Source organism: Streptomyces sp. NPDC046805, assembly GCF_040645355.1.
Classification (GTDB): Bacteria; Actinomycetota; Actinomycetes; order Streptomycetales; family Streptomycetaceae; genus Streptomyces.
In genome coordinates this window covers 56,786-114,456 of the sequence record NZ_JBEYYC010000019.1, presented here as the reverse complement: position 1 = coordinate 114,456, position 57,671 = coordinate 56,786, and the positions used below count along the sequence as shown (strand labels likewise).

Annotated in this window: 46 protein-coding genes and 1 pseudogene (1 of these 47 cut by a window edge); 27 read left to right on the top strand and 20 right to left on the bottom strand. The window is 70.7% G+C overall.

The genetic code is table 11. The features are described from left to right. Window positions 1-274: 274 nt before the first annotated feature. From ABZ910_RS21570 to ABZ910_RS21560, 3 genes are all read left to right on the top strand, one after another. Complete coding sequence (locus tag ABZ910_RS21570) at window positions 275-898, top strand: TetR/AcrR family transcriptional regulator (RefSeq protein WP_361367429.1); 624 nt, start codon at window positions 275-277, stop codon at window positions 896-898. Between the two features lie 80 nt (window positions 899-978). Continuing rightward, window positions 979-1,680, top strand: coding sequence for a ribonuclease HII (locus tag ABZ910_RS21565; protein WP_361367329.1), 702 nt, complete (start codon window positions 979-981; stop codon window positions 1,678-1,680). 68 nt (window positions 1,681-1,748) lie between these two features. Next, complete coding sequence (locus ABZ910_RS21560) at window positions 1,749-2,381, top strand: hypothetical protein (RefSeq protein ID WP_361367326.1); 633 nt, start codon at window positions 1,749-1,751, stop codon at window positions 2,379-2,381. Between the two features lie 364 nt (window positions 2,382-2,745). On the opposite strand, the gene ABZ910_RS21555 is transcribed toward ABZ910_RS21560, so the two are convergent. Both ABZ910_RS21555 and ABZ910_RS21550 read right to left on the bottom strand, forming a co-directional pair. After that, on the bottom strand, window positions 2,746-3,366 hold the full coding sequence (locus tag ABZ910_RS21555) for a hypothetical protein (protein ID WP_361367324.1): 621 nt from the start codon (window positions 3,364-3,366) through the stop codon (window positions 2,746-2,748). A gap of 275 nt (window positions 3,367-3,641) precedes the next feature. Beyond that, on the bottom strand, window positions 3,642-5,810 hold the full coding sequence (locus ABZ910_RS21550) for a DEAD/DEAH box helicase (RefSeq protein WP_361367321.1): 2,169 nt from the start codon (window positions 5,808-5,810) through the stop codon (window positions 3,642-3,644). A gap of 230 nt (window positions 5,811-6,040) precedes the next feature. Here ABZ910_RS21550 and ABZ910_RS21545 point away from each other — a divergent pair. Next, window positions 6,041-6,931: pseudogene (locus tag ABZ910_RS21545) on the top strand (DNA-3-methyladenine glycosylase); the annotation flags it as partial. A 179-nt stretch (window positions 6,932-7,110) separates the two neighbouring features. Further along, the gene (locus tag ABZ910_RS21540) at window positions 7,111-8,103 is read left to right on the top strand and encodes a hypothetical protein (RefSeq protein ID WP_361367318.1); all 993 of its coding nucleotides are present in this window, start codon (window positions 7,111-7,113) and stop codon (window positions 8,101-8,103) included. A gap of 15 nt (window positions 8,104-8,118) precedes the next feature. Here ABZ910_RS21540 and ABZ910_RS21535 read toward each other — a convergent pair whose 3' ends face one another. Then, on the bottom strand, window positions 8,119-9,297 hold the full coding sequence (locus ABZ910_RS21535) for a nitric oxide synthase oxygenase (protein WP_361367315.1): 1,179 nt from the start codon (window positions 9,295-9,297) through the stop codon (window positions 8,119-8,121). 241 nt (window positions 9,298-9,538) lie between these two features. Between ABZ910_RS21535 and ABZ910_RS21530 the strand changes: the two genes are divergently transcribed. From ABZ910_RS21530 to ABZ910_RS21520, 3 genes are all read left to right on the top strand, one after another. Continuing rightward, window positions 9,539-11,284, top strand: a complete 1,746-nt coding sequence (locus ABZ910_RS21530) for an AlkA N-terminal domain-containing protein (RefSeq protein ID WP_361367312.1) — start codon at window positions 9,539-9,541, stop codon at window positions 11,282-11,284. A gap of 64 nt (window positions 11,285-11,348) precedes the next feature. Next, complete coding sequence (locus ABZ910_RS21525) at window positions 11,349-11,912, top strand: methylated-DNA--[protein]-cysteine S-methyltransferase (RefSeq protein WP_361367309.1); 564 nt, start codon at window positions 11,349-11,351, stop codon at window positions 11,910-11,912. Then, on the top strand, window positions 11,909-13,159 hold the full coding sequence (locus ABZ910_RS21520) for an MFS transporter (protein ID WP_361367306.1): 1,251 nt from the start codon (window positions 11,909-11,911) through the stop codon (window positions 13,157-13,159). The genes ABZ910_RS21525 and ABZ910_RS21520 overlap by 4 nt, the downstream gene beginning before the upstream one ends. Window positions 13,160-13,195: 36 nt before the next feature. On the opposite strand, the gene ABZ910_RS21515 is transcribed toward ABZ910_RS21520, so the two are convergent. The 8 genes from ABZ910_RS21515 to ABZ910_RS21480 all read right to left on the bottom strand — a co-directional run bounded on the left by ABZ910_RS21515 (window position 13,196) and on the right by ABZ910_RS21480 (window position 23,493). Next, window positions 13,196-14,590: an alanine racemase gene (locus tag ABZ910_RS21515; protein WP_361367303.1), complete on the bottom strand. Its 1,395-nt coding sequence runs from the start codon at window positions 14,588-14,590 to the stop codon at window positions 13,196-13,198. Next, window positions 14,590-15,675, bottom strand: coding sequence for an amidinotransferase (locus ABZ910_RS21510; protein ID WP_361367300.1), 1,086 nt, complete (start codon window positions 15,673-15,675; stop codon window positions 14,590-14,592). The genes ABZ910_RS21515 and ABZ910_RS21510 overlap by 1 nt, the downstream gene beginning before the upstream one ends. A gap of 31 nt (window positions 15,676-15,706) precedes the next feature. Further along, window positions 15,707-16,714, bottom strand: coding sequence for a fatty acid desaturase (locus ABZ910_RS21505; protein ID WP_361367297.1), 1,008 nt, complete (start codon window positions 16,712-16,714; stop codon window positions 15,707-15,709). A gap of 136 nt (window positions 16,715-16,850) precedes the next feature. After that, window positions 16,851-17,972 carry a hypothetical protein gene (locus tag ABZ910_RS21500; protein WP_361367294.1) on the bottom strand — a complete coding sequence of 374 codons (1,122 nt, stop codon included), beginning with the start codon at window positions 17,970-17,972 and terminating at the stop codon, window positions 16,851-16,853. Beyond that, window positions 17,969-19,162, bottom strand: coding sequence for a metallopeptidase TldD-related protein (locus ABZ910_RS21495; protein WP_361367292.1), 1,194 nt, complete (start codon window positions 19,160-19,162; stop codon window positions 17,969-17,971). Before ABZ910_RS21495 ends, ABZ910_RS21500 begins: the two co-directional genes overlap by 4 nt. 2 nt (window positions 19,163-19,164) lie before the next feature. Continuing rightward, complete coding sequence (locus tag ABZ910_RS21490; RefSeq protein WP_361367426.1) at window positions 19,165-21,402, bottom strand: radical SAM protein; 2,238 nt, start codon at window positions 21,400-21,402, stop codon at window positions 19,165-19,167. Next, a complete protein-coding gene (locus ABZ910_RS21485) occupies window positions 21,402-22,745 on the bottom strand; it encodes a radical SAM protein (protein WP_361367290.1) in 1,344 nt (447 codons plus the stop codon). Before ABZ910_RS21485 ends, ABZ910_RS21490 begins: the two co-directional genes overlap by 1 nt. Before the next feature lie 250 nt (window positions 22,746-22,995). Further along, window positions 22,996-23,493 (bottom strand): nuclear transport factor 2 family protein, encoded by a 498-nt coding sequence (locus ABZ910_RS21480; RefSeq protein ID WP_361367288.1) that lies wholly within the window; start codon window positions 23,491-23,493, stop codon window positions 22,996-22,998. A gap of 861 nt (window positions 23,494-24,354) precedes the next feature. Here ABZ910_RS21480 and ABZ910_RS21475 point away from each other — a divergent pair. The 7 genes from ABZ910_RS21475 (at window position 24,355) to ABZ910_RS21445 (ending at window position 34,173) form a co-directional block, all read left to right on the top strand. Then, entirely contained in the window at window positions 24,355-25,932 is a 1,578-nt protein-coding gene (locus ABZ910_RS21475; protein WP_361367287.1) for a DUF4192 domain-containing protein, read from the top strand. A 274-nt stretch (window positions 25,933-26,206) separates the two neighbouring features. Further along, on the top strand, window positions 26,207-26,428 hold the full coding sequence (locus ABZ910_RS21470; RefSeq protein ID WP_361367284.1) for a hypothetical protein: 222 nt from the start codon (window positions 26,207-26,209) through the stop codon (window positions 26,426-26,428). 388 nt (window positions 26,429-26,816) lie between these two features. Further along, on the top strand, window positions 26,817-27,575 hold the full coding sequence (locus ABZ910_RS21465; protein ID WP_361367281.1) for an NUDIX hydrolase: 759 nt from the start codon (window positions 26,817-26,819) through the stop codon (window positions 27,573-27,575). A gap of 166 nt (window positions 27,576-27,741) precedes the next feature. Beyond that, window positions 27,742-30,192, top strand: a complete 2,451-nt coding sequence (locus tag ABZ910_RS21460; RefSeq protein WP_361367423.1) for an ATP-binding cassette domain-containing protein — start codon at window positions 27,742-27,744, stop codon at window positions 30,190-30,192. A 162-nt stretch (window positions 30,193-30,354) separates the two neighbouring features. Beyond that, window positions 30,355-31,242 (top strand): FadR/GntR family transcriptional regulator, encoded by an 888-nt coding sequence (locus ABZ910_RS21455; RefSeq protein WP_361367279.1) that lies wholly within the window; start codon window positions 30,355-30,357, stop codon window positions 31,240-31,242. A gap of 432 nt (window positions 31,243-31,674) precedes the next feature. Then, window positions 31,675-33,192, top strand: coding sequence for an RNA polymerase sigma factor (locus ABZ910_RS21450; RefSeq protein WP_361367276.1), 1,518 nt, complete (start codon window positions 31,675-31,677; stop codon window positions 33,190-33,192). Between the two features lie 120 nt (window positions 33,193-33,312). Further along, window positions 33,313-34,173 (top strand): serine protease, encoded by an 861-nt coding sequence (locus ABZ910_RS21445; RefSeq protein ID WP_361367273.1) that lies wholly within the window; start codon window positions 33,313-33,315, stop codon window positions 34,171-34,173. A 108-nt stretch (window positions 34,174-34,281) separates the two neighbouring features. On the opposite strand, the gene ABZ910_RS21440 is transcribed toward ABZ910_RS21445, so the two are convergent. After that, window positions 34,282-34,512 carry a hypothetical protein gene (locus ABZ910_RS21440; RefSeq protein ID WP_361367270.1) on the bottom strand — a complete coding sequence of 77 codons (231 nt, stop codon included), beginning with the start codon at window positions 34,510-34,512 and terminating at the stop codon, window positions 34,282-34,284. Between the two features lie 435 nt (window positions 34,513-34,947). Here ABZ910_RS21440 and ABZ910_RS21435 point away from each other — a divergent pair, with 435 nt between their 5' ends. The 6 genes from ABZ910_RS21435 to ABZ910_RS21410 all read left to right on the top strand — a co-directional run bounded on the left by ABZ910_RS21435 (window position 34,948) and on the right by ABZ910_RS21410 (window position 41,895). After that, window positions 34,948-37,071, top strand: coding sequence for a DNA topoisomerase IV subunit B (locus ABZ910_RS21435; protein ID WP_361367268.1), 2,124 nt, complete (start codon window positions 34,948-34,950; stop codon window positions 37,069-37,071). Between the two features lie 264 nt (window positions 37,072-37,335). Further along, entirely contained in the window at window positions 37,336-37,860 is a 525-nt protein-coding gene (locus ABZ910_RS21430; RefSeq protein WP_361367266.1) for a DUF1453 domain-containing protein, read from the top strand. Beyond that, window positions 37,857-39,008 (top strand): histidine kinase, encoded by a 1,152-nt coding sequence (locus ABZ910_RS21425; RefSeq protein WP_361367263.1) that lies wholly within the window; start codon window positions 37,857-37,859, stop codon window positions 39,006-39,008. Before ABZ910_RS21430 ends, ABZ910_RS21425 begins: the two co-directional genes overlap by 4 nt. Continuing rightward, window positions 39,005-39,685, top strand: a complete 681-nt coding sequence (locus ABZ910_RS21420) for a response regulator transcription factor (RefSeq protein ID WP_361367261.1) — start codon at window positions 39,005-39,007, stop codon at window positions 39,683-39,685. Before ABZ910_RS21425 ends, ABZ910_RS21420 begins: the two co-directional genes overlap by 4 nt. Before the next feature lie 69 nt (window positions 39,686-39,754). Next, window positions 39,755-40,306, top strand: a complete 552-nt coding sequence (locus tag ABZ910_RS21415; RefSeq protein ID WP_361367258.1) for a DUF485 domain-containing protein — start codon at window positions 39,755-39,757, stop codon at window positions 40,304-40,306. Beyond that, a complete protein-coding gene (locus ABZ910_RS21410) occupies window positions 40,303-41,895 on the top strand; it encodes a cation acetate symporter (protein ID WP_361367256.1) in 1,593 nt (530 codons plus the stop codon). Before ABZ910_RS21415 ends, ABZ910_RS21410 begins: the two co-directional genes overlap by 4 nt. An 83-nt stretch (window positions 41,896-41,978) precedes the next feature. Here the strand turns inward: ABZ910_RS21410 and ABZ910_RS21405 are convergent, their stop codons facing one another. Then, window positions 41,979-42,671 (bottom strand): response regulator, encoded by a 693-nt coding sequence (locus ABZ910_RS21405; RefSeq protein WP_361367253.1) that lies wholly within the window; start codon window positions 42,669-42,671, stop codon window positions 41,979-41,981. 157 nt (window positions 42,672-42,828) lie between these two features. Here ABZ910_RS21405 and ABZ910_RS21400 point away from each other — a divergent pair, with 157 nt between their 5' ends. The 3 genes from ABZ910_RS21400 to ABZ910_RS21390 all read left to right on the top strand — a co-directional run bounded on the left by ABZ910_RS21400 (window position 42,829) and on the right by ABZ910_RS21390 (window position 45,626). Next, a complete protein-coding gene (locus ABZ910_RS21400) occupies window positions 42,829-43,644 on the top strand; it encodes an ABC transporter ATP-binding protein (protein WP_361367250.1) in 816 nt (271 codons plus the stop codon). After that, complete coding sequence (locus tag ABZ910_RS21395) at window positions 43,634-44,497, top strand: ABC transporter permease (RefSeq protein WP_361367248.1); 864 nt, start codon at window positions 43,634-43,636, stop codon at window positions 44,495-44,497. The genes ABZ910_RS21400 and ABZ910_RS21395 overlap by 11 nt, the downstream gene beginning before the upstream one ends. A gap of 70 nt (window positions 44,498-44,567) precedes the next feature. After that, complete coding sequence (locus ABZ910_RS21390) at window positions 44,568-45,626, top strand: ABC transporter substrate-binding protein (RefSeq protein ID WP_361367245.1); 1,059 nt, start codon at window positions 44,568-44,570, stop codon at window positions 45,624-45,626. A gap of 27 nt (window positions 45,627-45,653) precedes the next feature. On the opposite strand, the gene ABZ910_RS21385 is transcribed toward ABZ910_RS21390, so the two are convergent. The 4 genes from ABZ910_RS21385 to ABZ910_RS21370 all read right to left on the bottom strand — a co-directional run bounded on the left by ABZ910_RS21385 (window position 45,654) and on the right by ABZ910_RS21370 (window position 50,496). Then, window positions 45,654-46,334 carry a response regulator gene (locus ABZ910_RS21385; RefSeq protein ID WP_361367242.1) on the bottom strand — a complete coding sequence of 227 codons (681 nt, stop codon included), beginning with the start codon at window positions 46,332-46,334 and terminating at the stop codon, window positions 45,654-45,656. Beyond that, the gene (locus ABZ910_RS21380) at window positions 46,331-48,007 is read right to left on the bottom strand and encodes a sensor histidine kinase (RefSeq protein ID WP_361367239.1); all 1,677 of its coding nucleotides are present in this window, start codon (window positions 48,005-48,007) and stop codon (window positions 46,331-46,333) included. The genes ABZ910_RS21385 and ABZ910_RS21380 overlap by 4 nt, the downstream gene beginning before the upstream one ends. 182 nt (window positions 48,008-48,189) lie before the next feature. Then, window positions 48,190-49,131: a sucrase ferredoxin gene (locus tag ABZ910_RS21375; RefSeq protein ID WP_361367236.1), complete on the bottom strand. Its 942-nt coding sequence runs from the start codon at window positions 49,129-49,131 to the stop codon at window positions 48,190-48,192. A 108-nt stretch (window positions 49,132-49,239) separates the two neighbouring features. Beyond that, entirely contained in the window at window positions 49,240-50,496 is a 1,257-nt protein-coding gene (locus tag ABZ910_RS21370; protein ID WP_361367233.1) for a citrate synthase, read from the bottom strand. 100 nt (window positions 50,497-50,596) lie between these two features. On the opposite strand from ABZ910_RS21370, the gene ABZ910_RS21365 reads away from it, so the two are divergent. Next, on the top strand, window positions 50,597-51,763 hold the full coding sequence (locus tag ABZ910_RS21365; RefSeq protein ID WP_361367231.1) for a citrate synthase/methylcitrate synthase: 1,167 nt from the start codon (window positions 50,597-50,599) through the stop codon (window positions 51,761-51,763). A 160-nt stretch (window positions 51,764-51,923) separates the two neighbouring features. Here the strand turns inward: ABZ910_RS21365 and ABZ910_RS21360 are convergent, their stop codons facing one another. Together ABZ910_RS21360 and ABZ910_RS21355 are read right to left on the bottom strand one after the other, a co-directional pair. Continuing rightward, on the bottom strand, window positions 51,924-52,160 hold the full coding sequence (locus tag ABZ910_RS21360) for a hypothetical protein (RefSeq protein ID WP_361367229.1): 237 nt from the start codon (window positions 52,158-52,160) through the stop codon (window positions 51,924-51,926). A gap of 119 nt (window positions 52,161-52,279) precedes the next feature. Then, a complete protein-coding gene (locus tag ABZ910_RS21355) occupies window positions 52,280-52,831 on the bottom strand; it encodes a DUF6082 family protein (protein WP_361367227.1) in 552 nt (183 codons plus the stop codon). Window positions 52,832-53,153: 322 nt separating this feature from the next. On the opposite strand from ABZ910_RS21355, the gene ABZ910_RS21350 reads away from it, so the two are divergent. Further along, the gene (locus ABZ910_RS21350) at window positions 53,154-54,245 is read left to right on the top strand and encodes a GTP-binding protein (RefSeq protein WP_361367224.1); all 1,092 of its coding nucleotides are present in this window, start codon (window positions 53,154-53,156) and stop codon (window positions 54,243-54,245) included. On the opposite strand, the gene ABZ910_RS21345 is transcribed toward ABZ910_RS21350, so the two are convergent. Next, window positions 54,242-56,701, bottom strand: coding sequence for a DNA topoisomerase IV subunit A (locus ABZ910_RS21345; RefSeq protein WP_361367221.1), 2,460 nt, complete (start codon window positions 56,699-56,701; stop codon window positions 54,242-54,244). The genes ABZ910_RS21350 and ABZ910_RS21345 overlap by 4 nt on opposite strands. 283 nt (window positions 56,702-56,984) lie before the next feature. Here ABZ910_RS21345 and ABZ910_RS21340 point away from each other — a divergent pair, with 283 nt between their 5' ends. Next, a protein-coding gene (locus tag ABZ910_RS21340; protein ID WP_361367218.1) for a pitrilysin family protein crosses the window boundary here: on the top strand, window positions 56,985-57,671 show its start. 726 nt of this gene lie beyond the right edge of the window; 687 of the gene's 1,413 nt are visible here — the first part of the coding sequence; it begins with the start codon at window positions 56,985-56,987; its stop codon lies off the right edge, out of view.

Genomic DNA, 57,671 nt, shown 5'->3' with positions numbered 1-57,671 from the left:
GGCCGCGATGACCGTGAGTGCGATGCCGGGGCGCCCCTCCCGGCGGGCCGTTCCCGGTTTGTAGTCCTGGATCAGCTGAGAGGTTGTCACTATGGGGCCCCCACTAAGGCGTTAGTGAACGCTCGCGTTCACTTGCTCGTCAACGGTAGTGAGTCCCCGACAGTGAACGCAAGCGTTCACTCAGGTCCGTGTCGTGTGCCGCGTCCCCCGCTGCCGTCGCGCGATGCGCCCCTGCGGAAGTCCCCGCTTCCCCTTGTTCGTTGGAGAGATGCAGATGGTTACCTCGGGCTGGACGGCCGCCCCCGCTCGGGCGGCTTCCCTCCGTCGGCGCGGCGCCGTGCTCGAGCGCGCGATTCTGGAGGCCGCGCTGGAGCAGCTCAGCACGGTCGGCTGGAACGGGCTGACGATGGAGGGCGTTGCCGCCGGCGCCCAGACCGGAAAGGCCGCGCTCTACCGTCGCTGGTCGTCCAAAGAGGATCTGGTGGCCGACGCGCTGCAGGCCGGGCTGCCGCGCCTCGGCGGGGCGCCCGACCGTGGGACCGTGCGCGAGGATCTGCTGACCCTGTGCCGTCAGGCACGCGACGCGATGTTCTCGCGAACGGGTTTCGCGCTCCGTGCCGTGATTCACGAATGCGATCCCGTGCAGGCCGAGCGATTCCATGGCGTGATCTTCGAGGGGGTCGTGGAGCCGATGATCGGACTCCTGTGCGAGGTCATCACCCGTGGGATAGAGCGGGGAGAGGTGCGCCCCGACGCGGCGAACGGATACGTCTTCGACGCCATTCCGGCGATGATGATGTACCGCTCCAAGATGTGCACGAGCGAATGGAGCGATCAAGATCTTGCAGAGATGATCGACCAGCTGATGCTTCCTCTGCTGCGGCCGGGCGGGTCCTGACGCCGGAAAAGGGAGGTCCGGGGGCCTGAGGGGGACCGGGGTGTCACTCGGGGATCTCGGCGGCGTAGGCTTAGGGCGCCATGCCGTACGAACCACCGACTCACACCGTCGAGCGCTCCCTCCGCGCCACGACCGGAGCGAAGGTCATTGCCGGTGTCGACGAGGTGGGGCGCGGCGCCTGGGCCGGACCCGTCACCGTCTGTGCGGCGGTCACCGGTCTTCGCCGGCCGCCCGAGGGCCTCACCGACTCCAAGCTGCTGACCGTCAAGCGGCGTACGGAGTTGGCGGAGGTGCTGCGGACGTGGGTGACGGCCTACGCCCTGGGGGAGGCGTCCCCGGAGGAGATCGACGATCTGGGGATGACGGCAGCGCTGCGGCTCGCGGCGGTGCGTGCCCTGGAGGCTCTGCCGGTCCGCCCCGATGCCGTGATCCTCGACGGGAAGCACGACTACCTGGGCGCGCCCTGGATGGTCCGCACGGTGATCAAGGGCGACCGCTCCTGCGTGGCGGTGGCGGCGGCCTCGGTGATCGCCAAGGTCCAGCGCGACGGACTGATGGCCGAACTGGGTGTCGACCATGCAGACTTCGGTTTCGCGCACAATGCCGGGTACCCGTCGCCCGTGCACAAGATCGCACTGGAGGAGCGGGGCCCCACCCCGTACCACCGGTTGTCGTGGGCGTATCTTGATGCGCTGCCCCAGTGGCGGCACCTCAAGAAGGTCCGCAGTTGGGCGAACGGAAGCGTTCCGGAGATCGAAGGTCAGCTCGGCTTCGACTTCTGACTGTTCCACTCGCACTGTTGTGCCCCCCGGCCACGCGAGCCGCACCAACGTTTGATAGATATCAAGTCATGCCTCTCCCTCCCGAGGAGCCTCAGATTCACGAGAGTGCCCAGGGTCCCCGCGCCACTCCGGCCAACAGCCGCACCGCGCCGACCCCCCGTCCCGTACCCGGCCCCCGCCCCGCGGCTCCGTCGCGTCCCGGTCGTCCCGGCCCCCCGCGGCCGGCACCGCCGACGCAACGTACGTCGCGCGACGTGGCCGCGGCCAAGCCGGGCTCCCCGGCTCCGGCCGCTCCCGCCGCCGCTGCCGCGGCCTCGCAGATCCAGTTGATCCCGGCCTCGGCCGAGGGTGCGCTCGACGCCGCCGAGGAAGCAGTGGACCTGCTCCTGGAGTCGGGTCGTGCCCCCGAGGAGGTGCTCGTCCTCACCACCGGTGAACCCCACCCGTGGGCGACGCACGAGTTGTCCTTCGGTGAAGCGTCCTACTGGGCCCAACACGACGCCCGCGACGACGTCTTCTACGCGGACGCCGCGCTGGTCTCCCGTGCCGCGTCGCGTCCCGTGGTCGTGGTCGCCGTCAATGGCGGGCCCGACACCGTCGCCGCCACCAGCCTCCCGCTGGCCCACGCCCGGGCCGGCACTCTCCTGATCGTCTGCGGCGACCCGCAGCAGATCAACTCGGTGCTGGGCGCAGGCGTCTGAGCCGCGCCCGGACGTCCGGGGGCATCGGGGCAGGGAGGCACGAGCGTGCGCCGCTACGGCGGCGCGTGCACGGCAGTCCTGTCGGCATGCCCGGATGACTGGCGGTCGCCGTTCCCCGTCGAGGGGCGGCCGCTCGGCCGGCAGGGCAGCGCGGGTGACTGCGCGGCGCGGCTGCGTCGCGACCGCGTCGGGGACCTCGACGTGACTGACGGGCCGACAGGCCCGAGGCGGTGTACGAGCCTGTCGTGTCGTCCGTGCCGGCGGTGTCGTCGGTGTTGTCCGCGTCATCGTGCGGGTGTGTCCGGGCGTCGCCCGCTGTCGCCGTAGCGGTCTGCCACCTTCGTATCGATGCCGCCTGTGCCCCTCAGCGGGCCGCCGCTCGGCGCAGGACCTCTGAAGCGGCGCCGCCGGTGCGGGGCGACGGGGGCGGGGCGTCCGAGGTGGCGAAGGGCTCCGGTTCCGAGTCGGCGTTCGGCCGGCGTCCGCCGCGGCCCTCGCCCAGTACCTGCCAGCCGTCGCGGGTCAGCGTGATGTACGCCCCGCACCGCAGCCCGTGCAGCGTGCAGGCGTCACGCAGTCCCCACATCCACGCGCCGTCCTCCTCCGTCCAACGCGCGTTTCCCTCACGGCAGTAGAGCAGGACAGCAGTGCGTACCGGCGTACGGCGCCGCAGGTCGTGCGGGATGACCCGGCGCAGCTGGGCCAGCAGGGCGTTGCGGAACATCCAGCCGTCGGCCGGCGCCGGGCGGCGGATGAACGAGGCGCTCGCCAGCAGCCGTTCGTCGGCATCCAGCACGCCCACGACCGCGGTCGAGGGCTTGGGGTGATGTCGGGTGTGCAGCCCGCTGACGACCTCACGAGGGCTGCGCAGCAACGGGATTCCCGCGGCGGCCCACTCCGCGGGTTCGAGCAGACGGCTGGCGGAAACGGCGGACGCGGACGTGGACAACGATGCCGCCGAGGACGGAGCGAATCCGAAGGTCACGTTCCTCCCTTCGGCTACGCGCCCACACTGCGGGCAGGGTCGGATTCGGGGGAGCGCGCACCGCAGCAAAGCCCAACCGGAACACGGACGAGCCGTGCGGGGAGCGGACTTCAATTCTTCCTGTCGAACTTGGATGCGGCAACGAGCAATTGGGGGCACCGACGGTTATCGGAAGATACGAGGCTTATATCCCTACCCAGTTGATGGCTCGCTGACCCACGATGCGTTCCACACGGCAGGTACCCACGCCCCAACTGCCGGGCCGACCATGAGTCTCAGCCCTGGGTCGCGAGGACGAGGGGCAGCACGGGGCCGGATCCCGCGCGGCGCAGGAGCTGGGCGGCGACGGCGAGGGTCCATCCGGTGTCGGTGAAGTCGTCGACGAGGAGGACGGGGCCGTTCGCCGCGCGCAGTGCCTCCTCCAGTTCCGGAGGGACGACGAGGGCGTTCTGGAGGGCGCGGAGGCGGTGGGCGCTGTTGGAGCGCGGAAGGCTCCGGTCGCCCTCGGACGTGTCGCGGAGGCAGCCGAGCACCGGGAGGCGTCCGACCCGGGCGATCTCGTGCGCGAGGGACCGCACGAGATGGGGCCGGCGGTGCGAGGGAAGCATGACGATGCCCGTGGGGCGGGCGGGGGCGTCGGGGCCCTGGGAGGCCCAGCCGTCGGGGCTCTTGGCCCAGTCGGCGAGCACCTTGACCATGGCCTGCACGACGTCGTCCGGCGCGGGGCCGTCCGCCGCGTGGTCGGCGAGCAGCGGGCGGAGCCGGTTGCCCCAGCCGATGTCCGAAAGCCGCCCGAGGGCACGCCCGGTGAGCGCCTGCTCGCCCTTGGGGATACGGCCCTTCAGCTCGATGCCGAGCGCGGGCATGCCGGTGGGCCACATCCGCCGCGGCTCGACGGGGACGCCCGCCCGCCGCAGCTCGCCTCGGGCCGCGTCCAGAGCCTCGCCGGAGACGTCGGCGGAGAAGCGGGCGCCCGCGCAGTTGTCGCAGCGCCCGCAGGGGGCGGCGGTCTCGTCGTCGAGCTGGCGCTGCAGGAACTCCATCCGGCAGCCGCTCGTGACGGCGTACTCGCGCATGGCCTGCTGCTCGTGCTCGCGCTGGCGCGCGACCCAGGCGTAGCGCTCGGCGTCGTACGTCCACGGGCGGCCGGTGGCGGTCCAGCCGCCCTTGACGCGCTTGACCGCGCCGTCGACGTCGAGGACCTTGAGCATCGCCTCCAGGCGGGAGCGGCGCAGTTCCACCAGCGGTTCGAGAGCCGGCAGCGACAGGGGCCTGTCCGATGCGGCCAGCACGTCGAGGGTGCGGCGGACCACGTCCTCGGGCGGGAAGGCGAGCGAGGCGAAGTAGGCCCAGATGGCGCTGTCCTCCTTGCCGGGGAGGAGCAGGACCTCGGCGTGCTCGACGCCGCGTCCGGCGCGGCCGACCTGCTGGTAGTAAGCGATGGGGGAGGAGGGGGAGCCGAGGTGGACGACGAAGCCGAGGTCGGGTTTGTCGAAGCCCATCCCGAGGGCGGACGTGGCGACCAGGGCCTTGACCTTGTTGCCGAGGAGGTCCTCCTCGGCCTGCTGGCGGTCGGCGTTCTCGGTCTGCCCGGTGTAGGAGGTGACCGTGTGTCCGCGTGACTGGAGGAACGCGGTGACTTCCTGGGCCGCGGCGACGGTGAGCGTGTAGATGATCCCGGAGCCGGGCAGCTCGTGCAGATGGTCGGCGAGCCAGGCCAGCCGGTGCGTGGCGTCCGGGAGATGCAGGGTGCTCAGGCTGAGGCTCTCGCGGTTCAGCGGGCCGCGCAGGACCAGGGCGTCCGAACCGCCCCCGGTGCCGAGCTGTTCGGCCACGTCCGCCGTGACGCGGGCGTTGGCGGTGGCGGTGGTCGCCAGGACGGGCACGCCGACCGGCAGGTCGGCGAGCATGGTGCGCAGGCGGCGGTAGTCCGGGCGGAAGTCGTGCCCCCAGTCGGAGATGCAGTGGGCCTCGTCGACGACCAGCAGCCCGGTGGCGGCGGCCAGCCGGGGCAGGACGTTGTCGCGGAAGTCGGGGTTGTTGAGCCGCTCCGGGCTGACCAGCAGCACGTCCACGTCACCGGCGGCGACCTCCGCCTGGATCCGCTCCCACTCCTCGGGGTTGGCGGAGTTGATCGTCCGGGCGTGGATGCCGGCGCGGGCCGCGGCCTCGACCTGGTTGCGCATGAGGGCCAGCAGCGGGGAGACGATCACGGTCGGTCCGCCGCCGGCGCTCCTCAGCAGCGCGGTGGCGACGAAGTACACGGCCGACTTGCCCCAGCCGGTGCGCTGGACGACGAGAGCACGGCGTTTGTCCTGGACGAGCGCCTCCACCGCCAGCCACTGGTCCTCCCGCAGGGTGGCCCGGCCGGTGGGGTCGTCCACCAGGCGCCCCAGGATCTTGTCGGCGGCATCGCGCAGTCCGGTCGTGTCCACGTGCTCCATGCCCCCACGGTGTCACACCGGACTGACACCCACGTGCGCCCCGGTCACGGCCCATGCCGGCTTGCCGAGCCCCTTGGTATCCCCGCAGCCCGCAGCCCGCAGCCCGCAGCCCGCGGCCGGTGTCCGGTGTCCGGTGTCCGTGGCCCGCGGCCGGTGCCCGCATGGCCGGATGTCCCCCGTCCACGGCCCGCGCGCCCGATACTGGGGCGGTGCTGACCTCAGCGTCGACCTCGGTGCGGCTGGAGTACCGGACGCCGCTGTGCCCGGACAACCTGTTCGGGCATCTGGTGGCCACCGCGGTGCCCGGCGTCGAGGAGTGGCGTGACGGGGCGTACCGGCGGACGCTGCGGCTGCCCGGCGGGTACGGGATCGTCTCGCTGCGGCCCATGGACGGGTACGTCGACTGCACCCTCGCTCTCACCGATCCACGGGACCTCCCGGACGCCGTACGGCAGTGCCGCTGGATGCTCGACCTCGACGCCGATCCGGCGGTCGTCGACGGACACCTGCGCGCGGACCCCGTCCTCGCCCCGCTCGTCGCCCGGAAGCCGGGGCGCCGGGTGCCGCGTACGACCGACCCGGCCGAGTTCGCCGTACGGGCCGTGCTCGGACAGCAGGTCTCCACCGCCGCCGCACGCACCCTCGCGGGCCGCCTGGCGACAGCGCACGGCGAGCGCGTCGACGACCCGCACGGCGGGCTCACCCGGCTGTTCCCCGAGCCGGCCGCGCTGCTCACGCTGGATCCGGACGCGCTCGCCATGCCGCGTGCGCGCCGCGACACCCTCGTCACGCTCGTCTCCGCGCTCGCCTCCGGTGACCTCGACCTCACCCCCGGCGGCGACGCCCGGCAGACTCGGTCGGCGCTCGCGGCGCTGCCCGGGGTGGGTCCGTGGACGGTCGAGATGATCGCGATGCGCGCGCTCGGCGATCCCGACGCGTTCGTCGCCACCGACCTCGGCATCCGGCTGGCCGCACGCGCCTTGGAGCTCCCCGAGAAGCCTGCCGCGCTGATCCGCCGGGCACAGGCCTGGCAGCCGTGGCGCGCCTACGCCGTGCAGTACCTGTGGGCCGTCGACGACCACCCCATCAACCGCATGCCCAGCGCACGCCCGGCACCGTGACAGCCCATGGCAGACCTACGACAGCCTCTTGACGGCTCCCAGCCCGCGCTCCGCGCCCGCACCCCGCGTCCGGCTGAAATTCCTTCCACGGCAGGCGAATCGACGACGACCGCTGGAAGGATGGCCACGCTTCGTCCGCAGTTCGTCCGGAGCGTTTTCCCGGCGCAGAAAAGGAACCCATGGACATCGTCGACGACTTCGGATTACCCGTGGCGGCCATCCAGCCCGAGGACCTGGACTACGACCACACCCGTGAGCCCGCACCCTGGACCCGGCTGGACCGTCCGGTCGCCGTCGCACGGATGACGAATCCGCCGCCCGAGACCTGGGACGCGCTCGCCCGCCGCGGATTCGTCCGCAAACCGGCCACCCTCACCTGGCTCGCCCGGCTCGAAGCGAGCGAGGACGCCTTCCTGGACGGCATTCCGCACAAGAGCCGTCAGTACGTCCACCGGGCACGGCGGCGTATGGCGGCGCAGGGCGTCCGGGAGGTCGTGGAGGACCGGGTGTCGGCGGACAGCCTCGCCCGGTTCCTGGACCTGTACGAGGAGCGGGTCGCCGTGATGCGCTACGGCGTGGCGTTCGCCCGGCGCTTCAGTACGACGATCCTGGAGGGGCCCGAGAAGTACTTCGGGGTGTTCCTCTACGACGCGGACGAGCTGGTCGGAGGGTGCCTCGCGCTGGAGTGCCCGGACGAGAGCGCCATCCGGATCCGCTGGTCGGCGGTCACCGAGTCCGCGCGCAGGGCGGGTTACCCGCGGGCCGTGTACTGCACCACCCTGCAGATCGCCCGCGAGAAGGGCTACACGTGGGCGACCATGGGCGACGACCCGAATCTCTACGGCCACCTTGCCCAGCCGGGCCTGTTCACCTTCAAGAGCCGTATGGGTTTCGAGGCCGTGGCCTCCCAGGACTTCGCCGATCCCGGCGCGTGGGACGAGGCCGACCTGGTGCTGTCCCTGGACGCGCTGTCGGCGCCGGCCCTCATGCTGGAGTACGCGGACGGGACGGGGCTGGGGAGCAGCGCCGGTGACAGCGGCGGCAAGGGTGCCGGTCGCCCGGCGCGTCATCCCCTGCGTGCGCGCCTGGTCATCGACGCGCCCGTCGACGTACGGCAGTTCTCCGCATCGTTCCTGTCGGGGATGGTCGTCGAACCGGCGTACCAAAGGTGAGCGGGGTACCGGCCCTCACCCGTGCCACACCGGGCACCGGCGTAGCGTCGTACGGGTGCCGAGGCGGGGGTCCGGGCACGGGCTGATGCCCTCGGCGCGCAGCCGGGCGGCCTCGTCGAGGTGGAAGTCGGGGCTGGGGCGGCCTTCGTCGTAGTAACGGTGGAAGACGGGGGTGAGGGCCCCGGACATGGGGGGCACGATCCACGACCAGTCCGCCGGGCAGGACCGGCCCGCCAGTTCCTCCCGGGCCAGGTGTGTCAGGAACCGCTCGGACTCCGTGTGGTGGTCGGCGATCGTCACTCCGGCGCTGTCGAACGAGTGCAGGACGGCACGGTTGACCTCCACCAGGGCACGGTCGCGCCAGAGCGTGCGGTCGCTGGAGGTGTCGAGGCCGAGGCGGCGGCCGACGTCGGGCAGCACGTCGTAGCGGTCGGTGTCGCACAGGTTGCGTGCGCCGATCTCCGTGCCCATGTACCAGCCGTTGAAGGGGGCCGCGGAGTACGAGATCCCGCCGATGCGCAGCCGCATGTTGGAGATCGCGGGCACGGCGTGCCAGCGCAGGCCGAGCTCCTCGAACCAGCCGAAGTCCGGGTGGGCGATCGGGACTTCGAGGATGTCCTCGCCCGGGATCTCGAACAGGCGCAGGCCCTGCCGCCGGGTCTCGATGACGAGGGGGAGCACGTCGAACGCTCCGCCGGGAGGCCGCCAGCCGAGGCCGGTGGCGAGTTCCGCGAGCCCGTAGCCGCGCGGATCCCCGGTGTAGCCGCCCTCGAACCTGAGGTGGCCGGCGTACCGGACGAGCTGCTCGTTCCAGATCAGTACGTCCGGACCGGTCGCGTCGTCCGGTCCGAAGACGGTGATGACCGGCCGGATCCGGCCGCCATTGGTCGCGGTTCGCAGGTGGGCGGCGCACTCGGCAGCGACCTCGGCGGCGTCCGTGACGTGCCTGCGGTCGCGCACCTGGAGGCTGCGCCAGTACAGCCGCCCGATGCAGCGGGCGGAGTTCCGCCACGCCACGCGCGCGCCGAAGGCGAGCTCCTCGGGCGTCTGCGTGTACGTGCCGGTGTCCTCGATCTCGCGGCGCACCTCGGCGAGGCGGGGATACAGCAGGTCGCTGCGGCCGAGTTCCTGGTGGTAGCGGCGGATGAACTCCTCCGCCTCGCCGAGGCCGACCACGCGATTCCCCGGACGCATGCAGTCTCCCCTGACGGACCGTCATCGGACTTCCTGGCAGCGGCCTCACGACGGGCCGGCCGTTCGCGGTGTGCGGGACATCCTGGAGCAGGTTCGAGCCGACGATCATTTTAGTGGGCCCGGTCCCCCGAGGCCATGGCATACGGGGACCCGCACCACTCTGTCCGATTACCGCCAGACGTGACGGTGGAAGTGGGGCAAGAATGTCGGAGTGCTGGATTTCGACATCTATTACCGGGCGATGGCCAGCAGAGACGCCCGGTTCGACGGGGCGTTCTACGTAGCGGTCACCACGACGGGAATCTACTGCCGCCCGGTGTGCGGCGCGCGCACACCGAAACCGGAGAACGTGCGCTTCTTCCGCATCGCCGCGGCGGCCGAGGCGGCCGGTTTCCGGGCCTGCCGCCGCTGCCGCCCCGAGGTCCATCCGTCCTCCCCCGAGTGGAACGTGCGCGGTGACCTGGTGGCCCGTGCGCTGCGGCTCATCGCGAGCGGGGCGGTGGACGAGGTCGGCGTGGCGGGGGTCGCGCGCCAACTCGCCGTGAGCGAGCGCCATCTGCACCGCCAACTCGTCGAGGAGGTCGGTGTCGGCCCGCTGGCCCTGGCGCTGAACCGCCGCAACCAGGTGGCCCGGCTCCTGATCGAGTCCAGCTCGCTGCCGCTCCTGGACGTGGCCTTCGCCGCCGGGTACTCCAGCATCCGGCAGTTCAACGACGGCTTTCGCGCCGCCTTCGGCTGTTCGCCCCGGGAGCTGCGCCGGGCCAGGAAGACTCAGGGGGCGGGGGAGAGAAACGGATCGGGTGCGGATGCGGGGACGCGCTCCCGGTCCTCCGCGGCGCAGTCCGACGGGGCTCGGGAGGAGCCGGCCGGGCCGCTGGTGCTGCGGCTGCGCTATCGCCCACCCCTCGCGGCGGACGCGCTGCTCGCCTGGTTCGGCGCCATGGCGCTGCCCGGCGTGGAGGAGGTGGGGGACGGTCGGCTGCGCCGGGCCCTGCGGCTTCCGCGCGGCAGCGGCCGGGCGGAACTGGACCTGACCGCCTGCCGGGCGCACCGGGACGCCGACCGGGAGACGAAACACCAGCAGGTGACCGTGCGGCTGTGGCTGTCGGACCTGCGGGACGTGACGGCGGCGGTACGGCGCTGCCGTGACCTCCTCGACCTCGACTCCGATCCCGCCGCCGTCGCCGAGGCGCTGGGCACGGCCCCCTGGCTGGGCCCGCTGGTCCGGGCGACACCGGGCTTACGCATGCCGGGCTGCGCAGACGGCTTCGAGTTGGCGGTCCGCCTGCTCGCCGAGCAGTACCTGCCGCGCGCCCGGGCCAGGGAGCTGTGCGGCGGGCTGGCGGCGCGCTACGGCGAACCGCTCGCCGCCACGGACGGCGCCCACGCTCCTCCGCCTCCGCTCTCTCCGCTGTTTCCGACCCCCGGGGTGCTGGCCGAGGCCGACTTGGAGGGGGCGTGCGCGGAGGCGATACGGCCCCTCGGCGAGACGCATGCCGGACAGACCCCGACCACACCGGGTTCAGCCGCGACAGCCGGGACAGCCGGAACAGGCACGGCAGCCGGGGCAGGCACCACAGCCGCAACAGCCGCCTGCGTCACGGCTGTACGAGCGCTCGCCTGTGCCGTGGTCGACGGGAAGCTGTCTCTGGAGCGGGACGCCGATCGGGAGGCGGCTGTCGCCGTTCTGCTCGGTCTGCCCGGTGTCGAGCCGTGGACCGTCCAGCGGATCGCGATGCACGTCCTGGGCGACCCCGACGCCTTCGACACTGGCGATCCGGCGGTGCACGCGGCGATCCGCGCGCTGCCCCGGTCGTCCGTCAGTCCCGGTCCGTCGCTCGACGCGTTCGATGCCCCGCCCGACCTCTCCGTCTCCGATCTGGAGGCTCACGCCCAACGCTGGCGCCCCTGGCGGTCGTACGCCGTGATGCACCTGTGCTCCACGCGCCGGCCGTCCACCCCCGACCGCGGGCCCACTGACCACTGACCGCCCGCACGGTACCCCTGCCCCCGACCCAACCCCCCTCACCTGTCCGAAAGGCATGCTCACGATGGACACCGCGACGGTGCCGACCCCCCTCGGCCCGTTCAGCATGATCACCCTGGACGGCGGCATCGTCGCCTCCGGATTCACCGACGCCCCGGCGACGCTCCTGGCGGAGCTGCCGGCGCCGTACCGGGACGGATCGCCGCGCGCCGGCGACACGCCTGCGCCGTACGTCTCGGCGGTGCGGGCCTACTTCGACGGTGCCGTCGATGCCCTGGACGAGCTGCCCGTCGTCCAGTTCGGCAACGATTTCCGGCGCGCGGCCTGGCGGGAGATGCGCCGCGTCAAGCCGGGGGAGTCCGTCGGCTACCAGGAGCTGGCCGGGCGGGCCGGTCGGCCGGGTGCGGCGCGGATGGCGGGCTCGGCCTGCGCGTACAACCTGGTGCCGTTGATCGTGCCCTGCCACCGGGTCCGCCGTACGGACGGGAGCCTGGGCGGCTACTACTACGGCCTGGACGTGAAACGCTGGCTGCTCGCGCATGAGCGCGGCGAACTGCTGCCGTCCACCCCGGCGCCGGTCGCCGTGGCCCGGACGGCCGTGAACGGACAGGAAGGGCACGGCCGGTGAGGGCATATCTGCGACTGCTGGGATCCGGGGACTTCGGCCGGGTCTGGTGCGGCGCGTCGGTGTCGTTGCTGGGTGACGGGATGACGCTGCTGGCGCTGTCCTGGCTGGTCCTGAACCAGGGCGGCACCGCTCAACTCAGTCTGCTCGGGGTGTGTTTCACCGCTCCCGTGGTGCTGGGCGGGCTCGCCGTCGGGCCGCTGTTGGACCGGTTCGACAAGCGCGTCGTGCTGATCGTGGACAGCGTGTTCCGTGCGGTGTGCGTGGCGTCGGTCCCGCTCGCCGCGGCCCTGGGGCACGTGCCGACCGCGCTGCCGTTCGTCGTGGCGGGGGTGTACGGCCTGCTGAAGATGGTGCCGATGGCCGGGTTCCCGGCGTCGATCCCGCAGCTCGTCGAGGAGTCCGACCTGGACACCGCGAACGCGCTGGAGTCGCTGAGCTTCAGCGTGTCCAGCGTCGTGGGTCCGGCGCTCGCCGGCGTACTCGTCGGCACGATGGGCGCGCCGAACGTGCTGCTCATCGACGCCGTCACCTATCTGGTCTTCGCCGGGGCCGTGGCGACCGTACGACGCCCGCTGGCAGCGGCAGGGCGACCGGCCGTCGCCCCTCGGGACGGGCGCGGTGCCAAGGCCTCGGTACGGACCGTCGGCCGGGACAAGGTGATCGCGGCCACCACGCTCGCGTTCATGGCCTTCAACATCGCCGACGGCATGCTGCTGCTGGTCGTCGGGCCGTGGCTGGCGAAGAACGAGCTGGGCGGGGCGTCCGCGCTCGGTGCGCTGATCGCGTCGCTCGCGGCGGGGGAGTTCGTGGGAGCGGTGCTGGCCGGCGGCCGCGCGGGCGGCGGATCGGTGCGCCGGATCGGGCTGTGCCAGGCGGGAGCGGCGCTGGGCTTCCTGGCCGTCCTCGGCGCACCGCAGCCCGTGCTGGTCGGGGCCGGGTACTTCTGCGTGGGCCTGCTGAGCGCGCCGATGACGGTGTGGGCGCAGTCCCTGCGGATGCGTCGCATCCCGCCCGAGATGCACGGCCGGGCCTTCGCCGCGCTGCGCACCCTGATGCAGGGCACCTCACCGGTGGGCTCGGCCATCGCCGCACCGGTCCTGGTGCACGGCGGACTCGGCTGGACCGCGGCCGTGATGGTCGCGCTGGCCGGACTCCCCGGGCTGTGGCTCCTGCGCTACTCGGGCCAGGAGGAGGCGCCCCTGACGCCTGCGGCGGCGGTCCCCGAGGAGCAGACGGAGGTCGGCTGACCAGCCGCCCGCGTGCCGCGCACTCCGCGCCCCGGGTCAGGAGCGGGTGTCCTCGCCCCGGACGGCACCGTCCTTCGACGCGTGGTCGAACGCCGGCTGAGCGGTGGTCCGCCGTGCGGGAGGGTGGCCGAGGAAGCCGCGGAGCGCGAACTCCCAGCCGTACGCGCCCGCCATCGGGAACACCACGACGTCCCCCACACGCAGCCGGTCCGCCGTGAAGCCCCGGGCCAGGATGTCCTCCGGGGTGCACAGCGGGCCGGCCAGGGAGACCGGGGTGTCCCGCACCTCCGGGCGCGGGCAGGCGTACGGCCACCGTGCGACGGGCAGTACCGCCACTTCGAGCGCCACCTCCAGCAGGGCCGGCAGCATGAAGTGGTTGATGCCGCCGGCCAGGACGGCGAACCACTCGCCGACCACCTGCTTGAGATCGGTGACCTGGGCCGCGTAGAAGCCGCACTCCGCGACCAGCCAGCGCCCCGGCTCGAACACGACCCGCACCCCGGACGGCGGCGGCGCGGCGGCGGCGAGCCGGGCCGCGAACCGGTCCAGGTCGAAGGGCTCCCCGCCGTACGGCGGCACGCCCAGCCCGCCGCCCACGTCGACCACGCGCAGCTCGATGCCGTGCTCCCGCGCGGCCGCGACCGCCCAGCGCAGCCGCGCGAGCACGTACGCGGCGTGCCGTTCGGCGTCGAGGTTTCCGGACACCACGTGGAAGTGGTAGCCGACCGGGTCCACGCCGGGCAGCCGCCGGGCGGTGGCGACGGCGTCCGGCAGCCGGTCCTCGCCGATGCCGAACTGGGTGGCCCGTCCGTCCATCCGCAGCGCCCCGTCGAGCGGGCCGGTCGCGGAGTTCACCCGGAGCACCACCGGCACCCGGCGTCCCGTGCGCCGGGCGACGGCATCGAGCCGGTGCAGTTCCAGCTCGCTCTCGACGCTGACGAACCCGACGCCCGCCTCGACCACACGGGCCAGCATCCGGTCGGTCTTGCCGGGCCCGGTGGCGATCAGCCGGGCCGCGCCGCCGCCCGCGGTCAGGGCGGCCTCCGCCTCGTCGAGCGATGCGACGTCGAACCCGCCGGCGGCCGGGGCGAGGGCGGCGAGCACCGGCGGGAAGGAGTTCGCCTTCACCGCGTAGTAGAACTCCGCCCAGGCGGGCAGCCGTTCGCGCAGCAGAACGGCCCGCCGCTGCGCCACCCGCGGCTCGTAGACGTACGCGCACACCGGCTCGTCCGCCGCGTCCGCGAGCAGGGCGCGCACGCGGTCGGCCACGGCGTCCGGCACCGCCCCGGCGGGCAGAGCCGGACGCGGGACGCCCGCCGACCACTGCTGCGCCGGCCAGGGCACCGCCACCGGAGCCGGCCTGGGCTGCTCCCCGGCCGCCCGCTCGGCATCGGTCTGCGCACCCTGGCGTTCGGTCGTCTGCCCCGTCATCAGAAGTACGACTCCAGGGTGCCCCTGCGCCGGATGTCCAGGGTGGCGCAGTGGAAGGAGCCGCCGAAGACCGTGTAGTGCTCGAAGGAGCACGGCACGGGCTCGAAGCCCCAGGTCTCGAACGCCTTCAGCAGAGGCGTCTGCGACCGTTCGACCACCACGTGCTCCGGGTCGAGCATCAGCACGTTCACGCTGCTCCACCGGCTCATCAGGCCCCGCTCCATGACCGGCGTGACCACCGGCTCCGGCGGGATGAGGATGTCCCAGGACCGGAAGACCTCCGGGAGCGAGTCCGGGTCCAGGAACTCCGGGTTGACCAGCACCTTGCCGGGCGCGAGCGGCAGCAGCGAGGTGTCGATGTGCATGGCGCGGGCGTAGCGGGAGACGATCTCGTGGACGCGGTACTCCGGGCCGAGGTGGCGCCTGAGCCACTCGACGCCCAGCCGGTTGGTGACGTGGCTGCGCTCCATGAACAGGTCCCGGCCGCAGCGCATGATGTCCGCCGCGTCGAAGACCGGCTCCGCCTCCGTGACGAAGAACGTCATGTCCTCGGACCAGGGCGGCACTTCGTAGTCCGGGTGGTACTGGTCCTCCGCCAGCCGGGGCTTCGGGGCCGCCGTCCAACGGGCACCGGACCTGAAGTACTCGGTGAGGAGGGGACGGTAGGGCCAGACCTCGAAGTACCGGTTCCGGTCGGCCATCGGCACCTCGATGATCTCGTCCCCGACGACGAGCAGGAGATCACGGGGGTTGGCCACCGACATCCCGTTGCCCACCGACCAGGCCGGGGTCGCGAACGGCCTCGAGGCGTCCGGCGCTTCGGGGCGGCGCACGGTGACATGCGCGTCGTGCAGGATGCCGAGGAACTCCTCGAGTCCCTCCTGGGCCTTCTCCACCACGTCCGGCGGAACCGGGGCACCCCGGGTGCCGGGCGAGGCGGTGATCTTCTCCCAGGAGGAGGGCGGCACGGTGATCCGGTCGAGCACGTCCCATGAGGAGGTCATGGCCCCGTCGAGCCGGCCGACCACGACCTCCTCCAGGGGATCCCATTCGTTGAACGTCGAAACCACGCCGTTCACAGGCATTGCTTCCTCCCAGCGGTCGTCGGTGCCGGTGTCAACGCGTCATGCAGGTCTGCTCGTCGCCCTGGTAGACGATCTCCCCGCGCAGCACCTTGCGGTAGAAGCTCCAGTACGACGGCTCGACGACCTCGACCTTCTCCTCGATGGAGTCGTGCAACCGCGGCACGTTCACCATGGGGACGCCCTGGTGGTAGTGGTGCGCGGTGTGCAGGTTGTTGTAGTTCGTGATCCACTGGGCGAACCACGAGGCCCTGACGGTCCGGGTGTTGGTCAGGACGTTGGGATCGGTCTGGGTGTTCAGGCCGAAGTGCTCCGGCAGCTCGATCAGGAAGTGGACGGCCTCGCTCACCAGCGCGATCGGCAGCAGCCACGCCCACACGAAGAACCAGTCCCCGGTCAGCAGGCTCGCCGTGACGGCTCCCACGACCAGAGCCGCCAGCACCACGTACTCGTTCTGGATGGCCCGCGTCGCCCGCGGCCGGTCGACGCCGGGTATGGGGCGCCGCAGCAGGCCGCGGCCGAGGTTGCGTACGACGTCGGCGTACCGGCCGGGGTGCAACGCGGCGGCGGCGAACCCGTGCACGCTGTCCAGGCCGCGGAAGCGGTAGTTGAAGAACTCGAGGTTCTTCTCCGTGCCCAGGAACGCGTGATGCCTGAGGTGCTCGAACTTGTAGTGGGAGTAGGAGCTGAACATGAACATCCCGCAGACGAAGCCCCAAACACGGTTCGCCCGCCGGGAGCGGAAGGCGTGCTCGTGCAGGCACTCGTGCTGCAGCTCCACGAGGTAGCCGTACATCACGCCGAGCACCAGGACGGAGACGGCGATCGTCGCGGGGTCGCGCAGTTCCAGCAGGGCCGTGTAGCAGACGACGATGACACCGAAGGCGAGCACGATCTTCGCCAGGAACCGGCTCGGCCGCCGGTCGAAGTACGTCAACGGCAGTCCGCGCCGGGTGTCGGTGCCGCGGACCGGCGCGAGAAGAACGTCGTGGAAGCCGTCGAGGTTGAGTGGCTCGTCGTCGCGTGAGCCGGTGGATGGCATGGCGGATCCTCTCTGTGTGTGCGGTGTGCGGTGTGCGGTGTGCGGTGTGCGGTGTGCGGTGTGCGGTGTGGTGCGTGATGGGGTGATGGGTGCTGGGTTTGCTTTCTGCGGGCGGGAGTTGGGTGTGGCGGGCAGGTCAGCGGGCGAGCATCCGGCCCGCGTTCAACGAGGTGCTGACGGTCGGGACGAGCCGGTAGTACGGCCGCCCGATGGGGTCGCGCCCGAGCCCGGGCAGCCGGGGCCCGCAGCGCGCCTCGGCGGCGGCCAGCAGCTCGGCCGGGGCGCCGCGCAGCCGCAGCGGCTCGGTGCCGCGTCCGGTTCCGCTGCGGTCGGACATGCGGTAGCCGGCGGTCCAGTCGAGGGCTCCGGCGGCCGAACGGGCCCTGGGGATCAGGGAGTCGATGATCAGCGCACGTGGCGGCGGTGCCGCGAGGGGCAGCCGCTCGGCATCGACCTCCGGCCGGTCCGCGGCCGCGACATCCCAGGCCGCGAAGTCCCCGAAGGTGCCGTGCGGTACGAGCCACAGCGTCGGATCGCCGAGCAGTTCGGCGGCCTGGCGCAGGTCGTCGGTGCTACGGCCGCCGGTCAGGACGGGTGGGAGGACGGGGAGGGACAGATCGTGGGGCGGGTAGGGGGTCCGAGGTGGTGAGGGGGACGGTGACGGGGGCGAGGTGGGCAGTGCCGCCCGCTCCGGTGCCGTAGCGCCCAACTCCTCCTGGAGCGCGGCCATGAGAGCCAGCAGGGCCGACGGGCCGAGCAGGACGGGGTCGTCGGCGCGGATCTCGTCGGGGCCCGCGTCACGGACCCAGGGCACGGTGTCCTCCGGGACGGGCCCGTCGCCCAGGTGCAGGACGTGGTCGCCGTCCCGGACCAGGAGGTAGGCGCGGCTGCTCGTGCGCACCGTCCGTCCGTCGCATACGACCTCGGTCCCGGTGTGTCCGGCCTCGACGAGCGGCCCGTTGCCGCGCAGAACCGGCCAGGCCTTCTCCACCAGGACGCGCCGGGCGGTGCGCGCCCGACTCGCTAACTCGTCGCTGTCGCCGTCACTTTCGTGTTCGTGTTCGTCTTTGCCTTTGTTCTCGCTCTCGTTCTCGCCGTCGCTGTCCGGTGCGTGGGTGGCGAGGTGCCACTGGCCCGGTTGGTCGGACTCGGCCCGGAGCGCCAGTTCGGCCCGGGACTCCCGACCGCCCGGCGAGACCTGTACGGCGGTGTGGCGCCGGACCACGCGGAGCGCGCTCGTGCCGCGCGCCGCTGTCACGACGCGCACCGCAGTTCGGTGAGCCGGACGGCCGGGGCGCACGTCCCGACGTCGAACAGCATCTGGCGGTCCTTTCCACACAGGGCGTTGTCCGCGAACTCGCTGCGGTCGCCGAGCTCGACGATCCGGGTCAGCACGTCGGCCTTCTCCCGGACCCGGCCGGTCACGTAGTCCCCGGTACGGCGCCCGGAACGGATCAGCTCGCCGAGCACCAGCCGGGCCTCGACGGTGTCGCCGAACCTGATGCCGTCGGCGAGCCGGTGGACGAACAGGCCGTGTCCGGCGTTCTCCACGAGCTCGTCCAGTCCGGCCGTGCCCGGCCGGCAGACCAGGTTGGACATGCGGGGCAGCGGCCGCTGGAGCACGGACGCCGCGCGGCCGTTGGCGGTGGGCATCGCTCCGGCGCGCACGGCGCTGGCGGCGCTGTGCAGTTGCCGTACGAGGACGCCGTCGACGACGATCCGCTGCCTGCCCAGGCAGGTGATGCCGTCGTCGTCGCGGTCGTAGTGCGCGGGACCGCCGTCGGCGAGCGGATCGTCGTCCAGGCAGACCAGGTCGCTGGCGACCCGGCAGCGCAGGCGGTGGCTGAGCACGGGTGTGTCGTCGGGGGCGCCCTCGGCGAAGTGCCCCGCGGCCTCGTGCAGCAGGACCCCGGCCGCCTGCGGCGACAGCACGGCCGCCGGGGCTCCCGCCTCCAAAGGCCGGGCCCGGTCCACGGCCGCCAGCAGCCAGTCGGTCGCGTCGAGCCAGGCGGGCGCGGTGAGACGTACGGCGCCGGGGCCGCGTCCGCTGCGGCCCACCGGGACGGTGTGGCCGGCGCGGCGGGTGCGGAGGTCGCCGGTGAGCGACCAGACCTCGCGCGTCTGCGGCACCGGTGCGCTCCCGGCGCCGCCGGCGACGACCCGTACCGACGACATGTGCGTGTAGTGCAGGCGGGTACCCGGGCCGTAGCGGGTGCGCAGCGCGGTCAGCGCCGTCGTGACCTCGCGTTGGTCGTCGAGCGGGGCGGGGTCCGGCAGCGGCAGCCGCCAGGGCTCGGGCGGCGGCCCGGTGAAGATCCGGACCTCCGCGCCGGGCCGCTCCAGGCGGCCACCGTGGAACTCCGTCCGGCGCCGTCGGCCCCCACCGCCGTCGACCGTCACCACCGCGCCGAGGGCCCGCTCGACGCGCACCACCTCTGCGGCCGTCACGGTCAGCGCGCCTGCGCCTTGCGGGGCGCGCGGGGAGCTCGCGCGGTTCGGGCGGCGCCCTTCCGCGCCTTGCCGTCGGCGGCCGCAGACGGGTCGGCCGACGCCTCACCGGCGGCGGGTGACAGAGGTGAGGCGGGTCCCGCAGGTGCCTCCAGCGCCGTGACGCTCGTGACGCTCGCCGGTCCGTCCAGAGCCGTACTGCCCGTCGGCCCCTCCAGCGCCGTAGCGCTCGTCGAGCCGTCCAGCAGGAGCCCCATGCCGGCCAGCGAGCGGATCAGCCCGAGGCCGCGGTCGAGCGCCTTTCGCTGCTCCTCCTCGGCGGAGGACTCGGGGAAGACCTCGGCGATCAGTTCCCGCGCGGTACGGCGGCCGTCGGCGCGCTCCAGGAGGGTGCGGGCCGCCTGTCCCAGCTGGATCGTCTCGATCTTGTCCGCGGCGCTCTTGCGCGTGACGATGTACGTCCCTCCGGCCGAGGCCGCCGAGACGTCCGCGTCGCCGCGCAGCAGTTCCTGGAGGTCGTAGGGGAATTCCGCGCCGAGGAAGTCCCCGGGCCGCAGCGCGGAGTTGGGGCCCACGGTGGACGCGGCCGGCCGGGGACCGGGGGCCGGGAGGCTCGCCGCGTCCAGCCGCATCATCTCGTAGCGCACCAGCGCGGCGGCGGGAGTGTCCTCGATGCCGAGCCGGGCGATCTCCTCCTGGGCGAAGACCAGCAGGTCACGCGGTTCGCACTGGTGGCGGTAGCGGGTGCCGGGCGCGTGCTGGTCGTTGTACCGCTCGATCCAGGCGACCCAGCGTTCGTACCAGGCGAGCGGCGAGTCGTAGTGGGCGAGCAGCCGGGGCCACAGCGAGGCGAGGACCACGACATGGCCGGAGAGTTCCTCCGCCGCGTCGATCAGGGCTTCGTCGATGTCCGGGCTCGCGAAGCGGTAGTCGGTGCAGAAGATGTCCTTGTGCTCCCGGCGGTACTGCTGGATCTGCGCCATCCGGGACTCGGTCACCGGGGTGTCGTAGTACTCGGCGGGGCGGTTGAGGGTCTTCTCGTAGTGCCGGTACATCGGCGACTGGTGCAGCGGGACCAGCGTGAACAGCTGGCTGCGGCCCTCGCCCTCCCGGAGGAACTGGAAGAAGCGGGTCAGCGTCTCGTCGATGGTCTCGCGGGTCTCGGTGGGGTAGCCGACGATGAACCCGGTGACGGGGCGGATGCCGGCCGCCTTGGTGGCCCTGACGACCTCCAGGCAGTTGTCCAGGTCGAGGTTCTTCTTGATCCACCGCTGCATCTTCGGCGAGCCGCTCTCGATGCCGTAGTAGATCTCCTCGCAACCCGCGGCGCCCATCTTCCGCAGCAGTTCGGCGTCGATGACGTCGGTGCGGGTGCTGCAGCCCCAGGTGACACCGACGTCACGGGCGATCAGCTCGTCGCAGAAGCGGTGCGTCCAGTTGCGGTCGCAGGTGAAGATGTCATGGGAGAAGTTGACGCTGGTCCGGCCGAACGCGTCCCGGACGTACTCCATCTGCCGGACGATGTCGTCGATCGGCCGCATCCGGAACCGCCGCTCCCAGAAGGGCGCGGTGGCGCAGAACGAGCACTTGAAGGGGCAGCCGCGGCCGACGTCCAGATACAGGTTGGCGTCGGTGGTCATGTCGAAGGCGTAGTAGGCGGGCCAGGGCAGGTCGGCCATGTCCTTCACCAGCGGCCGGTCCGGGTTGACCACGGCCTCGCCCTTGCGGCGGTACGTCAGCCCGCGCACGTCGGCCGGGTCGCCGCCCCCGTGCAGGGTTTGGAGCAGCTCGTTGAAGGTCGGTTCGCCCTCGCCGCGCACGATGAAGTCGGCCCACGGGAACCGCTCGACGAACTCGGCGCTGATCGGTGTGACGGCCGGGCCGCCCAGACAGATCAGGGTGTCCGGGGAACGCCGTTTGACGGCCTGCCCGATGAGCACGGTGTGGGAGAGGGAGTCCGCGTCGGTCATCAGGCCGACCAGGGAATCGCCGGCCGCCAGCACCGAGGCGGCGATGTCGTCGTAGAGCGCGTCGGTGTTGGGGATGGTGCCGTCGACGAGGAGCCGGTTCACCTCGACGACGTTGATGTCCGCGGGCACCCCCGCGCTGTCGGCGGCCGCCTTGAGGGACAGCAGGCCGACGGGCACGAAGGGCTGCATGGGCATCGGGTCGCCGGGCCCGGTGTGCAGCGACATGCCGCCGTGATTGAGGTGCAGACTGCTGATCAGGCCGACTTTCATCACGAGGCGCCCTCCGCTTCGGAAGCGGCGACGTCCGTCTGCGGTCGGCGCAGTTCGACCAGCGGCTCGGGCATGATGCGGTCGCGGAACAGCTCCTCACGGCGCAGGATGCTCTGCCGCTGGAACTCCGTGGTGCCGCAGCCGTCGTAACGGCCGTTGAGGATGCTGGACTGGCTCGGGCAGCGGCCGGTGCAGAAGTACTTGTCGTCGTTGATCGGGCAACCGTCGCAGGCGTCCTTGAAGTTGTCCCAGGTGATCTTGCGGATGAGCCAGTCGTCGTCGTTCCAGATCTCGTCGAACGAGGTCATCTGCACGTTCCCGCCACCGAGCACCTTGTTGCCGGCGCAGGTGCTGCACGGGTACACGTCACCCGACGAGTTGACGTAGCACACCCCACGGCCGCTCATGCAGCGCCGCGTGGCGAAGACCATGGTGTAGAGGAAGTCCAGCACCTTTCCCGCGCACAGGCCGAGGGCCTGGTCCTTCTCCCGGGCCCACTCCTCCTCGTCGATCCAGAAGCGGGCGGTGTTCTCCACGTCGTGGATGGTGCTGGCGAGGTCGCGGTGCAGGGCGCCCCGGCCCATCGGGATGAAGGGCACGCTGCGCAGGCTGATGTCGTTGTCCCGCGCCCAGTTCATGATGATGGGGAGGTCGTCCACGTTCTGGTGCGTGGTCGTGGTCATGATGCTGGTGTTGAAGCCACGGTCGCGCAGCTCGGCCAGGCGCCGGGTGACGTAGGAGAACTCGCCCTCGTTGCGGTACTTCCCCTCGCCGTGCAGGCCGTCGATGCTCATGCTGATGATGACGTCGTCCTGCGGGAGGCGCGCGACGATGTCCTCGCTCAGCGTGGTGCCGTTCGTGGGGATCCCGACGACGAATCCCAGGTCGTAGGCGCGCTGCACGATGTCGCTGAAGTCGGGGTGAATGGTGGGCTCGCCACCGGTGATGATGAGCGAGAAGACGCCCATGTCGGCCCACTCGTCGAGCAGTTCCATGATCCGCTCGGTGGGCAGTTCGGTGCTGCGCGCCTTTCCGCCTTCGACGAAGCAGTGCGGGCAACGGAGATTGCAGGTACGGGTTATCTCCAGCCATACCATCGCGGGTGCCCGGAAATGGAATCCCGTGTCCACGGAGAGGCGGTCGATGAGATGCTCCGTGCAGTGTTCGGGGGGTTCTCCTGCGCGGAGAAGCGGTTCGACTCCCTCGTCGTACATGGCCATCGAACCGTCCGGGAACGCGGCCAGCCAGCCGAAATCCTCCCGGCGGTAACGGATGAGCGGCCGGGCTTTCTCCGGGAGTCGTCGGGTGTATTCGGGTGTGCAGGTCGCGATGTGCTGCAGCAACGTACCCCTCCAGGATCCAGAACTTCCATAAATTAGATCGAAGATGAGGAAAATTAGATCGAAGGTGAGGAGAAGGGAGTCAAGGAAGAACGTGGTCAGGGTGAGTAGGGAGTGAGGGCGAGGAGGAATGAGGGGGGAATGGGGATGAGAAGGGGTGACGGCGGAGGTGGGTGCGGGAAGAGGGGGCGGGTGCTGGGACCCGTTCGGGAACGGGCCCCAGCGGCGCCGAATCGTTCCGGCTTGGAGGGTGCTACTTCGGCGTACCGACGGTGCAGGCCGTGGTGGCCGTGCGCTCCTCGATGACCGAGATCTCCTCGAGCGCGCGCTCCGGCGTGTCCGGCACCGCCGGCATCTCCTGCGGGGAGATGTGCAGGTGAGCGATGCGCAGCGCGCCGCGGCCGTCACGGGTCACCACGAGGGTCTCGCGCAGGTAGTGCTGCTCGTCGCCGAGGGCCACGCGGGAGTGCAGGCTGACGAGAGCGCTGTCGCCCATGATGCGGATCTCGGGGGACAGGATCTGGCTGCGACGGGTGGTGCCCGGCGCGAGCGAGAACACCCGCTGGAATTCCTCGCGGCTGTCGATGCGGTTCGGGGACGACAGGACGAAGAACGTCGCGTCTGCCGCGAACAGCTTGAAGTAGTCAGGGCTACTGGTCTCGTAGCTGGACTGGTACTCACCGAGAAGCTGCTCGACAGCTTCCCTGGTGATGGCGTCCGTGCCGACGGACGCCATGAATTCAACGGTCATTCGGAGAACTCCTTGTGACTCGTTCCGCCTTGACTGCACGCGAAAATGCGAGCAGCCGAAGAGCCCGAATGGACAGTCCCGATGGAGCCTGAATGCGGAGATGGCGAGCAGGCCGGACTCAGCGTGTCCGCTGCGCAATCATGACTGTCGCAGAGCCCAGGAACCTCCCCCTGGCTGATCGCAACGGTCCGAATTGAGCTCTGACCCCTGATTGAAGAGGGCCCGGCGTCGGACTGTCAACGCCTGCAACCTCCCGTAAAACAGGCCACCTTGACCAATTCCAAACCAAGGACCTTTGATCCATTCAATCCCAAGGCCCGCGACTGGCGGAATTCGGACGAGGAGTAGCGGTATTCAGACGGAATGCGGAGTCCGAATGCCACCACGCCGTGCGGCGAGGCCCGGCCGCCCCTCGACGTCGCTTCCCGCACCCCCCGAGGCGTCGGAACGCCATGCCTGAACAGGCGCACGCCCACCTTGAGGTGTCACAGCCCCCTTCGCCGCTCCGGCGACATCACAGGTGCGGTGGAGTGGCCGGGCATCCGTTACGGCAGCACCCGTCAACGCGGTTTCGGCCACTGATCCGTCGTCAAGGTACGTGCGGAGCAGGATTGTTGATGTATCGATCGACCTGACTGAAATTTTGGCTTGGCGGTGCGTGATTTCGCGCGGTCATGCGGTCATGCGGTCTGTGGGGCCATGCGGGCTGTGCGGTCAAGTGGGCCGTGCGGGCCGTGCGGGTCAGGCAGTCCGTGGGGAACACGGACCGTCGGTGTGGTTCGTGTGGTTGGTTGTCGTGCCCCTGCTTGGAGTTATCCACAGGCTCAAGCGGAGTCTCGTGATCCGCGAGATCGTCTCCGCATGACGAATCACAGCGAAACGACAGGACCCTCCGAAAACGACGGCATCGCGGGACGAGGAGACACGTCGAACGCGTGCGCCGCACACGAAAGCCAGGTAACTCTGCGGACCCCGGCCGAACTCGCGGACGCCCTGCCGTACCTGCTCGGATACCGGCCCGAGGAGAGCATCGTGCTGGTCGCCCTCCACGACAGGGACGGACGCGGCCGGTTCGGTGGCCGCGCCCGTCTGGGCATCCCCGCGAGCAGGGACGACTGGGAGCCGGCCGCGCGGCAACTGGCCCAAGGCCTGGTGGCGGGCAGCGAACGCAGGGGGTCCCGGCCCGAGCAGATGGTCGCGTACGTCTGCCGGGAGCCGGCGAAGGGGGAGTCGGGCCGTGAGGTGATGGAACGTCTGCGCCCGCTCGCCCAGCTGCTGCGCACCGAGTGCGGCCGCCTCGACGTACCGGTCATCGAGGCACTGTGCATCTCGGACGGCCGCTTCTGGTCGTACTGCTGCCCGAGCGAGGGATGCTGCCCGGGCGGCGGCACCCCGATGGGCCTGCCCGGCACCTCGGTACTGGCGGCAGCGGCCACATATGCCGGCATTCAAGTGCGCGGCACGCTGCGCGAGTTGCGGGCACGGCTCTTGCCCTGGGAGACCGCCGCCGCACTGGAGCAGGAGATCGCCCTTGACGCCGTCGGCATGACCCTGGTGCCCCGGATTATCGACGAGGCGACCCGTGCCGACGTGGCGGAGGAAACCCTCGATCTCGCGGGGAGCGTCATTGCCAGGTTCGCAGGCGTGGGACCGGTGTCCGGCTCGCTTCCGGCAGATCTACGTGACGACGAACTCCTCACACCTGGAGACGCGGCAAAGCTGATCCTCGGCCTGCAGGACCGCACGACCCGAGACCGCGCCGCCGCGTGGATGGAGGGCGACGAGGCCGACCCGGCCCTGCGCCTGTGGCGGACCCTGGCCCGCCGCTGTGTCGGTCCGTACGGCGAACACGCCGCCGCTCCTCTCACTCTCGCGGGCTGGGTCGCTTGGTCGATGGGAGACGACCTGGAGGCCAGGGAAGCCCTGGCGATGGCCCTGGCGGCGGACCCGGACTACCTGTTCGCCCGCCTTCTGCACCAGGCATGCAACGAGGGCCTGGACCCCGAGGCGATCCGTCGCTGTCTGCGCGCGGGAGGCGCGGAGCCGGGGGCGGATGGGGAGATCGGGGGGACGGAGAGGGAGGTCAAGGGGACGGACGAGGGGTCCGAGGGGGCGGAGGAGGAGGCCGGGGGCGCGGACGGGAGCGCCTCCAGGTCTCACGCGGGCTCGTCGGGACGCCGCATCCGCCGGCGGCGGCGCGGACGCCCCGGGGGTGGCATCGACGGTCACGCCGGTCCGATTCGAGGGGAGGGGCGACGGCCACGGCCCGGCCCGTCCCACCGTCGACCTCCGGCCGACAGGCGCACGGGCCCCGGCACGTCGAGGCCGAGCGGCACGCGCACGCGCACCCGCGCGGCGGGCAGCGGTGACACACGACGCGGTGCCGCATCCTCGCGCGGCCCACGATCCGGGAACGGCGGCGCCGAGACGGACGCGTGAGGAGCGGCTGGCGAAGCGGGGGCCGGTAGCGGCGAGGGGCGCGAACCGGCTTCCCCGGCGGAGGGGTGCGTCCGCCGGGGGCCATGGCGAGGCCAAGCTGCCTGAGGCGCGCGGAAAGTCATGAGGCGCATGGAAAGTGTGGGGTGGGGGGCGGGGAGGGGGAGGGGGGAGGGGCCCAGAAGCCGTTCCAGTACACGGGCATGACATGTGTCATCTCCAGGATGTGCCCCGAGGCACTGCAGGGCCGTCTGCCGATCCTCGTAGGCTCCGCATCATGTTCAAGTCTCGTAAAGCTGGACGAAACGACTCCTGGGAAGGCGTCGTCATCGACAAGTCCCGGGGCATGCTCGACGGCTCGAATATGTACCACTTCGTCGAGGTGCGCCTTACCGACGGTGAGTCCGCGAAGGTCCGCACCAGCGGCCGGTTCTGGAAGTCGGTCGCGGTCGGCGATCGAATCGTCAAGCGGCCGGGCTCCGACCCGGTCAAGGGGTAGCCGGGATTGTCTTTCCGGCGGTAGTCGTCCCGGTCGGACTCCGGTGGCCGATCGCCGCCAAAGCAACGGCCCAGCCGGTTGCGAACACGGTGCGACGCGGTCCGGACCAGCGCGCCGCGCGCCAGCCGGAAGTGGCACCCCGGAAGTCAGCCAGAAGCAGCACCTCGGAGGCCGGCCAGGGGCAGTACTCCGCAAGCCGCCGCCCCGCTCGCCGGCCGACACGGCACACCAGTTCCCTTCGCGAAATAAGCACCCTGTGGCCAGACCGGCGGCGGTAATGGCCGGCGCGGAATCGGACCGCGAGCCCATCCCGGACCTGCGTGGATCGGCCATCGATGCGGCTGACGCAGGGAGTGTTTATCGTCAGGCAGACGACTATGATCGCGGCATGCCCTACGACCCGTCAGCGTTTCCGCCCTTCGCCGTTACCGTGGACCTGGTCGTGCTGACCGTGCGCCGCCACGCCCTGTGTGCGTTGACGGTGCGCAGGGGCGAGCCACCGTTCCAGGGGCGCTGGGCGCTACCCGGCGGCTTCGTACGGGCTGACGAGGACCTGTCACAGGCGGCGGCGCGCGAGCTCGCCGAGGAAACGGGGCTGTGTGTGCACGACCCCGCCGCCCCCGCCCAGGACAACGGCGCACATCTCGAGCAGCTCGCGACGTACGGCGATCCCAAACGCGACCCGCGCATGCGTGTGGTCAGCGTCGCGCACCTCGCGCTCGCTCCCGATCTGCCGGCGCCCCGGGCTGGCGGCGACGCCAGCAACGCACGGTGGGCTCCGGTCGGGGAACTGCTGCAGCAGGACGGCTACGGGCGTGACGGCGAGCCGGTGGCACCGCTCGCCTTCGATCACGCCCAGATCCTGGCCGACGGCGTGGAGCGGGCCCGATCCAAGATCGAGTACTCCTCGCTGGCGACCGCGTTCTGCCCGCCAGAGTTCACCGTCGGCGAGCTGCGCCGTGTCTACGAGGCGGTGTGGGGCGTGGCGCTCGACCCGCGCAACTTCCACCGCAAGGTGACCGGCACTCCTGGCTTCCTCGTCCCCACGGGCGGTACGACCACGCGTCAGGGTGGCCGCCCCGCCCAGCTCTTCCGAGCGGGCGGAGCCACCCTGCTCAACCCCCCGATGCTGCGCCCGGAGGTGTGACGCCGGCGGACGGTTCGGCAGGGTGAACGGGTTAAGGGCGGCCCCGGCCCCTGGGGTGAGCTGATCTACCGAACGGCGGACACGAGCCCGGCCGCAGTAGGCGCGACTGGCGGACCGGACCGGGTTATACCAGGAAAATAGGACATTGCGCGCTATCTTGCTGCAGGTGATCCAGGCCTTCGGACTGACCAGCATCCCCCGCAAGGCGCACCCGCCCGCCGTCGACGACGTCTCCTTCGAGGCGCGCGCGGGCCGTGTCACCGCGCTCCTGGGAGCGCCCCGCGCGGGTAAGACGACCGCGCTCAGATTGATGCTAGAGCTTCAACAGGGCCGTGGTCTCAGCTACTTCAGAGGGCGCCCCCTGCACCGGATCTCCCACCCGTCGCGCGAGGTCGGCGTCCTCCTGGGCGACGTACCGGGACATCCGGCGCGCTCGGTCCGCGGTCACCTGCGCATGCTGTGTGCCGCCGCAGGGGTACCGGCATGGCGTGCCGACGAGGTTCTCGAAATGGTGGGCCTCGCCGGCCTGCGCGGGGAACGCCTGGGCACGCTGTCGCGCGGCATGGATCGCCGCCTCGGCCTGGCCTGCGCCCTGCTGCCCGACCCGCACACACTTGTGCTGGACGACCCGGCGCACGGGCTGTCCGCCCGCGAGGGTCGTTGGTTGCACGACATGCTCCGAGCGCATGCGACCCAGGGCGGCACGGTCCTGTTCGCCACGGCCGATCCCAAAGAGGCGGCCCGCACCGCCGACCGAGTCGTCACCCTGCAGTCCGGCAGAGTCGTGGCCGACCAGGAGGCCACGGTGTTCGCTCGCACCCGGCTGCGCCCCCGCGTGGCCGTCCGCAGCCCGCAGGCCGGCCGCCTCGCGGCCCTGCTCGCCCAGGAGGCCAGAGCGGCCCGGCGATCCGTTGAAGTCGTACGGGAGGAGGGCAACCGCCTCTGTGTGTACGGCAGTACGACCGCCGACGTCGGCGAGACAGCATTTCGGCACGGCATTCTCGTCCATCAACTCGCCGATGAGGTGGGCGATATGGGGCCCGGCGCGGAACCGTCGCCTGCGGAGGAGAAACGTCTCGCCAACGACCCGGCCGCGGCGTCGGACCAGCCGCACCCCACGGAGGAACTGTCGGCAAATCAGCCGCAGACCGCCGGCGACTCGGGCCTGGTGGACCAGCCGCAGACCACGGGTGCTCCCGACCCGGTGAACCCCTCGCAGCCCACGGCTGATCCGAACCTGATGAGCCGTCAGCCCTCGGCCACTGGTGATCCGGCCAAGACGGATCAGCCGCAGACCTCCCGTGATCCAGGCCCGATGGACAAACGGCACACCATCGACGAACCCTCCGCCCCTGCCCGGCAGGCGGCACCAGCCGACCGGCTGGTGCCAGGGCAGCCGCACGCCCCTGACGAGGCGCGCACCGCGGGCCGATCGCACGCCGCAGTCAGAGCGCGGGCAACGGATCAGGCACAAACCGCCGACGGCCAGATGGCCGATCACCCCCCCGACATCGCAACCACGCCAAGGTCACCCGCCCGAACGCTCCCCGCCGGCGAACCGATGCCCCACACCAGGGACACCCGTGCCGACGGCTGCCACCCCCCAACCTCCATCGACAGCCCAGCGCAGTCCACGGACACCAGGTCGACACCCGCGCCCACGTCCACACCCCCGACCAAGCCCGAACCCACGGCCACCCCGGACCGCGACGCACCCCACGATCAGCCCCGGCCGCGCCACACCAGCACCACCGGACCCAGGCCTGGATCTGGAACCGTTCCCCTCTCCGCCCCCGCCTCCTTCTCCCCTCGCACCCCCCTCCCGCCCCCCATCTCCGTCCGCCCCACTCCCAGCCCTCTTCGCCCCCTTCGCTACGAACTCCACCGTGCCGGCGGCATCAGCACGGGCTTTGTGACCTGCGGCGCCGTGCTCGTGGTGTCCGCGCTGGTCGCCGTACTGCTCGCCCGCCTCGGGCATACCCCGCAGGGTCGCCTGTTCGCGGCGTGGCCCCAATCGCTGCCCCTGCCGCCCGCGGCACTCGGCGCAGGACTGCTCGGCGCGCTGGCCTTCGGCGACGAGTTCCGCCACCCCGCGCTGGCGGCGGACCGCGGCACCGTGCCCCGGCGGCTGGGGCTGCTCGCCGCGAAGCTGCTCGTCTCCGGGGCCACGGCGACGATGCTGGCCGTCGTCACCGTGGGATGCGACGTCGAACTGCTCTATGTCGTATACGGACGGGAGGTCGCCCAGGTTCCCGCCGACTGGCTTTCGATGAGCGCGAGTTGGCTCGGGCTCGTGATCGGGTGCGCGTGGGCGGGGGTGCTGGCGGCGGGCGTCTTCCGGTCCATTGCCGGCGGGCTCGCCGCGGTGATCGCCGTACCCGTCGTGGTCGTCCCACTCGTACAGGAGGCCTTCCACGGACCGGCTGTACGGACAGCGGCGGGGTTTCCGGTGCGGATGCGGGAGGTCTTCCTGCTGCAGTGGCCCTTCGGCGGAGAGCGCTATCTGGTCGCCGTGGCGGACGTGCTCGCCCAACCCGTGGGCGGCGCACTGGCGTTGTCGCTGTCCGCGCTGCTCTGCGCGTATCTGTTCACGGCCCTGCGACGCAGGGTCCGATGATGGCGATCCGCGCGCTTTTCGTCCGGCAGTGTGCACAACTCCCTGGAGAAAGCCCATTTCTTTCCGATAAGGCGTCAATTGCGACGGGGTGAGCGATCACCCTTTCGTGTGCTTTTCACCAAAGCCCTCAAGGGAGTTGGAGACAGCGCCGACAAAGGATGCGTGAGTACCCTTGCGCACACCATGATGACCGCCGCCCGCTCCGCAGACTCAGGTCTCGGCGGCTCGGGCGAACTCGACCGCTACCCCTATGCCGAGGCCCCCGTCGGGGACCGTTCCGGAGCGCCCGCCTGGGAGGGCCCGGACCCCGAGCTGGGCCGTGTGGGCCGACGCGCCGCGGGCAGCCGCGGCCGCGGACTGCACGGCCAACTCGTCCAGCAGCTGGGCCAGATGATCGTCTCCGGTGACCTGGGCGCGGACCGCCCGCTGGTGCCCGAGGAGATCGGTCAGCGCTTCGAGGTCTCCCGGACCGTCGTCCGTGAGTCCCTGCGCGTCCTCGAGGCCAAGGGCCTCGTCAGCGCCCGCCCGAACGTCGGCACGCGCGTGCGTCCCGTCAGCGACTGGAATCTCCTCGACCCCGACATCATCGAGTGGCGTGCCTTCGGGCCGCAGCGCGACGACCAGCGTCGAGAGCTGAGCGAGCTGCGCTGGACGATCGAACCGCTCGCCGCCCGCCTCGCCGCCGGGCACGGCCGCGAGGACGTCCAGCAGCGCCTCTCCGACATGGTCGAGATCATGAGCCACGCCATGGCGCAGGGGGACGCGCTCACGTTCTCCCGGGCCGACGCCGAGTTCCACTCGCTGCTCATCCAGATCGCGGGCAACCGCATGCTGGAGCACCTCTCCGGCATCGTGTCGGCCGCGCTCCAGGTCTCCGGCGGCCCGGTCACCGGCTGCGACCGGCCGAACGACGCCTCCCTGGCTCAGCACGCGCGGATCGTCGACGCGCTCGGCACCGGCGACGGTGTGGCGGCCGAGACGGCCATGCGCCAACTGCTCACGGTCCACCCTGAGGTGGAGCGCGTGGTGCCCGCGCCGCGCGAGCACTGACAACGCGGCGCGGGCGATGCCGCGGCCGGGGCGCGCCGTGCTCTCGCGGCAGCGCCCGACCCGGGAGCCGTCTGTCGCCGGATCCCGCCGGATTCTCTGGGTCCGGCGTGGTTCGGCGGTACGACGAAGTCCGAACGGGATCGGTGGAGCGCCCCTCGTCCAGGTCGTCGATGACCCCACCTGCCCATGTCTGACCGTTTTTGAGCGCTTACGGGGTGTGACTCGGGCCACGAAGATTGGGCGTAACACTTGAAGGGTCAGGGCGATGACCTAAGAGGTGACTGCCGCGGAGGGAATACGGACGCCTGTCAAGGCGCTGTGCATCCTCCCGGCCCGCGCCCGCGCCGTCGGCCCATCCCCAGGCCGGTGGTCGGCTCCTGTCCGCCGTGGACGGGGCCGGAAGCCGTTTTCCAACGTTCCGAGAGGTTGTTCGTGTCGGCCAGCACATCCCGTACGCTCCCGCCGGAGATCGCCGAGTCCGTCTCTGTCATGGCGCTCATTGAGCGGGGAAAGGCTGAGGGGCAGATCGCCGGCGACGATGTGCGTCGGGCCTTCGAAGCTGACCAGATTCCGGCCACTCAGTGGAAGAACGTACTGCGCAGCCTCAACCAGATCCTCGAGGAAGAGGGTGTGACGCTGATGGTCAGTGCCGCGGAGCCCAAGCGCACCCGTAAGAGCGTCGCAGCGAAGAGTCCGGCCAAGCGCACCGCCACCAAGACGGTCGCGGCGAAGACGGTGACCACCAGGAAGGCCACCGCCACGACGGCCGACCCCGCCGACCCCGCCGAGGAGGCCACGCCGGCCAAGAAGGCGGCTGCGAAGAAGACCACCGCCAAGAAGGCGGTGGCGAAGAAGACCACCGCCAAGAAGACGGCGGCCAAGAAGACCACCGCGAAGAAGGACGACGCGGAACTCCTCGAGGACGAGGTGATCGAGGAGACCAAGGGCACCGAGGAGCCCGAGGGCACCGAGAGCGCCGGCTTCGTGCTCTCCGACGAGGACGAGGACGACGCGCCCGCGCAGCAGGTCGCCGCGGCCGGCGCCACCGCCGACCCGGTCAAGGACTACCTCAAGCAGATCGGCAAGGTCCCCCTGCTCAACGCCGAGCAGGAGGTCGAGCTCGCCAAGCGCATCGAGGCGGGCCTGTTCGCCGAGGACAAGCTGGCCAACGCGGACAAGCTGGCGCCGAAGCTGAAGCGCGAGCTGGAGATCATCGCCGAGGACGGCCGCCGTGCGAAGAACCACCTCCTGGAGGCCAACCTCCGTCTGGTGGTCTCCCTCGCCAAGCGCTACACCGGCCGCGGCATGCTCTTCCTGGACCTCATCCAGGAGGGCAACCTCGGTCTGATCCGCGCGGTCGAGAAGTTCGACTACACCAAGGGCTACAAGTTCTCCACGTACGCCACCTGGTGGATCCGTCAGGCCATCACCCGCGCGATGGCCGACCAGGCCCGCACCATCCGTATCCCGGTGCACATGGTCGAGGTCATCAACAAGCTCGCGCGCGTGCAGCGCCAGATGCTCCAGGACCTGGGCCGCGAGCCCACTCCGGAGGAGCTGGCCAAGGAGCTCGACATGACCCCGGAGAAGGTCATCGAGGTCCAGAAGTACGGCCGCGAGCCCATCTCGCTGCACACCCCGCTCGGTGAGGACGGTGACAGCGAGTTCGGTGACCTCATCGAGGACTCCGAGGCGGTCGTCCCCGCCGACGCCGTCAGCTTCACGCTCCTGCAGGAGCAGCTGCACTCCGTCCTGGACACCCTGTCCGAGCGCGAGGCCGGCGTCGTCTCCATGCGCTTCGGTCTGACCGACGGTCAGCCGAAGACCCTCGACGAGATCGGCAAGGTCTACGGCGTGACGCGTGAGCGCATCCGCCAGATCGAGTCCAAGACCATGTCGAAGCTGCGTCACCCGTCGCGTTCGCAGGTGCTGCGCGACTACCTCGACTAGGTCGCGATCGCACGACGGCGAAGACCCGGTTCCCCTCTGGGGGCCGGGTCTTCGTGCTGCGCGACGCGGCGCTCTGGATGACTCTGGGTTTCTTATTGGCACCCAGAGTGAGGAGCGTGCATGCGTCCTTCGTTTGTGCGGGCACTGATCCGGCCGCTGGTTCTGGCGGCCGCCGCCACAGCCATACCGCTGATGACCGCGGTCCCCGCAGCCGCTGACAGTGTCGTCGTAGGTGGATTTCCCGTCGATGTCTCCCAGAGCCCCTGGACGGTCGCGCTGTCCAGTCGTGACCGGTTCGGGGGTACGCGAGCCGGACAGTTCTGCGGCGGGGTGGCGATCGGCCGGACCACCGTGCTGACCGCGGCCCACTGCATGTCCGAGGAGGCCCTGGGGACGTCCCCGGAGCAGGTGGGCGATCTCAAGATCATCGCGGGCCGTACGGACCTGCTGTCGACGCAAGGCGAGGAGATCCCCGTAAGCGGTGTCCGGGTCAATCCGGCCTACGACGCGGTCCGCAATGTCGGGGACTTCGCCGTAGTCACCCTTGCCAAGCCCCTGCCGCAGAACGCGGTCATCGGCATGGCGGCCGAGGGCGACCCGGCGTACACACCGGGAACGAGCGCCGTGGTCTACGGGTGGGGTGACACGACGGGCACCGGCAACTACACACGGCATCTGCATGCCGCGCGCATGCAGGTGTTGTCCGACACCGTGTGTGCGGGTGCCTATCCGGGCGGTCCCGACGGCACGTACAAGTCCGACTCCATGCTGTGCGCGGGGGAGCCCCAGGGCGGCCCTGATGCCTGTCAGGGGGACAGCGGTGGCCCGCTGGTCGCCGGAGGACGGCTGATCGGGCTCGTGTCGTGGGGCAACGGCTGCGGTCAGGCCGGGAACCCCGGGGTGTACACCCGGGTGTCCGAAGTCGTGCGGGCGCTGCGGCAGAGTCAGAGCGGCAGCACCGGCTCACGGAAGCCCACATGAGCGCCTGAGACCTGAGTCACAGGCACACGACGACGGGCGGCCGCCCTTGACGGGGTGGCCGCCCGTTCACCGGCTGGTGCCGGAGGCAGGCTCGTCGTGAAAGCGAGATCAGCGCTCTTCGTCGGAGGCGGATGCGGGAGCGGACGTCAGCCGCTCCGTCTCGTCCTGTATCTCGGCGGCGATCTTCTTGAGTTCCGGCTCGAACTTGCGGCCATGGTGACCGCAGAAGAGCAGTTCTCCGCCGCTCAGCAGGACGACGCGCAGGTATGCCTGGGCGCCGCAGCGGTCGCAGCGATCGGCGGCCGTCAGTGGGCTCGCGGGGGTCAGAACAGTAGTCACGTCGCCTCTTCTCTAGCTCGACGAGCTGTCGTACCAGGGTCAACATCCAACCAGCCCGAAAACGTTCCCGCTCGGGGCTTTTCCTCGAAAAAAATCTTTCCGGGGCTGCTGTCTGCTGCCGGTTGGCGGCGAATGTGCCGTATTGCGTAAGTAGTACGGGTTCGCGCTGTCTATCGGTTTCGTTCCTCCCGGCTGGGTTGCCGGTTGTTCATGAGGACGTGCCCGGAGCCTAAATGGTTCATGCCTCGAAGGGAACGTGATGTGCACTTCACCCCATCGAGGGATCGAACATCCATACGATCGTGGACTAGTGTGAGCGCAGGACGAGGGTGGCGTTACAACGGCTCTACCAGGCCTCGGTACCCTCATGACGGCTACCGAAGCCGCGCCCTTACTCAGAAGGGCCCACCCGAAATTCAGCGAGGAGCGAACCGCGTGACCGCCGATACGTCCGTGCCGTCCACAGCGCTGCTGGCAGGAGCAGACCGGGACGGCTCCAACTACACCGCGCGGCACCTGCTCGTCCTCGAGGGCCTCGAGGCCGTGCGCAAGCGCCCTGGCATGTACATCGGCTCGACCGACAGTCGTGGCCTGATGCACTGCCTGTGGGAGATCATCGACAACTCCGTGGACGAGGCCCTCGCCGGCTACTGCGACCACATCGAGGTGATCCTCCACGACGACGGCTCCGTGGAGGTGCGGGACAACGGCCGCGGCATCCCCGTGGACGTCGAACCCAAGACCGGCCTGTCCGGCGTCGAGGTCGTCATGACCAAGCTGCACGCGGGCGGCAAGTTCGGCGGCGGCTCGTACGCCGCCTCCGGCGGTCTGCACGGTGTCGGCGCCTCCGTGGTCAACGCGCTGTCCGCCCGCCTCGACGTCGAGGTGGACCGCGGCGGCCACACTCATGCCATCAGCTTCCGGCGCGGCGCCCCGGGCGCCTTCGCGGCGGACGGCCCGGACGCCAAGTTCGAGGTCAAGGACGGCCTGCGCAAGACCAAGAAGATCCCCAAGACCCGCACCGGCACGCGCGTGCGGTACTGGGCCGACCGCCAGATCTTCCTCAAGGACGCCAAGCTCTCCCTGGAGACGCTGCACCAGCGCGCCCGGCAGACCGCGTTCCTCGTGCCCGGCCTGACCATCGTCGTCCGTGACGAGTACGGCCTCGGCGAGGGCGGCAGCAAGGGCGAGGAGTCCTTCCGCTTCGACGGCGGCATCAGCGAGTTCTGCGAGTACCTGGCGTCCGACAGGCCGATCTGCGACGTCCTCCGCCTCTCCGGACAGGGCACCTTCAAGGAGACCGTCCCGGTCCTGGACGAGCACGGCCAGATGACCCCGACCGAGGTCACCCGCGAGCTCGGCGTCGATGTCGCGCTGCGCTGGGGAACCGGCTACGACACCACTCTGAAGTCGTTCGTCAACATCATCGCCACCCCCAAGGGCGGCACCCACGTGGCCGGCTTCGAGCAGGCCGTCACGAAGACGCTGAACGAGGTGCTGCGCAGCAAGAAGATGCTCCGCGTCGCCGAGGACGACGTCATCAAGGACGACGCCCTGGAGGGGCTCACGGCGGTCGTCACCGTGCGCCTCGCCGAGCCGCAGTTCGAGGGCCAGACCAAGGAAGTCCTGGGCACGTCCGCGGCCCGCCGCATCGTCAACAACGTGATCTCCAAGGAACTCAAGGCGTTCCTGACCTCCACGAAGCGCGACGAGGCGGCCCAGGCCCGGGTGGTCATGGAGAAGGCGGTCGCCGCCGCCCGTACGCGGATCGCGGCACGCCAGCACAAGGACGCGCAGCGCCGGAAGACGGCCCTGGAGTCCTCCTCCCTGCCGGCCAAGCTCGCCGACTGCCGCAGCGACGACGTCGAGCGTAGCGAGCTGTTCATCGTCGAGGGCGACTCCGCGCTCGGTACGGCGAAGCTCGCGCGGAACTCCGAGTTCCAGGCGCTCCTGCCGATCCGCGGCAAGATCCTCAACGTTCAGAAGTCGTCCGTGACGGACATGCTGAAGAACGCCGAGTGCGGCGCGATCATCCAGGTCATAGGGGCCGGCTCGGGCCGCACCTTCGACATCGACGCGGCCCGCTACGGCAAGATCATCATGATGACGGACGCCGACGTCGACGGCTCCCACATCCGCTGCCTGCTGCTGACGCTGTTCCAGCGCTACATGCGGCCCATGGTCGAGGCCGGCCGGGTGTTCGCCGCGGTGCCGCCGCTGCACCGCATCGAGCTCGTCCAGCCCAAGAAGGGCCAGGACAAGTACGTCTACACCTACTCGGACCGCGAACTGCGCGACAAGCTCATGGAGTTCCAGAGCAAGGGCATCCGGTACAAGGACTCCATCCAGCGCTACAAGGGTCTGGGTGAGATGGACGCCGACCAGCTCGCCGAGACGACGATGGACCCGCGCCACCGCACCCTGCGCCGGATCAACCTCTCCGACCTGGAGGCCGCCGAGGAGGTCTTCAACCTGCTGATGGGCAACGACGTGGCCCCGCGCAAGGAGTTCATCTCCAGCTCGGCCGCGACGCTGGACCGGTCGCGGATCGACGCGTAGGCGCTGCGTTCGGCCTTGACCTCGGCCCCGGTCTCGGTTTCGGCCGGTGCCCGTGTCCATGTGCTCGCCGGGTGCCGGGTGCCGGGCCGCGTGACGTGTGCTGGTCGCGGGGTGTTCTCCACCCGTGGGTGGAGAACACCCGCCTGCGGGACTCCACCCGTGATCCACCCCTGCTCCGATCTGCTGACCTGCGCGTTTCCGTAGTGTCAGAGGCGTCGGCGGCACTCGCTGCCGGCATCCCTCTTCTCGCTCGCGGAGGCTCTGATGTCCGGGCTCGTCAACGCATGGGTGATCGTGGCCGTTGTCGCGCTGATGATCGTCCGGCAGTTCGGTGCCCGCCCGATCAAGACCGACCGGCGCTGGTGGGTCGTGCCTGTGATCCTGGCGGTCGTGGCGCTGCGTGAGCCCGGCATACTCGACGCCCACCATCGCGTCGAGTCCGTCCTGCTGCTCATGGCCGAGCTGCTCATAGGTCTGGTCACCGGCGCCGGTTGGGCCCGGACGACCAGGGTGTGGACGGAGCCGGACGGTGTCGTCTGGACCAAGAGCACCAGGGCGAGCGTGGCCGTCTGGATCATCGGTATAGCCCTGCGCGTCGGCCTCTTCGCCTTCGGCGCGCTGGTGGGCGTCCACCAGGACAGCTCCGCCCTCTTCCTTGCCCTCGCCGTAACCCTCGTGGTCCGCTCGCGGATTCTCGTCCGGCGCGCGCGGTCCATCGCCGCGACGCCCCCGCAGGCCTCGGCGTACGGTGCCACGACGAGCCGGCCGGCCTCGAAGGAGTACGCGTGACGGAGAACGTCTGGACGCGCTGGCCCTCCCAGGAGGCACTGGCGCGCGCGGGGGCCTCACGGTCGAGGCGCCTTCTCGCCTGGGCCGTACGGCTGTTGGTCCTGGGCATGCTGTTGTGGGGGGCGTTCGAAGACCACCGCATCCACGGCTGGGGTACCGCCGCGGAGGTGGGCGGGATCCTTCTGGCCGGAGCCCTGTCCTGGGCCTTCTTCCGGACGACGTATCGCCATCGGCTGGGGGTGTCACTGGTCCTCATCGTCCTGCTGCTGGGCATGGCACTTCTTGCCCAGGCCACGGGCTTCCAGAGGCCGGCGCTGGTCGTCTGGTGCGGCTGCGCCGTCTCGGCGCTGGAGCGGCTTCCGCTCGAGGCGGCGCTGCCCGTGGCGTCGGTCGCCCTCGCCTCGTTCGCCGCGGTCAACAACGCTGTCTGGCTGACCACCGCCGCCTCGGTGGCGGGCATGGCCCTCGCCGGGTACGTCCTTCGGCTCGACGCCGAGGCGCGGGGCAGTGCTCAGCGCCTGCTCACCCAGGAACGGGCCGCCCGGGCGGCCGAAGCCGAATCCGCGGCGCTGGCCGAACGCACAAGGATCGCCCGGGAGATCCACGACGTCCTCGCGCACAGCCTCTCGGCGCAGCTCGTCCACCTGGAGGCAGCCCGGCTGCTCATCGAGCGGGGCGCGGACCGGCAGCAGATACTCGAACGCGTGGTGGCGGCAAGGGGGATGGCCCGAGACGGTCTCGCCGAGACCCGGCAGGCGCTCTCCGCGCTGCGCGGCGAACTGACCCCGCTGGAGGACTTCCTGAGCGAACTCGTCGGTACGGCCGAGGGCGCCGAGGTCACTGTCACGGGTGAGCGCAGACCGCTGCCGGCCGAGGCGTCACAGGCCGTACGCAGGGTCGCCCAGGAGGCGCTGACCAACGTCCGCAAGCACGCCCACGGCGCCAAGGTCCGCGTACGGCTGGACTACGACGAGCACGAAGTGACGCTCGACGTAAGGGACTCGGGCGGCACGCAGGGTGCCCTCACGGGCTCCGGCGCCGGGTACGGTCTGCTGGGCATGCGGGAGCGTGCCGAGCTGCTGGGCGGCTCGCTGGAGGCCGGACCGGGCGACGAGGGGTTCGTGGTGAGGTTGAAGGTGCCGGTATGACGGAAGAGGCGGCGGAGAAGCCCGCGCGGGTGGTGGTCGCGGACGACCAGACCGTGGTCCGCGAAGGCATCGTGATGCTGCTCGGGCTGCTCCCGGGCATCGAGGTCGTCGGTGCCGCGGGCGACGGGGAGGAGGCGGTGAAGCTGGTCGCCGAACTCGCGCCGGACGTGGTCCTGATGGACCTGCGGATGCCCCGCTGCGACGGTGCGGAGGCGACCCGGCGGATCCGGGCGTCGTACCCACGGACCCAGGTCGTGGTGCTCACCACGTACGCGGACGACGAGTCGCTGTTCCCCGCGCTGAGAGCGGGAGCGCGCGGCTACCTCACCAAGGACGCGGGAGGCGACGAGATCGTGCGCGCCGTACACAGCGTGCTGGCCGGGGACGCGGGGCTGTCGCCCAGCATCCAACGGCGGCTGCTGGAGCGGCTGTCCGAGCCGGCGCCCCAGCCCGCACTCGCGGGGGCCCCCGACGGGCTGACAGCGCGGGAGACCGAGGTCCTGGTGCTCATGGCCGAGGGGCTCACCAACCAGGAGATCGCGCGCAGACTTCATGTCTCGACCGCGACCGTGAAGACCCACATCAACAACCTGTTCGCCAAGACGGGGCTCAAAGACCGTGCTCAGGCGGTGCGTTACGCGTATGGGAAGGGGCTGGTGCGGCCACCAGAGAACTGAGTCACCTAATGGGGTGAAGAGCTATGGGAAGAAGAGTCGGGGATCTTCCCGTTCTGTCCATCCTTGGGCATGCAGTCAAGCAACGATCGTTCTCGTGGTGGCGGGGGCGGTCCCGAGAGTTCGGCCGACAACCACGACGGCCATGGCCCAACTGCCCCCGAGGTGAGGTACGAGGACCCCTGGCACGACGCACTGGCCTCCGGGTGGGGTGAGTTGGACGAGACGGGAGCGCCGACTCCCGCCGTTCCGGCCGCGCGTGCGGGGCGGGACGAGGTGTCCACCGGTGCTCGTGACGTGTATGTCGAGGTGCAGCGCAGTGCGGCGTTCAGGGAAGTGCGCAGCAGCTACCGCAGGTTCGTGGTGCCCGGTGTCGCCGTCTTCTTCACCTGGTACGTGGGGTATGTCGTCACCGCTACGGCCGCGCCCGGGTTCATGGCCCGGCCCGTGGCCGGCGCGGTGAACGTGGCGATGGTCGCGGGTCTCGGGCAGTTCCTGACCACCTTCCTGCTCACCTGGGCCTACGCGCGGCACGCGCGACTGCGCAGGGACCGGGCCGCGCTCGAACTGCGGTGGGACACCCAGGAACTGACGCGCGGCATCCGGGGCGGTGACACCTCATGACCGACCGTCATCAGATGCTGGCGTTACTGCTGTTCAGTGTGTTCGTGGCCGTGACCCTGGCGATCACCACGTGGGTGAGTCGCAAACGGCAGGGTTCCGCAGAGGAGTTCTACGCGGGCGGGCGGCTCTTCTCGCCGATGGAGAATGGTTTTGCCATCGCGGGCGACTACATGTCCGCCGCCTCCTTCCTAGGAGTGGCCGGGGTCATCGCGCTGTTCGGCTACGACGGACTGCTGTACGTGGTGGGCTTCCTCGTCGCCTGGCTGGTGGTGCTGTTCCTGGTCGCCGAACTGGTGCGCAACTGCGGTCGGTTCACCCTCGCCGATGTGCTCGCCGCGCGGATGCGCGAGCGGCCGGTGCGGATCGCGGCGGGAACTTCCTCGGTCACCGTGTCCGTTCTGTATCTGGTGGCGCAAATGGTGGGCGCGGGCAGCCTGGTGGCTCTGCTGCTCGGGCGGACGGGCGAGGCGGCGCAGGCCTGGACCGTGATCGGTGTCGGCGCGCTCATGGTGGTCTATGTGTCGTTGGGAGGGATGCGGGCCACTACATGGATTCAGATCGTGAAGGCGGTCCTGCTGCTCAGCGGGACGATCGTACTGACCGTGCTCGTCCTCGTGCGGTTCCACGGCGACCTCGACCGACTGCTGCTCTCGGCCGCCGACCGCAGCGGCCACGGGGAGGCGTTTCTGGCGCCGGGCCTGAAGTACGGCGGGGGCTGGACCGCGCGCATCGACTTCATCAGCCTGGGCCTGGCGCTGGTCCTGGGCACGGCCGGGCTGCCGCACATCCTGTCCCGCTTCTACACGGTGCCGACCGCACGGGCCGCCCGCCGGTCGGTGGTGTGGTCGATCGGGCTGATCGGCGGCTTCTACCTGATGACGATCGTCCTCGGGTTCGGGGCGGCCGCGATCGTCGGCCCGGGGGCCATCCGCGGCTCGAACGCGTCCGGGAACACGGCGGTTCCGCTGCTCGCCCTCGACGTGGGCGGCGGCGCCGACTCCACCGGTGGCACGGTGATGTTCGCGATCGTCGCGGCTGTCGCCTTCGCCACGATCCTCGCGGTGGTCGCCGGGATCACGCTGGCCTCCTCGGCGTCCGTGGCCCATGACCTGTATGCGTCCCTGCGGCGCCGCAGCCGCGAGCCGCGCAGCGAGGTGGTGGTGGCACGGGTGGCGGCGGTCGGCATCGGTGTCGTGGCCATCGCGCTCGGTCTGCTGGCCCGCGACCTCAACGTCGCCTTTCTGGTGGGCCTCGCCTTCGCCGTGGCCGCGTCGGCGAACCTGCCCGTGCTGCTCTACTCGCTGTTCTGGCGCGACTTCACCACACGCGGCGCGGTGTGGGCCGTATACGGCGGACTGCTTCCGGCGCTGGTGCTGGTCGTCCTGTCCCCGGTGGTGTCGGGCGATCCGGGTTCGCTGTTCCCGGACGTCGACTTCCAGTACTTCCCGCTCGAGAACCCCGGGATCGTCTCCATCCCCCTGGGCTTCCTCGCGGGCTGGCTCGGCACCCTCACCTCCACCGAGACCCCCGACGAGGCCGGGTACGCCGAGACCGAGGTGCGGTCGCTGACGGGCGCGGGCGCCGTATAGCCGTAGAGCCGTAGAGCCGTAGAGCCGTAGAGCCGTAGAGAGGCGTCCGGCGCACCGCGTGGCGGAACGCCGCCGTGGTGCCGTTACGGCGCAACCCACGCGTACCGGTGCTCCGGGCGGCCCGTTTCGCCGTACTTCAGGGACAGGCGCAGGCGCCCCGCCTGTTCCAGGTGGCGCAGATAGCGCTGGGCCGTCGAGCGGCTCAGTCCCGTCTCGGCGGCGACCTCGTGGGCCGACAACGGGTGGCCGGCACGGTGCAGGACCCCGCAGATGAGGTCGGTCGTGGGCTCCGAGTGGCCGCTCGGCAGCCGTGGAGAACTCGGCGCGGGCGCGGTGCGCAGCGCGCCGAAGATCCGGTCGACCTGCTCCTGCCCCGTCAGCCCCCGCCCGCCGACCCGGTCGACGGTGCGGCGCAGGGCGGCGTACGACTCCAACCGGGTGCGCAGCGCGGTGAAGGTGAACGGTTTCACCAGGTAGTGCAGGGCGCCCAGCCGCATCGCCTTCTGCACGGTCGTCACGTCGCTGGCCGCCGTGATCATGATGACGTCGGTGCCGTGGCCCTGTTCCCGCATGTGGTGGACCAGTTCGAGGCCCGTCCGGTCCGGCAGATAGTGGTCGAGCAGGACCAGGTCGATCGCGCCGCGCTCCACGACGGCCAGCGCCTGGGCGGCGCTGTGCGCGCGGGCGGCCACCCGGAAACCGGGAACCTTTCCCACGTACTTGGCGTTTATCTCGGCGACGCGGAAGTCGTCGTCCACGACCAGGACGTCAATCATCAGGCCTCTCCTTCAAGGCCGGCGAGCGTTAAGCCCGTGTTTCGGCTCCGTAGTTGTAGCGCGAGCAAAACGAGCAGAACAGGCTCTTGCGAGCAAAAGAACGGCTTGCGCTCAGAAGACTGCTGTGGTGGCCCCGGCCACACCTACCGTCCGGGGCATGAGCGCAGACACCGGCCCCGCCATCGAGTTGCGGGGCGCGAGCAAGACATTCAAGACCCCGTCGGGAGGTGTGCACACGGCCGTCAGGGGCCTGGACCTCACGGTCGGGCGCGGCGAGTTCGTGGCCGTCGTCGGTCCGACCGGCTGCGGCAAGTCCACCACGCTGACCCTGGTCAGCGGTCTGGAGGAACCCACCGAGGGCGAGGTGCTGGTCGCCGGTGAGCCGGTCTCCGGCGTCGGCGACAAGGTCGGGTTCGTCTTCCAGCAGGACGCCACCTTCCCCTGGCGCACGGTCCTGTCCAACGTCATGGCGGGCCCCCGCTTCCGCGGCGTACCGAAGGCGGAGGCCAAGGAGAAGGCCCGCGAGTGGCTGGCCCGGGTGGGGCTGGCCGCCTTCGAGGACCGCTATCCGCACCAGCTCTCCGGTGGTCAGCGCAAGCGCGTCGCCCTCGCCGCGACCTTCGTCAACGACCCCGAGATCCTGCTCATGGACGAGCCGTTCTCGGCGCTCGACGTGCAGACCAGGGCGCTGATGTCGGACGAGCTCCTGGAGCTGTGGGAGGGCACGGGCGCCTCGGTCGTCTTCGTCACCCACGACCTGGAGGAGTCCATCGCACTGGCCGACAAGGTCGTCGTGATGACCGCCGGGCCCGCGACCGTGAAGCAGGTCTTCGACATCGACCTGCCCCGGCCGCGCAAGGTCGAATCGGTGCGCCTGGAGCCGCGGTTCATCGAGATCTACCGCGAGATCTGGGAGTCCCTCGGCGAAGAGGTCCGCATCACCCGCGAGAGGGGTGTCGCCCATGTCGCCTGAGGTCCTCAGCACGCCGGTCGTCGACACGGCGAAGGCCCCGGACCGCGCGCAGTCGCGGGCCCAGGCCGCGCGCCGGCGCAAGGCGTTCGTCATCGCCGTACGGGTGCTGCTCCTGGTGGCCGTGCTCGGCCTGTGGGAGTGGCTGTCTCGCGCCGCGATCATCGATCCGTTCAACTTCTCGATGCCGTCGAAGATCTGGGATCAGATCCAGACCTGGGTGACGCACGGCACCGCGCTCGGCTCCCTGGGCGAGCAGATCTGGTACACGCTGTACGAGGCGCTGCTCGGCTGGGTCATCGGTGTGATCGCGGGTGTCGTCCTCGGTATCGCGCTCGGGCGGATCGCCCTCCTCGCCGAGGTGCTCGGTCCATACATCAAGGTGCTCAACTCGATCCCCCGGATCGTCCTTGCACCGATCTTCCTGATCTGGTTCGGCCTCGGCCCGTCCTCCAAGATCGCGTCGGCCGTGGTGCTGGTCTTCTTCCCGGTGTTCTTCAACGCCTTCCAGGGCGCCCGCGAGGTCGACCGCAACCTTGTCGCCAACGCCCGGATCCTGGGCGCGAGCGACCGCCGGGTGACCCTGCAGGTGGTGATCCCCTCGGCCACCTCCTGGATCTTCACCAGCCTGCACGTGAGCTTCGGCTTCGCCCTGATCGGCGCCATCGTCGGCGAGTACATCGGCGCGACCAAGGGCATCGGCCTGCTCGTCGCGCAGTCGCAGAACACCTTCAACGCGGCCGGTGTGTACGCCGCGATGGTGATCCTCGCGGCCGTCGCCCTCGTCGCCGAGGGACTGCTGACCTTCGCCGAGCGCCGCATCTTCCGCTGGAAGCCGACCGGTTCGGACAGCTGAACCGCCCGCACCGCACCCCTCGTACCCCACTCCCTCCCCGCACCGCCCTCTCACAAGGACGTGAAACCGCATGCGCAAGACCGCCAGATACGCGTCGCTGGCCGCCGCCGGCCTGCTCGCCGTCTCCTCCCTCACCGCCTGCGCCAACGACGCGGCCAGTTCGACCTCCGACACCGGAAGCGGCGGGGGCGGCAAGGGCGAGAACGTCAAGATCATGGTCGGTGGCCTGGACAAGGTCATCTACCTGCCCGCGATGCTCACCCAGCGCCTCGGCTACTTCAAGGCCGAGGGACTGAACGTCTCCCTGCTCAGCGAGCCCGCGGGCGTCCAGGCCGAGACCGCGCTCGTCTCCGGCCAGGTCCAGGGAGCCGTCGGCTTCTATGACCACACCCTCGACCTCCAGGTGAAGGGCAAGTCCGTGGAGTCCGTCGTGCAGTTCTCGCACGCGCCGGGGGAGGTGGAGGTCGTCTCCGGCAAGGCGGCGGGCACCCTCACCTCGCCCAAGGACTTCAAGGGCAAGAAGCTCGGCGTCACCGGTCTCGGGTCCTCGACCGACTTCCTCACCAAGTACCTCGCGGTCAAGAACGGTGTGCAGGTCAACGAGTTCACACCGGTGGCGGTGGGGGCCGGCCCGACGTTCATCGCGGCGCTCCAGAAGGGGGCGATCGCCGGCGGCATGACGACCGACCCGACCGTCGCCACGATCCTGAAGCAGAAGGCGGGCAAGGTCCTCCTCGACATGCGCACCCCCGAGGGCTCGCAGAAGGCGCTGGGCGGTCCGTACCCGTCGTCAAGTCTGTACATGCAGACGGACTGGGTGAACAGCCACAAGGACACCGTCCAGAAGCTGGTCAATGCCTTCGTCAAGACGCTCAAGTGGATGTCCACCCACAGCGCGTCCGAGATCGCGGCCAAGATGCCCGCCGACTACTCCCAGGGCGACAAGACGCTCTACGCGGAGGCGGTCAAGAGCACGCTGCCGATGTTCACCGACGACGGTGTGATGCCGAAGGGCGGTCCCGAGACCGTCGAGAAGGTCCTCAAGGCGTTCAACCCCAACATCAAGAACGCCAAGGTGGACCTCGACAAGACGTACACCACCGAGTTCGTCGATCAGGCCGCCAAGTAGGCGCGCCACCAGCCGGACCAGGCGCGCTCAGGCGCGGGTCGCCCACACGTAACGGTGTTCCGGGCGGCCCGCGCCGCCGTACCTGAGGGACAGCCGGGCCCGTCCCGTGCGCTCCAGAACCTTCAGACAGCGCTGCGCGGTCTGCCGGCTCAGTCCGGTCCGCCCGGCGACCTCCTGGGCCGACAGCGGGTCCTCGGCGTGCATCAGGCACTGCCGCACCAGTTCGGCCGTGGCGGGGGAGTGACCCTTGGGCAGCTCCGGTTCCGACGGCGCGGACAGTGCGCCGAAGATGCGGTCCACCTCGGCCTGTTCGGCCTCGCCGACGCCGTCCAGGGCGTGGCGCAGCCGCGCGTACGCCTCCAACTTGGCCCGCAGGCCCCGAAAGGCGAAGGGCTTCACCAGGTACTGCAGGGCACCGTGCCGCATCGCCGCCTGCACGGTCGACACGTCGCGGGCCGCGGTCACCATGATGACGTCGGCCTGGTGACCGCGCCGGCGCATCTCCCGGACGACCGTGAGGCCGGTCTCGTCGGGCAGGTAGTGGTCCATGAGGATCAGGTCGAGACGCGGCAGCGTCTCCAAACGGCGCAGCGCCGCGGCCGCGTTGTGCGCCTCGCCGGCCACACGGAACCCCGGCACCTTCTCGACGTAGGCGGCGTTGATCCGCGCGACCCGGGCGTCGTCGTCCACGACCAGGACCTCGATCAACGCGCCTGCTCCTCGACCGTGGCGGCCACGGGTGCGGCGAACGCGGGCTCCGACTCAGGTTCAGGCTCGGCCAGGGCCTCCGGCAGGACGACCGTGAACTCCGCGCCCCCGCCGCCCGCCTCGCCCACCGTCGCGCTGCCGCCCTGCCGCTCGGCGAACCGCCGTACCAGCGAGAGTCCCAGGCCGCGCTTGCCGTGCGCGGGCGGCTCCTTGGTCGACCACCCCTCGGTGAAGATCAACTCCCGCTGTTCCACCGGGATTCCGGGCCCCGTGTCGCGCACACCGAGGACGACCGTACGTCCCTCGGTGCGCAACTCGACCTCCACGCGCGCGTGCGGAGTGCCCGCGACGGCGTCCAGGGCGTTGTCCACAAGATTGCCCACGACCGTGACCAGCCCCCTGGGGTCGATCAGCCGGTCCGGGAGCCGGGTGCGGTCCGCGATCCACAGGGCGACTCCGCGTTCGGCCGCGACGGTCGCCTTGCCGACGAGCAGGGCGGCCAGCAGCGGATCCTGGATCTTCTCCGTGACCTGCTCCGCCGTGACCCGGTGGTCGCCGACCACCTCGCCGACGAACTCCACGGCGTCGTCGTACATGTCCAGTTCGAGCAGGCCCAGCAGCGTGTGCATGCGATTGGCGTGCTCGTGGTCCTGGGCGCGCAGGGCGTCGATGAGGCCCCGGGTGGAGTCGAGCTCGCGGCCGAGCTGCTCCAGCTCGGTGCGGTCGCGCAGGGTGACCACGGCGCCGTCGTGGTCGGTGGGCATCCGGTTGGCGACCAGGACCCGCTGGCCGCGCACGGTGAGCAGGTCCGTGCCGGTCACCCGGCCCGCCAGGACGTCGGTCGTCCGTCCGGCGCCCAGCGCCTCGTCCGGGCACCGCCCGACGGCCTCGTCGCCGATGCCCAGCAGGCGTCGGGCCTCGTCGTTGAGCAGGCGTATACGGCCGCCACGGTCGAGGGCGACGACCCCCTCCCGGATGCTGTGCAGCATCGCCTCCCGCTCCGCGAGCAGCGCCGAGATGTCCGAGAAGGCCAGGTCACGGGTCTGCCGCTGGACCCGGCGGGAGATCAGCCAGGCGGCCAGCGCGCCGACCGCGAGGGCACCGCCCGCGTACGCGAACAGCCCGGGAATCGCGCTGATCAGCCGGGCCCGCACATTGTCGTACGCGATGCCCACCGAGACCGCCCCGACGATCCGGTGGTCCGCGTCGTACAGCGGCACCTTGCCGCGCGCGGAGCGGCCCAGGGTGCCCTTGTCGATCTCCATGACCTGACGGCCGGACAGGGCCTCGCTGGGGTCGGTCGAGACGAGACCGCCGATCTTTCCGGGGGTGGTGTGCGACCAGCGCACCCCTCGCCAGTCCATGACGACGATGTACTCGGCGTGCGTGGCATGCCGGATCCGCTCCGCTTCCCGCTGCACCGGGCCGTCGACGGTCGGCGGCGTGTTCTGCACGCCCTCGGCGATCTGCGGATCCTGCGCCGTGGTCTGTGCGATCGCCAGCGCGCGGCGCATCGCCTCCTGGTCGAGCTGCTTGCTCAGCGGAGCCAGGAACAGCCCGGTGGCGAGCACCGCGACCCCCGCGGCGATCGTCACCTGCATCAACAGGACCTGCGAGAACACCCGACGTGGCAGACCGAGGCGCAGACGGCGCGCGCGGGGAGTGGGGTTCATGTCCATGACGGTACGTGGGCGGGCACGGACTGCCGTAGGGGGGTGTGGGGTGGATCTCTTGATCAATATTTGAGGGGAGGATGAACCCACGTCCACGCGGCCTCAGTTGAGAAGCCCCGTCGACCGCTTCGGCGGACTACGGCGATCCCGCCCCCCTGCCCTCAAGACCCGCGCCCCGGGCCTCAACTCACCAGTGCAGCGGCCGTCACTTCGTGCACGCTCACCACGTCCATCCGGGCCGGTGTGCCCAGCACCGAGGCGCCGCAGCTCTCCGGGCGGGGCGGCAGGGCGGCGCCCTGGCCCACGGTGACGCGCCACCGACGGCCGTCGACGTGCGCCACGGTCACCTCCCAGCGCGGCGCGCAGCCGTCCGTGCGTACGACGTTCAGCGCGCCCGCCGTGTACTCATCCACCGCCGATCGCACGGCCAGCTCCGCCGCCTGCCCGGGCTTCTCCCAGGCCGAGTTCCCGCGGTTGCCCTCGACGACGACCCGTCCCTCCTGGACGCCGTGCAGGACCTCTTTGACGGTGTGGGCCTCCGCGCGGCCATACGCGTAGCCGTACGGCAGGACGAGCACCGTCGGCGCGAAGCGGTGACCACCCAGATGAGTGACCTCCCATACGCCCCGTACGCCGGACGTGCTGAGCTCGGCCGCGAGGGGACGGCCCAGCAGGGCGCAGCAGCGGTCGCGTTTGCCGTTGGTGCAGACGAGCGCGAGCGGGGCGCCCGTGTGCGGCTCGGCGTCGAACGCCGCGTCGAACGAGCGGTGGTCGCCCGCGCCCAGGGCGGCGAAGTCGAGGTCGAGCAGCTGCCGGGGGTCGCGAGTGGTGGCGCCGCGCAGCCACACCTTTCCGGGAACGGTGTGGGCGACGTACACCTGACGCACGGCAGGCGTGCCGGGGTCGGCATGCCGTCCGGGGCGCCGGATCAGCGCGATGCGGACGCCGGTGCCTGCGGTGGCCGCATCCAGGTCGCGGCCCAGCGAGCGGTCCAGGTGGCTCGACGTGAGCGCTTTGGCGCCCCATGGCCCGGGCTGTTCCAGCAGCAGCCAGGTCGTCGCCGTGGCCGCGGTGCCGGCAAGGGGCTCGTCGAGACTCCGGGAGACGGTCGCACACGTACTCACAGAGGTGAGCCTAACCTGACTTTCCTCGCGGCGGCTTCCTGCCCTGCCGGCGTCCTGCGCAGGCCCTCTTCCGGTCCCCTTCTCGTCCTCCTCCAGCCCTCTCCGGTCCTACTCAGGGAGAGGCTGGGGCGGCCTGGGGCCCACGTAGTGGCCGCTGGGGCGCATGCGCAGCGGGCGCTCGCCGTACTCCTCCAGGGCGTGCGCGATCCAGCCCGCCGTCCGAGCGACGGCGAAGATCGTCTCGCCCGCCGTCGCGGGCATGTCGCAGGAGACGGTGAGGACGGCGAGGGCCAGGTCCACGTTGGCGTGCAGCGGGGCGTGCCGGGCGGTGGTGGCGACGATGTCACGGGCCGCGAGGAGGGCGGGCTCCGCGCGCGGGACCTGCTCCAGAGCGGAGAACAGCGCACGCGCGCGTGGGTCCTCGCCCGGGTAGAGGCGATGGCCGAGGCCGGGGATGCGGCGGCCCGCGCGGAGTTCGTCCGCGATCACGGGAACCGCGGTGCCCCGGTCGAGCACGTCGAGCAGAAGCCGGTGGGCCAGCCCGCTGGCGGCGCCGTGCAACGGGCCCTCGAGCACACCGAGCCCCGCCGAGACGGCTGCGTAGGCGTGCGCCCGGGCCGAGGCGGCGACCCGTACCGCGAGCGTCGAGGCGGCCAGGTCGTGGTCGACGAGCAGGGCAAGTGCCCTGTCCATAGCACGCAGTGACGCCTCGTCGGCCTCGCGTCCCGTCAGCCGGCCCCACAGGCGGTGGGCCAGTGTGCCGTCGTTCTGGTGGGCGTGGAGCTGCGGCGGCAGGGCGGCGACCAGCGTGGGGATGAGCACGCGCGCGGTGCCGAGCACGGCCTCCTCGGACAGGTCGAAGCGCAGCGGGTCCTCGGTCGCCGCGGCGATCGTCGCGACCCGCAGCCGGTCGGTGGGCGACGCGTGTTCGGGCAGCGCGTCCACGGCGCGGCGGGCCACGGCGACGGCGGCCTCGGGTGCGGTGAAGGTGACGCCGGGGCGCATCCGCCCGGTCCACAGCCACTCGGCGACCTCTTCGTAGGAGTGGCGTGCGGCGAGCCGGGTGGCGTCGACACCCCGGAAGTAGTAGCGGTCCTTGTCGATCAGCGTGATGCGGGTACGGACGGACAGCTCACCGCCGGATCCCGAACTCCCCGTCCCCTCCCGCCTGTTGCGCCGGGCGAGGGCCTCCACCTCCTTGGCGTCGAAGGTGCTGCCGCGGCCGCCGGGCGCGCGTCGGCTGCTGAGCTGACCGCGGCTCACGTACGCGTACACGGTCTCGGGCTTCACGCCGAGCAGTTCGGCGGTCTCCTTGGTGCTCAGCGTGCGCTCGGGGTGGCCGGGAGCGGGTTGTTGATCGCGCATGGAGGTCACCGTAGCCGCCTCCCCTCTGCGTTGATTCAATCAATATTGACACTCAAACAGTCAAGCATGGACAGTTGAATCAAGTCCAGGGAGGAAGAACATGTCCATCAACAGGGCCGCGACCACCCTTGTCGACGTGCCACGCGGACTCGCGGGCGTCGTCGTCACCGACACCGAGATCGGCGACGTGCGCGGGCGCGAGGGCTTCTACCACTACCGCCAGTACTCGGCCGTCGACCTCGCGCGGACCCGCGGCTTCGAGGATGTCTGGCATCTCCTCGTGCACGGCGAACTGCCGGACGCGCGGCGGCGGGCCGCCTTCGCCGCCGAGACCGCGGAGTTGCGGCGACTGCCCGACGAGGTCCGGTCCGCACTCCCCGCCGTCGCCGCGGCGAGCGGTCCGTCGGGCCCGCTGGCGGGGATGCGCACGGCGCTGTCGCTGCTCGGGGCGGCCAAGGGATTCCGGCCGGTGTACGACGTCGACGCCGACCGGCGCCGCGCGGACACCGTCGCCGCGTGTGCGGCCGTACCGACGCTGCTGACCGCGCTGTACCGGCTCGGGCAGGGGCTGGAGCCGGTGGAGCCGCGGGAGGACCTGTCGTACGCGGCCAATTACCTCTACATGCTGACCGGTTCGGAACCGGACGCGATGCGGGCCCGGGCGGTCGAGCAATACCTGATCTCAACCATTGACCGTGGCTTCAACGCGTCAACCTTCACCGCGCGGGTCATCGCGTCGACAGGTGCGGATGTCGCGGCGTGCCTGGTGGGGGCCGTGGGTGCGCTGTCCGGGCCGCTGCACGGCGGTGCGCCCAGCCGGGCCCTGGACACCCTGGACGCGATCGGCACGCCGGACCGTATCGACGGCTGGATCCGTGAACGCGTCCTCGCCGGCGACCGCATCATGGGCTTCGGCCACGCGATCTACCGTACGGAGGACCCCCGTTCGCGGATGCTGCGGGAGATCGCTGAGGGGTTCGGCGGCCCGCGCGTCGACTTCGCGACAGAGGTCGAGCGGCATATCGAGGCGATCCTCGCCGAACTGAAGCCCGGCCGGGAGCTCCACGCCAACGTCGAGTTCTACGCGGGCGTGGTCATGGAACTGTGCGGCCTGCCCCGCGAGATGTTCACGCCCACGTTCGCGGCCGGGCGGGTCGTCGGCTGGAGCGCGAACATCCTGGAACAGGCGGAGGACCCGAAGATCATCCGGCCGGTGGCGCGGTATGTGGGGCCGGGGGCTCCGGTGGCGGTGCCGGCGGTGGCTTGACCAGCGAATCCCGGCACTACAGGGGGTGCCGGGATTCGCGATGAACCTTCATTCATGCGGGCCTTGGGTGCCGCGGTCCTTGCGCATGCCGCGGAACGCCATGACGACTGCCGCGACTCCGCTGAGTGTCCCGCCGATGGCCCCCAGCAGGGTGGCTATCTCAAGCATGGGGAATATCGTCTTTGGCTCGTAGGAGTGTTTCGCGGCTGATCACTACGATCCGCTCGTAGTCGGCGCGAGCCGCATCGGCAGGAAGCTCACCGTCCAGCGCCTCGGTGGCGTCGGTCCCGATGACGGCGAAGTTGCCGTCGCTGAGCTCGAAGATGTCCGGGCAGGTGTCGCCGGACAGACTGCCCCGTTCGCGTGGGGACGCACCGATGCGGCGCATGATCTTCAAGGGAACCCCGATCCTCATGTTTCAGGTGTCGAAAGAGGGGAGCAGGGTAGCCGACCGTCAAGTGGAACAGACGTTCACCGATAGGCCAACTGGCGGTAATGGGCGACGTGTTGGATGTGTCAGCGCTGCTCTTCCTCCGCCGGAGGTTCACCCACGACCCACCACTCGTCAGTGTCTGCCTCGTCTAGATCCTGGATGATTCCGTCTACCATCCGACCCACTCGGGCTTCCTCTGAATCGCCCCGGAGGCTCGCGCGGTGGTCTGTGTGGGTCCGCCAGTACTCCCGGAAGATCGCGTTCATGCAGATGACGCGCAGGTGACCGTGCAACTCCTCCCAGTTGACGACTCCGGTCCGATAGGCGAGGAGTGCGTTCGTGTACATCCCGTGCGCGAACAAGTACTGGCGCCGCTGGGTCGGTGAGTCGACAACGACCGTGCTGTACACGGCCGCGAGATCGGCGTCGTCCATGGCCTTGCACAGCAGGGAGAACTGCAGCCGCTGCTGCTCGGTAAGGACGGCTTGCCGCTCCGTGCGCTCCACCATCGCGACCCGGAGTTGTAATTCGGCGTAGCGACGATGGTGTGCGGCCAGTGCCACGAGCGCGCCCGCAGTGAAAGCGAAGCCCGCGGTGGCACCGAACCGCCATATCCCAAGTTTCCGTGTGACCATGTCAACCCCCGAATCAGGCAACCCTCCGCCGGTCGTCGGAGTGCGGGTCGACTGGAGGGGACCGGTGAGCGGTGGGCGGCGCTTGCCGTCTCCCTGAGTGTGCCGAGCGGCTCTGATCGGCTGGGAGGCGGAGAGGCGGCGCATGGAGGGAAGCAAGGGTCGCACGCTCCGGCGCCTTGCCCATCGTCTGCCCCGCAAGGGGAGCTAACAATCGTTCACTTCGCGGGGTTTCTTCCCACTCGTATCCTGGGTCGGCATTCAATCCTCGTACGTGCGCCGGGCCGCGAGCCGGTGCACGCGTCTGTGTGAGAGAGGTCGCACGTTGGAGCACCGCCGCAGTCCGCAGCAGATCCCGGTCGTCGTCCTGGCCGGATTCCTGGGCTCCGGGAAGACCACGCTGCTCAACCACCTCCTCCACCGCAGCGGAGGAAGCCGCATCGGGGCCGTCGTCAACGACTTCGGGGCCATCGAGATCGACGCCATGGCCGTCGCCGGAGCGCTCGGGGACTCCACGGTCTCGCTGGGCAACGGCTGTCTGTGCTGTGCCGTCGATGTCGGCGAACTCGATCTCCACCTGGAGCGGCTTGCTGCGCCTTCCGCCGGGATCGACGTCATCGTCATCGAGGCCAGCGGGCTCGCCGAACCCCAGGAGCTCGTCCGCATGGTGCTCGCCAGCGAGCATCCGGGGATCGTTTACGGCGGGCTCGTCGAGGTCGTCGATGCCGCCGAGTTCGACGGCACCCGCGCGCGGCACCCCGAGATCGACCGGCATCTCGCCCTCGCCGACCTCGTCGTGGTCAACAAGCTCGACCGGGCGGCCGACGACGGTCGGCGGGTGCTCGGGCTCGTGCGGTCGCTCGCCGAGCGTGCCGCTGTCGTCCCCGCCACCTACGGCCGTATCGACCCCGAGTTCCTCTTCGACTGCCGGCCCAGCGAGCAGCGCGTCGGGCAGCTCTCCTTCGACGATCTGCACGAGCGCGGCGAGGGGGACCACACCGGGCACGAGCACCTGCACACCGGCTACGACAGTCTGTCCTTCGTCTCCGAGCTCCCCCTCGACCCCCGCCGCCTCATGGCGTTCCTCGACAGCCGGTCCGAGGGGCTCTACCGGATCAAGGGGTACGTCGACTTCGGGCCGTACGACAGCAAGAACCGCTACGCCGTCCATGCCGTCGGGCGGTTCCTGCGCTTCCGGCCCGAGCCCTGGGCGGCCGCCGACGCCCGCCTCACCCAGCTCGTCCTCATCGGCTCCGGTATCGACGCCGTCGCCCTCGCCAAGGAACTCGAGGCGTGCAAGAACGACGCCCCGCACGCCGACGAGAACGGCATGTGGGGCGTCCTGCGGTACGTGCCGGGCTCCGAGGAGGAGCCCGACGCGGAGACCTTCGGGACCGGCGAGGCCTTCGAGGCCTAGAACACCGGCCCCGCCACCACCGACACCGTCTTCGTCAGCGAGATGCCCGAGCCGTCGCGGCGCGGGTCGATCTCCGGCAGCTCGACCGGAGCGCCGCTCTTCTGCGCCGCCCTCGCCGGGACGGGGCCCGCCCAGGCCAGGGCCAGACAGTCCTCGCCCTTGAGGAAGCGCTGGCAGCGGACGCCGCCGGTGGCGCGGCCCTTGCGCGGGTACTGGTCGAACGGCGTCAGCTTGGCCGTCGTCTGCACGCAGTCCTCCAGCGTGCCGCGCGAGCCCGCCACCGTGAACACCATCGCGTCCGCGGCCGGATCGACGGCGGTGAAGGAGATGACCTTCGCGCCGTCGGCGAGCTTGATGCCCGCCATGCCGCCCGCCGCGCGGCCCTGCGGACGGACCTGGCCCGCCTGGTAGCGCAGCAGCTGCGCGTCGTCCGTGATGAACACCAGGTCCTCCTCGCCGGTGCGCAGCTCCACCGCGCCGACGATCCGGTCGCCCTCCTTGAGCGTGATGACCTCCAACTCGTCCTTGTTGGACGGGTATTCGGGCACCACGCGCTTGACGACGCCCTGTTCCGTGCCGACCGCCAGGCCCGGGGACGACTCGTCGAGCGTGGTCAGGCAGACCACCGTCTCGTCGTCCGCCAGGGTGACGAACTCCGGCACCGGCGCCCCTCCGGCGAGGGTGGGCGCCGCCGCCGTGTCCGGCAGCTGCGGGAGGTCGATCACGTTCAGCCGCAGCAGACGCCCGCTGGACGTCACCACGCCGATCTCGCCGCGCTGCGTCGCCGGAACCGCCGAGACGATCACGTCGTGCTTGGTGCGTCCGGCGGCCTCGTCCACCGGGAACGGCTCGGCGGTCGCCGTGCGGGCCAGCAGCCCCGTCGAGGACAGCAGGACGCGGCACGGGTCGTCCGCGACCTGGAGCGAGATCGCGGGGGCCGGGGCGCCCGAGGACTCCAGCAGGATCGTGCGGCGCTCGGTACCGAACTTCTTGGCCACCGCGGCCAGTTCGGCGGAGACCAGCTTGCGCAGCTCGGCGTCGGACTCGAGGATCCGGGTCAGCTCCGCGATCTCCTCGTTCAGCCGGTCCTTCTCCGCGTCCAGCTCGATGCGGTCGTACCTGGTCAGGCGGCGCAGGGGCGTGTCGAGGATGTACTGCGTCTGGGTCGCCGACAGGCCGAAGCGCTCCATCAGGCGCTCCTTGGCCTGCGCGGAGTTCTCGCTGGAGCGGATCAGCCGGATGACCTCGTCGATGTCGACGAGGGCCGTCAGCAGGCCCTCCACCAGGTGCAGCCGGTCGCGGCGCTTGGTGCGGCGGAACTCCGAGCGGCGGCGGACGACGTTGAAGCGGTGGTCGAGGTAGACCTCCAGGAGCTCCTTCAGGCCCAGCGTGAGCGGCTGGCCGTCCACCAACGCCACGTTGTTGATACCGAAGGACTCCTCCATGGGCGTCAGCTTGTAGAGCTGCTCCAGGACCGCCTCCGGCACGAAGCCGTTCTTGATCTCGATGACCAGGCGCAGGCCGTGCGCGCGGTCCGTGAGGTCCTTGACGTCGGCGATGCCCTGCAGCTTCTTCGAGCCGACCAGATCCTTGATCTTGGCGATCACCTTCTCCGGGCCGACCGTGAAGGGCAGCTCGGTGACGATCAGACCCTTGCGGCGGGCGGTGACGCTCTCCACGGCCACCGTGGCGCGGATCTTGAACGTGCCGCGGCCCGTCTCGTACGCGTCGCGGATGCCGGAGAGGCCGACGATCCGGCCGCCGGTGGGCAGGTCGGGACCCGGGATGTGCTTCATCAGCGTGTCCAGGTCCGCGTTCGGGTGGCGGATCAGGTGGCGGGCGGCCGCGATGACCTCGCCGAGGTTGTGCGGCGGCATGTTCGTGGCCATGCCGACCGCGATGCCCGACGCGCCGTTGACCAGCAGGTTCGGGAAGGCGGCGGGCAGTGCCACCGGCTCCTGCTCCTGGCCGTCGTAGTTGGGCGCGAAGTCGACCGTCTCCTCGTCGATCGACTCGGTCATCAGGCTCGTGGCCGAGGCCATCCGGCACTCGGTGTACCGCATGGCGGCCGGCGGGTCGTCGTTGCCCAGCGAGCCGAAGTTGCCGTGGCCGTCGACCAGCGGGACGCGCATCGAGAACGGCTGGGCCATGCGCACCAGGGCGTCGTAGATCGACGCGTCGCCGTGCGGGTGGAGCTTGCCCATGACCTCGCCGACGACGCGGGCGCACTTCACATAGCCGCGCTCGGGGCGCAGGCCCATCTCGTTCATCTGGTAGACGATGCGGCGGTGCACCGGCTTGAGCCCGTCGCGTGCGTCCGGCAGGGCGCGGGAGTAGATGACCGAATACGCGTATTCGAGGTACGAGCCCTGCATCTCGTCCACGACGTCGATGTCGAGGATCTTCTCCTCGTACGACTCGTCGGACGGCGGGGTCTTCGTGCTGCGGCGGGCCATCGCTGCCAGGCTCCTTGCTGAAGCGTGAACGGGATCTTACGCGGACCATTGTGGACCGCGGGACTGACAACCCGGGCCGCGGCCCGGTGCCGACGGCCCGTCCCGGCGCCGGGAGGGCGTCGCGGACGGCCGCTCCGCGGCACGACTCCCGCAGGCTACGCGATCCGCTGTGGGCGTACGGCCCCCGGGAACTTCGCCCAGGGTGCGCGCGCTTGCATACAGTGGCAGGACGGCAGGAAAACCGCGGTTTTTCAGGACCGCTTCCGCGATCGAAGGGACGTACATGCCCATGGGTCACACGGCCACAGCCGAGTCAGGTTCCGGGGGCCTGACCGCGACCGAGCACCGCCTGGCCAATGGCCTGCGCGTGGTGCTCTCCGAGGACCACCTGACCCCGGTCGCGGCGGTCTGCCTCTGGTACGACGTCGGCTCCCGCCACGAAGTCAAGGGGCGCACCGGTCTGGCTCACCTCTTCGAGCACCTGATGTTCCAGGGCTCCGGGCAGGTGAAGGGCAACGGGCACTTCGAGCTCGTGCAGGGCGCCGGCGGCTCGCTGAACGGCACCACCAGCTTCGAGCGCACCAACTACTTCGAGACCATGCCCGCCCACCAGCTGGAGCTCGCCCTCTGGCTGGAGGCCGACCGCATGGGCTCGCTTCTCGCCGCCCTGGACGAGGAGTCCATGGAGAACCAGCGGGACGTCGTCAAGAACGAGCGCCGCCAGCGCTACGACAACGTGCCCTACGGCACCGCCTTCGAGAAGCTGACCGCCCTCTCCTACCCGGAGGGCCACCCGTACCACCACACGCCGATCGGCTCCATGGCGGACCTGGACGCGGCGACGCTGGAGGACGCGCGCGCGTTCTTCCGCACGTACTACGCGCCGAACAACGCCGTCCTGTCCGTGGTCGGCGACATCGACCCCGAGCAGACCCTCGCCTGGGTCGAGAAGTACTTCGGCTCGATCCCC

Excerpts from the sequence above, each read along its gene's own strand:
- ABZ910_RS21570 (WP_361367429.1), top strand. The coding sequence starts at position 275 with ATGGTTACCTCGGGCTGGACGGCCGCCCCCGCTCGGGCGGCTTCCCTC.
- ABZ910_RS21565 (WP_361367329.1), top strand. The coding sequence starts at position 979 with ATGCCGTACGAACCACCGACTCACACCGTCGAGCGCTCCCTCCGCGCC.
- ABZ910_RS21560 (WP_361367326.1), top strand. The coding sequence starts at position 1,749 with ATGCCTCTCCCTCCCGAGGAGCCTCAGATTCACGAGAGTGCCCAGGGT.
- ABZ910_RS21550 (WP_361367321.1), bottom strand. The coding sequence starts at position 5,810 with ATGGAGCACGTGGACACGACCGGACTGCGCGATGCCGCCGACAAGATC.
- ABZ910_RS21540 (WP_361367318.1), top strand. The coding sequence starts at position 7,111 with ATGGACATCGTCGACGACTTCGGATTACCCGTGGCGGCCATCCAGCCC.
- ABZ910_RS21535 (WP_361367315.1), bottom strand. The coding sequence starts at position 9,297 with ATGCGTCCGGGGAATCGCGTGGTCGGCCTCGGCGAGGCGGAGGAGTTC.
- ABZ910_RS21530 (WP_361367312.1), top strand. The coding sequence starts at position 9,539 with ATGGCCAGCAGAGACGCCCGGTTCGACGGGGCGTTCTACGTAGCGGTC.
- ABZ910_RS21525 (WP_361367309.1), top strand. The coding sequence starts at position 11,349 with ATGGACACCGCGACGGTGCCGACCCCCCTCGGCCCGTTCAGCATGATC.
- ABZ910_RS21515 (WP_361367303.1), bottom strand. The coding sequence starts at position 14,590 with ATGACGGGGCAGACGACCGAACGCCAGGGTGCGCAGACCGATGCCGAG.
- ABZ910_RS21510 (WP_361367300.1), bottom strand. The coding sequence starts at position 15,675 with ATGCCTGTGAACGGCGTGGTTTCGACGTTCAACGAATGGGATCCCCTG.
- ABZ910_RS21505 (WP_361367297.1), bottom strand. The coding sequence starts at position 16,714 with ATGCCATCCACCGGCTCACGCGACGACGAGCCACTCAACCTCGACGGC.
- ABZ910_RS21490 (WP_361367426.1), bottom strand. The coding sequence starts at position 21,402 with ATGAAAGTCGGCCTGATCAGCAGTCTGCACCTCAATCACGGCGGCATG.
- ABZ910_RS21480 (WP_361367288.1), bottom strand. The coding sequence starts at position 23,493 with ATGACCGTTGAATTCATGGCGTCCGTCGGCACGGACGCCATCACCAGG.
- ABZ910_RS21475 (WP_361367287.1), top strand. The coding sequence starts at position 24,355 with ATGACGAATCACAGCGAAACGACAGGACCCTCCGAAAACGACGGCATC.
- ABZ910_RS21470 (WP_361367284.1), top strand. The coding sequence starts at position 26,207 with ATGTTCAAGTCTCGTAAAGCTGGACGAAACGACTCCTGGGAAGGCGTC.
- ABZ910_RS21465 (WP_361367281.1), top strand. The coding sequence starts at position 26,817 with ATGCCCTACGACCCGTCAGCGTTTCCGCCCTTCGCCGTTACCGTGGAC.
- ABZ910_RS21445 (WP_361367273.1), top strand. The coding sequence starts at position 33,313 with ATGCGTCCTTCGTTTGTGCGGGCACTGATCCGGCCGCTGGTTCTGGCG.
- ABZ910_RS21430 (WP_361367266.1), top strand. The coding sequence starts at position 37,336 with ATGTCCGGGCTCGTCAACGCATGGGTGATCGTGGCCGTTGTCGCGCTG.
- ABZ910_RS21420 (WP_361367261.1), top strand. The coding sequence starts at position 39,005 with ATGACGGAAGAGGCGGCGGAGAAGCCCGCGCGGGTGGTGGTCGCGGAC.
- ABZ910_RS21415 (WP_361367258.1), top strand. The coding sequence starts at position 39,755 with ATGCAGTCAAGCAACGATCGTTCTCGTGGTGGCGGGGGCGGTCCCGAG.
- ABZ910_RS21410 (WP_361367256.1), top strand. The coding sequence starts at position 40,303 with ATGACCGACCGTCATCAGATGCTGGCGTTACTGCTGTTCAGTGTGTTC.
- ABZ910_RS21405 (WP_361367253.1), bottom strand. The coding sequence starts at position 42,671 with ATGATTGACGTCCTGGTCGTGGACGACGACTTCCGCGTCGCCGAGATA.
- ABZ910_RS21400 (WP_361367250.1), top strand. The coding sequence starts at position 42,829 with ATGAGCGCAGACACCGGCCCCGCCATCGAGTTGCGGGGCGCGAGCAAG.
- ABZ910_RS21395 (WP_361367248.1), top strand. The coding sequence starts at position 43,634 with ATGTCGCCTGAGGTCCTCAGCACGCCGGTCGTCGACACGGCGAAGGCC.
- ABZ910_RS21390 (WP_361367245.1), top strand. The coding sequence starts at position 44,568 with ATGCGCAAGACCGCCAGATACGCGTCGCTGGCCGCCGCCGGCCTGCTC.
- ABZ910_RS21380 (WP_361367239.1), bottom strand. The coding sequence starts at position 48,007 with ATGAACCCCACTCCCCGCGCGCGCCGTCTGCGCCTCGGTCTGCCACGT.
- ABZ910_RS21370 (WP_361367233.1), bottom strand. The coding sequence starts at position 50,496 with ATGCGCGATCAACAACCCGCTCCCGGCCACCCCGAGCGCACGCTGAGC.
- ABZ910_RS21365 (WP_361367231.1), top strand. The coding sequence starts at position 50,597 with ATGTCCATCAACAGGGCCGCGACCACCCTTGTCGACGTGCCACGCGGA.
- ABZ910_RS21355 (WP_361367227.1), bottom strand. The coding sequence starts at position 52,831 with ATGGTCACACGGAAACTTGGGATATGGCGGTTCGGTGCCACCGCGGGC.
- ABZ910_RS21345 (WP_361367221.1), bottom strand. The coding sequence starts at position 56,701 with ATGGCCCGCCGCAGCACGAAGACCCCGCCGTCCGACGAGTCGTACGAG.